The sequence below is a fragment of the Streptococcus sp. W151 genome (assembly GCF_053010205.1).
Genome location: NZ_JBRKNT010000001.1, coordinates 919,792 through 967,391, shown reverse-complemented (window position 1 = coordinate 967,391; position 47,600 = coordinate 919,792). Strand labels below are relative to the sequence as shown.

General features: G+C 42.9%; 55 protein-coding genes, 10 tRNA genes, 1 rRNA gene and 1 other annotated feature (1 of these 67 running past the window's edge). Of the genes, 57 read left to right on the top strand and 9 right to left on the bottom strand.

Going from position 1 to position 47,600, the window contains the following annotated elements; all coding sequences use genetic code 11:
• Positions 1 to 11 precede the first annotated feature (11 nt).
• The 11 genes from rrf (at position 12) to ACVC7Q_RS04710 (ending at position 1,165) form a co-directional block, all read left to right on the top strand.
• Positions 12 to 127 (top strand): 5S ribosomal RNA (rrf, locus tag ACVC7Q_RS04760).
• A 131-nt stretch (positions 128 to 258) separates the two neighbouring features.
• Positions 259 to 331, top strand: a tRNA-Val gene (locus ACVC7Q_RS04755).
• Positions 332 to 333: 2 nt separating this feature from the next.
• A tRNA-Asp gene (locus ACVC7Q_RS04750) sits at positions 334 to 406 on the top strand.
• Between the two features lie 24 nt (positions 407 to 430).
• A tRNA-Lys gene (locus ACVC7Q_RS04745) sits at positions 431 to 503 on the top strand.
• A gap of 6 nt (positions 504 to 509) precedes the next feature.
• Positions 510 to 591 (top strand) — tRNA-Leu (locus ACVC7Q_RS04740).
• 17 nt (positions 592 to 608) lie between these two features.
• A tRNA-Thr gene (locus ACVC7Q_RS04735) sits at positions 609 to 681 on the top strand.
• A 23-nt stretch (positions 682 to 704) separates the two neighbouring features.
• A tRNA-Gly gene (locus ACVC7Q_RS04730) sits at positions 705 to 776 on the top strand.
• A gap of 7 nt (positions 777 to 783) precedes the next feature.
• Positions 784 to 869, top strand: a tRNA-Leu gene (locus tag ACVC7Q_RS04725).
• Between the two features lie 19 nt (positions 870 to 888).
• A tRNA-Arg gene (locus ACVC7Q_RS04720) sits at positions 889 to 962 on the top strand.
• 36 nt (positions 963 to 998) lie between these two features.
• A tRNA-Arg gene (locus ACVC7Q_RS04715) sits at positions 999 to 1,072 on the top strand.
• A gap of 19 nt (positions 1,073 to 1,091) precedes the next feature.
• Positions 1,092 to 1,165: transfer RNA gene (locus ACVC7Q_RS04710), tRNA-Pro, on the top strand.
• A gap of 83 nt (positions 1,166 to 1,248) precedes the next feature.
• On the opposite strand, the gene ntdP is transcribed toward ACVC7Q_RS04710, so the two are convergent.
• Together ntdP and recX are read right to left on the bottom strand one after the other, a co-directional pair.
• Positions 1,249 to 1,782 carry a nucleoside tri-diphosphate phosphatase gene (ntdP, locus tag ACVC7Q_RS04705; protein WP_447265021.1) on the bottom strand — a complete coding sequence of 178 codons (534 nt, stop codon included), beginning with the start codon at positions 1,780 to 1,782 and terminating at the stop codon, positions 1,249 to 1,251.
• 109 nt (positions 1,783 to 1,891) lie between these two features.
• Complete coding sequence (gene recX, locus ACVC7Q_RS04700) at positions 1,892 to 2,674, bottom strand: recombination regulator RecX (protein WP_447265020.1); 783 nt, start codon at positions 2,672 to 2,674, stop codon at positions 1,892 to 1,894.
• Between the two features lie 37 nt (positions 2,675 to 2,711).
• Here recX and rlmD point away from each other — a divergent pair, with 37 nt between their 5' ends.
• The 9 genes from rlmD (at position 2,712) to ACVC7Q_RS04655 (ending at position 11,076) form a co-directional block, all read left to right on the top strand.
• The gene (gene rlmD, locus ACVC7Q_RS04695; protein WP_447265019.1) at positions 2,712 to 4,064 is read left to right on the top strand and encodes a 23S rRNA (uracil(1939)-C(5))-methyltransferase RlmD; all 1,353 of its coding nucleotides are present in this window, start codon (positions 2,712 to 2,714) and stop codon (positions 4,062 to 4,064) included.
• 32 nt (positions 4,065 to 4,096) lie between these two features.
• The gene (locus ACVC7Q_RS04690; RefSeq protein WP_003005810.1) at positions 4,097 to 4,330 is read left to right on the top strand and encodes a DUF1858 domain-containing protein; all 234 of its coding nucleotides are present in this window, start codon (positions 4,097 to 4,099) and stop codon (positions 4,328 to 4,330) included.
• The gene (locus ACVC7Q_RS04685) at positions 4,330 to 5,676 is read left to right on the top strand and encodes a DUF438 domain-containing protein (RefSeq protein WP_447265018.1); all 1,347 of its coding nucleotides are present in this window, start codon (positions 4,330 to 4,332) and stop codon (positions 5,674 to 5,676) included. Before ACVC7Q_RS04690 ends, ACVC7Q_RS04685 begins: the two co-directional genes overlap by 1 nt.
• A gap of 2 nt (positions 5,677 to 5,678) precedes the next feature.
• Positions 5,679 to 5,933 (top strand): DUF1912 family protein, encoded by a 255-nt coding sequence (locus tag ACVC7Q_RS04680; protein WP_195623312.1) that lies wholly within the window; start codon positions 5,679 to 5,681, stop codon positions 5,931 to 5,933.
• 180 nt (positions 5,934 to 6,113) lie between these two features.
• Positions 6,114 to 6,461 carry a helix-hairpin-helix domain-containing protein gene (locus ACVC7Q_RS04675; RefSeq protein ID WP_447265017.1) on the top strand — a complete coding sequence of 116 codons (348 nt, stop codon included), beginning with the start codon at positions 6,114 to 6,116 and terminating at the stop codon, positions 6,459 to 6,461.
• 267 nt (positions 6,462 to 6,728) lie between these two features.
• A complete protein-coding gene (locus ACVC7Q_RS04670; RefSeq protein ID WP_447265016.1) occupies positions 6,729 to 7,316 on the top strand; it encodes a flavin reductase family protein in 588 nt (195 codons plus the stop codon).
• Positions 7,294 to 7,854 (top strand): GNAT family N-acetyltransferase, encoded by a 561-nt coding sequence (locus ACVC7Q_RS04665; protein ID WP_447265015.1) that lies wholly within the window; start codon positions 7,294 to 7,296, stop codon positions 7,852 to 7,854. Before ACVC7Q_RS04670 ends, ACVC7Q_RS04665 begins: the two co-directional genes overlap by 23 nt.
• Positions 7,854 to 8,432, top strand: a complete 579-nt coding sequence (locus ACVC7Q_RS04660; RefSeq protein ID WP_104020713.1) for an AAA family ATPase — start codon at positions 7,854 to 7,856, stop codon at positions 8,430 to 8,432. Before ACVC7Q_RS04665 ends, ACVC7Q_RS04660 begins: the two co-directional genes overlap by 1 nt.
• Positions 8,425 to 11,076, top strand: coding sequence for a valine--tRNA ligase (locus tag ACVC7Q_RS04655; protein ID WP_447265014.1), 2,652 nt, complete (start codon positions 8,425 to 8,427; stop codon positions 11,074 to 11,076). The genes ACVC7Q_RS04660 and ACVC7Q_RS04655 overlap by 8 nt, the downstream gene beginning before the upstream one ends.
• 72 nt (positions 11,077 to 11,148) lie before the next feature.
• On the opposite strand, the gene ACVC7Q_RS04650 is transcribed toward ACVC7Q_RS04655, so the two are convergent.
• Complete coding sequence (locus ACVC7Q_RS04650) at positions 11,149 to 11,763, bottom strand: TVP38/TMEM64 family protein (protein ID WP_009732361.1); 615 nt, start codon at positions 11,761 to 11,763, stop codon at positions 11,149 to 11,151.
• A 182-nt stretch (positions 11,764 to 11,945) separates the two neighbouring features.
• On the opposite strand from ACVC7Q_RS04650, the gene ACVC7Q_RS04645 reads away from it, so the two are divergent.
• The 10 genes from ACVC7Q_RS04645 (at position 11,946) to ACVC7Q_RS04600 (ending at position 19,346) form a co-directional block, all read left to right on the top strand.
• A complete protein-coding gene (locus tag ACVC7Q_RS04645) occupies positions 11,946 to 12,473 on the top strand; it encodes a YqeG family HAD IIIA-type phosphatase (RefSeq protein WP_118095844.1) in 528 nt (175 codons plus the stop codon).
• Positions 12,474 to 12,475: 2 nt separating this feature from the next.
• On the top strand, positions 12,476 to 13,582 hold the full coding sequence (gene yqeH / locus ACVC7Q_RS04640; protein ID WP_049514162.1) for a ribosome biogenesis GTPase YqeH: 1,107 nt from the start codon (positions 12,476 to 12,478) through the stop codon (positions 13,580 to 13,582).
• A gap of 224 nt (positions 13,583 to 13,806) precedes the next feature.
• On the top strand, positions 13,807 to 14,118 hold the full coding sequence (gene yhbY, locus ACVC7Q_RS04635; RefSeq protein WP_003005853.1) for a ribosome assembly RNA-binding protein YhbY: 312 nt from the start codon (positions 13,807 to 13,809) through the stop codon (positions 14,116 to 14,118).
• 21 nt (positions 14,119 to 14,139) lie between these two features.
• On the top strand, positions 14,140 to 14,772 hold the full coding sequence (locus ACVC7Q_RS04630) for a nicotinate-nucleotide adenylyltransferase (protein ID WP_009732363.1): 633 nt from the start codon (positions 14,140 to 14,142) through the stop codon (positions 14,770 to 14,772).
• Entirely contained in the window at positions 14,769 to 15,365 is a 597-nt protein-coding gene (gene yqeK / locus ACVC7Q_RS04625; RefSeq protein ID WP_447265013.1) for a bis(5'-nucleosyl)-tetraphosphatase (symmetrical) YqeK, read from the top strand. The genes ACVC7Q_RS04630 and yqeK overlap by 4 nt, the downstream gene beginning before the upstream one ends.
• On the top strand, positions 15,366 to 15,866 hold the full coding sequence (locus ACVC7Q_RS04620) for a cysteine hydrolase family protein (protein ID WP_447265012.1): 501 nt from the start codon (positions 15,366 to 15,368) through the stop codon (positions 15,864 to 15,866).
• A 14-nt stretch (positions 15,867 to 15,880) separates the two neighbouring features.
• Positions 15,881 to 16,234, top strand: a complete 354-nt coding sequence (gene rsfS / locus ACVC7Q_RS04615; protein ID WP_447265011.1) for a ribosome silencing factor — start codon at positions 15,881 to 15,883, stop codon at positions 16,232 to 16,234.
• Between the two features lie 430 nt (positions 16,235 to 16,664).
• Positions 16,665 to 17,405 carry a class I SAM-dependent DNA methyltransferase gene (locus tag ACVC7Q_RS04610; RefSeq protein ID WP_447265010.1) on the top strand — a complete coding sequence of 247 codons (741 nt, stop codon included), beginning with the start codon at positions 16,665 to 16,667 and terminating at the stop codon, positions 17,403 to 17,405.
• A gap of 6 nt (positions 17,406 to 17,411) precedes the next feature.
• Positions 17,412 to 18,509, top strand: coding sequence for a nucleotidyltransferase (locus tag ACVC7Q_RS04605; RefSeq protein ID WP_447265009.1), 1,098 nt, complete (start codon positions 17,412 to 17,414; stop codon positions 18,507 to 18,509).
• 120 nt (positions 18,510 to 18,629) lie between these two features.
• On the top strand, positions 18,630 to 19,346 hold the full coding sequence (locus tag ACVC7Q_RS04600) for a YebC/PmpR family DNA-binding transcriptional regulator (RefSeq protein WP_049514178.1): 717 nt from the start codon (positions 18,630 to 18,632) through the stop codon (positions 19,344 to 19,346).
• A 51-nt stretch (positions 19,347 to 19,397) separates the two neighbouring features.
• Here the strand turns inward: ACVC7Q_RS04600 and ACVC7Q_RS04595 are convergent, their stop codons facing one another.
• From ACVC7Q_RS04595 to ACVC7Q_RS04580, 4 genes are read right to left on the bottom strand one after another with little or no spacing between them, the layout of a single operon-like run.
• Positions 19,398 to 19,700 (bottom strand): DUF5960 family protein, encoded by a 303-nt coding sequence (locus tag ACVC7Q_RS04595; RefSeq protein WP_447265008.1) that lies wholly within the window; start codon positions 19,698 to 19,700, stop codon positions 19,398 to 19,400.
• The gene (locus ACVC7Q_RS04590; protein ID WP_447265007.1) at positions 19,681 to 20,052 is read right to left on the bottom strand and encodes a hypothetical protein; all 372 of its coding nucleotides are present in this window, start codon (positions 20,050 to 20,052) and stop codon (positions 19,681 to 19,683) included. The genes ACVC7Q_RS04595 and ACVC7Q_RS04590 overlap by 20 nt, the downstream gene beginning before the upstream one ends.
• Complete coding sequence (locus tag ACVC7Q_RS04585) at positions 20,049 to 21,461, bottom strand: Y-family DNA polymerase (RefSeq protein ID WP_447265006.1); 1,413 nt, start codon at positions 21,459 to 21,461, stop codon at positions 20,049 to 20,051. Before ACVC7Q_RS04585 ends, ACVC7Q_RS04590 begins: the two co-directional genes overlap by 4 nt.
• A 2-nt stretch (positions 21,462 to 21,463) precedes the next feature.
• Positions 21,464 to 22,141 carry a helix-turn-helix domain-containing protein gene (locus tag ACVC7Q_RS04580; protein ID WP_214260147.1) on the bottom strand — a complete coding sequence of 226 codons (678 nt, stop codon included), beginning with the start codon at positions 22,139 to 22,141 and terminating at the stop codon, positions 21,464 to 21,466.
• Positions 22,142 to 22,301: 160 nt separating this feature from the next.
• Between ACVC7Q_RS04580 and asnA the strand changes: the two genes are divergently transcribed.
• The 14 genes from asnA to trpB all read left to right on the top strand — a co-directional run bounded on the left by asnA (position 22,302) and on the right by trpB (position 34,882).
• Positions 22,302 to 23,294: an aspartate--ammonia ligase gene (gene asnA, locus ACVC7Q_RS04575; RefSeq protein WP_049514189.1), complete on the top strand. Its 993-nt coding sequence runs from the start codon at positions 22,302 to 22,304 to the stop codon at positions 23,292 to 23,294.
• A 96-nt stretch (positions 23,295 to 23,390) separates the two neighbouring features.
• Positions 23,391 to 23,930 carry a 16S rRNA (guanine(966)-N(2))-methyltransferase RsmD gene (gene rsmD, locus ACVC7Q_RS04570; protein ID WP_447265005.1) on the top strand — a complete coding sequence of 180 codons (540 nt, stop codon included), beginning with the start codon at positions 23,391 to 23,393 and terminating at the stop codon, positions 23,928 to 23,930.
• Positions 23,920 to 24,408, top strand: a complete 489-nt coding sequence (coaD, locus tag ACVC7Q_RS04565; RefSeq protein ID WP_445285226.1) for a pantetheine-phosphate adenylyltransferase — start codon at positions 23,920 to 23,922, stop codon at positions 24,406 to 24,408. Before rsmD ends, coaD begins: the two co-directional genes overlap by 11 nt.
• Positions 24,392 to 25,474 carry a SepM family pheromone-processing serine protease gene (locus tag ACVC7Q_RS04560; RefSeq protein WP_447265004.1) on the top strand — a complete coding sequence of 361 codons (1,083 nt, stop codon included), beginning with the start codon at positions 24,392 to 24,394 and terminating at the stop codon, positions 25,472 to 25,474. Before coaD ends, ACVC7Q_RS04560 begins: the two co-directional genes overlap by 17 nt.
• 162 nt (positions 25,475 to 25,636) lie before the next feature.
• Positions 25,637 to 26,347, top strand: coding sequence for a thiol-disulfide oxidoreductase-associated membrane protein CcdA2 (ccdA2, locus tag ACVC7Q_RS04555; protein ID WP_447265003.1), 711 nt, complete (start codon positions 25,637 to 25,639; stop codon positions 26,345 to 26,347).
• Positions 26,348 to 26,373: 26 nt separating this feature from the next.
• Entirely contained in the window at positions 26,374 to 26,694 is a 321-nt protein-coding gene (locus ACVC7Q_RS04550; protein WP_049507021.1) for a hypothetical protein, read from the top strand.
• Positions 26,695 to 26,753: 59 nt separating this feature from the next.
• Entirely contained in the window at positions 26,754 to 27,314 is a 561-nt protein-coding gene (locus ACVC7Q_RS04545) for a redoxin family protein (protein ID WP_447265038.1), read from the top strand.
• Between the two features lie 11 nt (positions 27,315 to 27,325).
• Complete coding sequence (msrB, locus tag ACVC7Q_RS04540; RefSeq protein ID WP_447265002.1) at positions 27,326 to 28,447, top strand: peptide-methionine (R)-S-oxide reductase MsrB; 1,122 nt, start codon at positions 27,326 to 27,328, stop codon at positions 28,445 to 28,447.
• A gap of 58 nt (positions 28,448 to 28,505) precedes the next feature.
• Positions 28,506 to 29,240 (top strand): response regulator transcription factor, encoded by a 735-nt coding sequence (locus tag ACVC7Q_RS04535; protein WP_447265001.1) that lies wholly within the window; start codon positions 28,506 to 28,508, stop codon positions 29,238 to 29,240.
• Positions 29,237 to 30,949 (top strand): cache domain-containing sensor histidine kinase, encoded by a 1,713-nt coding sequence (locus ACVC7Q_RS04530; protein ID WP_447265000.1) that lies wholly within the window; start codon positions 29,237 to 29,239, stop codon positions 30,947 to 30,949. The genes ACVC7Q_RS04535 and ACVC7Q_RS04530 overlap by 4 nt, the downstream gene beginning before the upstream one ends.
• 135 nt (positions 30,950 to 31,084) lie before the next feature.
• Complete coding sequence (locus tag ACVC7Q_RS04525) at positions 31,085 to 31,660, top strand: YutD family protein (protein ID WP_003005915.1); 576 nt, start codon at positions 31,085 to 31,087, stop codon at positions 31,658 to 31,660.
• A 6-nt stretch (positions 31,661 to 31,666) separates the two neighbouring features.
• A complete protein-coding gene (rlmN, locus tag ACVC7Q_RS04520) occupies positions 31,667 to 32,755 on the top strand; it encodes a 23S rRNA (adenine(2503)-C(2))-methyltransferase RlmN (RefSeq protein WP_447264999.1) in 1,089 nt (362 codons plus the stop codon).
• Positions 32,733 to 33,269 carry a VanZ family protein gene (locus tag ACVC7Q_RS04515; protein ID WP_447264998.1) on the top strand — a complete coding sequence of 179 codons (537 nt, stop codon included), beginning with the start codon at positions 32,733 to 32,735 and terminating at the stop codon, positions 33,267 to 33,269. Before rlmN ends, ACVC7Q_RS04515 begins: the two co-directional genes overlap by 23 nt.
• A 67-nt stretch (positions 33,270 to 33,336) precedes the next feature.
• Positions 33,337 to 33,572: a binding site (T-box leader), on the top strand.
• Between the two features lie 122 nt (positions 33,573 to 33,694).
• Positions 33,695 to 34,882 carry a tryptophan synthase subunit beta gene (trpB, locus tag ACVC7Q_RS04510; RefSeq protein ID WP_447264997.1) on the top strand — a complete coding sequence of 396 codons (1,188 nt, stop codon included), beginning with the start codon at positions 33,695 to 33,697 and terminating at the stop codon, positions 34,880 to 34,882.
• Positions 34,883 to 34,889: 7 nt separating this feature from the next.
• Here the strand turns inward: trpB and ACVC7Q_RS04505 are convergent, their stop codons facing one another.
• Positions 34,890 to 35,549 (bottom strand): prepilin peptidase, encoded by a 660-nt coding sequence (locus tag ACVC7Q_RS04505; RefSeq protein WP_447264996.1) that lies wholly within the window; start codon positions 35,547 to 35,549, stop codon positions 34,890 to 34,892.
• 87 nt (positions 35,550 to 35,636) lie between these two features.
• Between ACVC7Q_RS04505 and ACVC7Q_RS04500 the strand changes: the two genes are divergently transcribed.
• A complete protein-coding gene (locus ACVC7Q_RS04500; protein ID WP_447264995.1) occupies positions 35,637 to 35,855 on the top strand; it encodes a YqgQ family protein in 219 nt (72 codons plus the stop codon).
• Positions 35,855 to 36,238, top strand: a complete 384-nt coding sequence (locus ACVC7Q_RS04495; protein ID WP_447264994.1) for a rhodanese-like domain-containing protein — start codon at positions 35,855 to 35,857, stop codon at positions 36,236 to 36,238. The genes ACVC7Q_RS04500 and ACVC7Q_RS04495 overlap by 1 nt, the downstream gene beginning before the upstream one ends.
• A gap of 182 nt (positions 36,239 to 36,420) precedes the next feature.
• Here the strand turns inward: ACVC7Q_RS04495 and ACVC7Q_RS04490 are convergent, their stop codons facing one another.
• Positions 36,421 to 37,146 carry a 16S rRNA pseudouridine(516) synthase gene (locus tag ACVC7Q_RS04490; RefSeq protein WP_447264993.1) on the bottom strand — a complete coding sequence of 242 codons (726 nt, stop codon included), beginning with the start codon at positions 37,144 to 37,146 and terminating at the stop codon, positions 36,421 to 36,423.
• Between the two features lie 178 nt (positions 37,147 to 37,324).
• On the opposite strand from ACVC7Q_RS04490, the gene typA reads away from it, so the two are divergent.
• From typA to ACVC7Q_RS04435, 11 genes are all read left to right on the top strand, one after another.
• Entirely contained in the window at positions 37,325 to 39,172 is a 1,848-nt protein-coding gene (typA, locus tag ACVC7Q_RS04485) for a translational GTPase TypA (RefSeq protein WP_070465406.1), read from the top strand.
• A 23-nt stretch (positions 39,173 to 39,195) separates the two neighbouring features.
• The gene (locus tag ACVC7Q_RS04480; protein WP_049507003.1) at positions 39,196 to 39,444 is read left to right on the top strand and encodes a DUF3165 family protein; all 249 of its coding nucleotides are present in this window, start codon (positions 39,196 to 39,198) and stop codon (positions 39,442 to 39,444) included.
• 90 nt (positions 39,445 to 39,534) lie between these two features.
• Positions 39,535 to 40,884, top strand: coding sequence for a UDP-N-acetylmuramoyl-L-alanine--D-glutamate ligase (gene murD, locus ACVC7Q_RS04475; protein WP_447264992.1), 1,350 nt, complete (start codon positions 39,535 to 39,537; stop codon positions 40,882 to 40,884).
• A gap of 1 nt (position 40,885) precedes the next feature.
• On the top strand, positions 40,886 to 41,968 hold the full coding sequence (locus ACVC7Q_RS04470; protein ID WP_447264991.1) for a UDP-N-acetylglucosamine--N-acetylmuramyl-(pentapeptide) pyrophosphoryl-undecaprenol N-acetylglucosamine transferase: 1,083 nt from the start codon (positions 40,886 to 40,888) through the stop codon (positions 41,966 to 41,968).
• On the top strand, positions 41,952 to 43,175 hold the full coding sequence (locus tag ACVC7Q_RS04465) for a cell division protein FtsQ/DivIB (RefSeq protein WP_447264990.1): 1,224 nt from the start codon (positions 41,952 to 41,954) through the stop codon (positions 43,173 to 43,175). The genes ACVC7Q_RS04470 and ACVC7Q_RS04465 overlap by 17 nt, the downstream gene beginning before the upstream one ends.
• Before the next feature lie 133 nt (positions 43,176 to 43,308).
• Positions 43,309 to 44,697: a cell division protein FtsA gene (gene ftsA, locus ACVC7Q_RS04460; RefSeq protein WP_447264989.1), complete on the top strand. Its 1,389-nt coding sequence runs from the start codon at positions 43,309 to 43,311 to the stop codon at positions 44,695 to 44,697.
• Between the two features lie 15 nt (positions 44,698 to 44,712).
• The gene (ftsZ, locus tag ACVC7Q_RS04455; RefSeq protein ID WP_049474213.1) at positions 44,713 to 45,978 is read left to right on the top strand and encodes a cell division protein FtsZ; all 1,266 of its coding nucleotides are present in this window, start codon (positions 44,713 to 44,715) and stop codon (positions 45,976 to 45,978) included.
• Positions 45,979 to 45,980: 2 nt separating this feature from the next.
• Positions 45,981 to 46,649, top strand: coding sequence for a YggS family pyridoxal phosphate-dependent enzyme (locus ACVC7Q_RS04450; protein ID WP_447264988.1), 669 nt, complete (start codon positions 45,981 to 45,983; stop codon positions 46,647 to 46,649).
• 9 nt (positions 46,650 to 46,658) lie between these two features.
• Positions 46,659 to 47,294: a cell division protein SepF gene (locus tag ACVC7Q_RS04445; protein ID WP_447264987.1), complete on the top strand. Its 636-nt coding sequence runs from the start codon at positions 46,659 to 46,661 to the stop codon at positions 47,292 to 47,294.
• Position 47,295: 1 nt separating this feature from the next.
• On the top strand, positions 47,296 to 47,559 hold the full coding sequence (locus ACVC7Q_RS04440; RefSeq protein WP_447264986.1) for a YggT family protein: 264 nt from the start codon (positions 47,296 to 47,298) through the stop codon (positions 47,557 to 47,559).
• Between the two features lie 6 nt (positions 47,560 to 47,565).
• On the top strand, positions 47,566 to 47,600 hold the beginning of the coding sequence (locus ACVC7Q_RS04435) for a YlmH family RNA-binding protein (RefSeq protein ID WP_447264985.1). Its footprint extends 757 nt past the window's final position; the window shows 35 of its 792 coding nt (coding positions 1-35); it begins with the start codon at positions 47,566 to 47,568; the stop codon falls past the right edge of the window.

Genomic DNA, 47,600 nt, shown 5'->3' with positions numbered 1-47,600 from the left:
AACATTCAGAGTTAAGTGACGATAGCCTAGGAGATACACCTGTACCCATGCCGAACACAGCAGTTAAGCCCTAGAACGCCGGAAGTAGTTGGGGGTTGCCCCCTGTGAGATAAGGTAGTCGCTTAGCAAGAGATTGAGCCTAGTTAATTCTAGGCTCATTTGGGAGTTTAGCTCAGCTAAGGAGAACGTAAGTTCGACTTTGTCGAAACTGACAAGAGTCAGTGCACGACAGGGAACCAGTGAGCTAGACGACCATATGGGAGTTTAGCTCAGCTGGGAGAGCATCTGCCTTACAAGCAGAGGGTCAGCGGTTCGATCCCGTTAACTCCCATAGGTCCCGTAGTGTAGCGGTTATCACGTCGCCCTGTCACGGCGAAGATCGCGGGTTCGATTCCCGTCGGGACCGTTAAGATAATGAAAATTATTTTAAGACTCGTTAGCTCAGTTGGTAGAGCAATTGACTTTTAATCAATGGGTCACTGGTTCGAGCCCAGTACGGGTCATATTTTGCGGGTTTGGCGGAATTGGCAGACGCACCAGATTTAGGATCTGGCGCTTTACGGCGTGGGGGTTCAAGTCCCTTAACCCGCATAGAAGAATAATAATGAGCCGGCTTAGCTCAGTTGGTAGAGCATCTGATTTGTAATCAGAGGGTCGCGTGTTCAAGTCATGTAGCCGGCATTTTTTTATATAAAGAAAGCGATGCGAACGTAGTTCAGTGGTAGAACACCACCTTGCCAAGGTGGGGGTCGCGGGTTCGAATCCCGTCGTTCGCTTGAGGAGGCCGGGGTGGCGGAACTGGCAGACGCACAGGACTTAAAATCCTGCGATTGGTAACGATCGTACCGGTTCGATTCCGGTCCTCGGCATAGATAAAGGTTGAAAGAAGCACCCTTAGCTCAACTGGATAGAGTACCTGACTACGAATCAGGCGGTTAGAGGTTCGACTCCTCTAGGGTGCATGGTCGCAAGGCTATGTAAGAATTAAATAGGAAAGAGCACCCTTAGCTCAACTGGATAGAGTACCTGACTACGAATCAGGCGGTTAGAGGTTCGACTCCTCTAGGGTGCATAAAGCGTAAGCTTTAGATCGGGAAGTAGCTCAGCTTGGTAGAGTACTTGGTTTGGGACCAAGGTGTCGCAGGTTCGAATCCTGTCTTCCCGATAGTATATTAAAAGAGTCTAATGATGTCATTAGACTTTTTTTTTATAATTTACAAGAAAAAAGAGCTTGCGCTCTTTCCAACTTTATTTATTTCGCAGTTCAACATAACGGTTATACCATATTTTGATATATTCCTCTGAAAAAGGACCTTTGTTTTGGTTTATCCAATCTACTAGTATTTTTACATTTTCTTTTAAAATATAGTCAATGTCATCTGAATAGTGCATTTTTTCTTTATGTTGCTCATATTCTTCAACATCTAACAATTTCTTTTCACCATTTGTAAAAACCTTGACATCGAGATCATAGTCGATATATTTTAAGGCCTCTTGGTCGATGTGAAAAGGACTTGCTAGGTTACAGTAGTAAGACACACCATTGTCACGGATCATGGCGATGATGTTAAACCAATATTTTTTATGGAAATATACGATCGCTGGTTCACGTGTAATCCAACGTCTACCATCACTTTCAGTAACAAGTGTATGATCATTTACTCCAATAATTGCATTTTCGGTTATCTTTAATACCATGGTGTCACGCCATGTACGGTGTAAACTGCCATCATGTTTATAACTTTGAATTGTAATAAAGTCGCCTTCTTTAGGTAGTTTCATAACTTACCAACTTTCTACAATCTAAGTATATCCTCTATATTGTAACATATTTTTTTAATTTTTTTCTTATTTTTCTATTTTATTTTCAATTTGATCTTTGAATGGGAAGTTATGAATCTAAAAATTCTCTAATGGCTGATGTTATATCATTATAATCGTACCCTTTTCTGGCTAGTGCTTGAGTTAAACGTTGTTTTAGGTCATAGCCCTCATATTTTTTACTGTATTTACGGTATTGTTTTTCTAACTCTTTTAGGATGAGCTCATTGGTTGTTTCTTCATCTGCTTCTAGTTCAAGATTTTGAAATGCACTCTTTGCTTGGTTGTATGCAAAACCTTTTGAAATGAGTCCTTGGATGATTTTCGTTTCAATGGCTTTTAATGGGTATTTTCCTTGGTATTTCTTTTGGAGTTTTATTGCGGTACGGGTGATAACTTCTGTAAAATCATAGTCAGCAAGAATTTCTTGAAGGATAGATTTTGGGACCCCTTTTTGTTGAATTTTTTGTTGTAATAAGACAGGGCCTTTATCGCCACAGAGGAGGTTGGCCTCTATCAGGTTTCTGGCATATTGACGATCATCTAACCACTTTTCTTCTTTTAGGTGTTGGACAACTTTATCAATAATCTCACTATCAATCTCATATTTTGTAAGGTAGTCTCGGACTTCTTTTGTTGTTCGACCTTTAAAGGAAAGATGGTAAAGGGCCAGGTTTTTACCATAGGAGTATTGTGCAAACTCTTGGATTTCTTTTAGCTCTTCTTCACTGATTTCTTTCTCTTTGGAAAGAAAATATTTGACGATGGTATCTTCTGTGATGTAAAGTTTTTGATCATTGTCTAATTCAAGAAGGTAGAGTCTTTTTTTCTTTTCTAGTTTTGTAATTTTCATGTTTTTATTATACCGAAAAATGTGTTAAGATAGGGATATGAACGTTAAAGTAAAACAAAAAATTCCTTTGAAAATTAAACGAATGGGAATTAACGGAGAAGGAATTGGCTTTTATAAAAAAACACTTGTCTTTGTGCCTGGTGCTTTGAAGGGAGAAGATATCTTCTGCCAAATTACAAGTGTTAAGAAAAATTTTGCGGAAGCCAAACTCCTATCTGTGAATAAGGCGTCTAAGTATCGGGTGACACCCATGTGTGATATCTATGAGACCTGTGGGGGCTGTCAAATCATGCATTTGAAGTATGACAAGCAGCTGGAGTTTAAGACAGATTTATTGCAACAAGCCTTGAAAAAGTTCTCACCTGAAGGCTTTGAACAGTATGACATTCGGCCAACAATCGGAATGCAGGAGCCTCTTTACTATCGGGCCAAATTGCAATTTCAAACAAGGAAATTCAAGGGCCAGGTGAAGGCGGGGCTTTATGCTCAAAATTCACATTATTTGGTAGAATTAAAAGATTGTTTGGTCCAAGATCCGGTTATTCAAGCGATTGCCAATGATCTTGCCGATTTATTGACTTACTATCAGATTCCGATTGCTGATGAGCGTAAAGAACTGGGTGTCAGAACTATGATGGTTCGACGTGCTCGGAAGTCTGGTCAGGTTCAGATCATTGTGGTCACCAGTCGCCAGATTAATTTAAAGGATTTAGTGGAAGGCTTGGTTAAGAAACACCCTGAGATTGTCACCGTTGCTGTTAATAAAAATACGTCTCGCTCCAGTGAAATCTATGGCGAACAAACGCAGATTATTTGGGGAGAAGAGGCCATTTTGGAAGGTGTTTTGGATTATGAATTTTCCCTGTCTCCTCGAGCCTTTTACCAGTTGAATCCGGAGCAGACTCAAGTGTTGTATAGTGAAGCAGTCAAGGCTTTGGATGTTTCGCCGGAGGATCATCTAATTGATGCCTACTGTGGGGTTGGAACGATTGGGTTTGCTTTTGCTAATAGAGTGAAAAGTGTTCGGGGGATGGATATCATTCCTGAAGCGATTGAAGATGCCAAATACAATGCTCAACGGATGGGATTTGAGAATACCCATTATGAAGCTGGGACGGCTGAGGAAATTATTCCTCGTTGGTACAAAGAAGGCTATCGAGCTAATGCTGTGATCGTGGATCCACCCCGTACGGGCTTGGGTACAAAATTGATCGAGACCTTATTGCAGTATGCACCTGAAAAGATGGTCTATGTCTCTTGTAATGTATCGACTTTGTCAAGGGATTTGGTAGCTTTGACAAAGGTTTATCGGGTTGAATACATTCAATCAGTGGACATGTTTCCACATACGGCAAGGACAGAGGCTGTCGTGAAGTTAGTGAAGAAGTGAAAATGAACGAAATGAGTAAAGGAAATAGGAAAATGGACAATGTCATTGATGTATCGATTCCAGTGGCTCAAGTCATTGATCAACATCCGGAAGTATTGGACTTGTTGGTGGAGTTGGGCTTTAAACCTTTAGCCAACCCCATCATGCGCAATACAGTTGGGCGCAAGGTTTCCTTGAAACAAGGATCAAAATTAGAAGGTACCCCCATGGAGAAGATTGTGCGAACGCTAGAAGCTAATGGCTATGAAGTAGTGGGGTTAGACTAATGAGCGATGAACGAATTCATGTCTTGAGAGACATCTTATTAGACCTGCATCATGGAGCCTCTCCTGAGTCGGTCCAAGAGCGCTTTGATGCGACTTTTGCAGGGGTTTCTGCGATTGAAATCTCTCTCATGGAGCATGAACTGATGAATTCAGATGCAGGTGTGACGTTTGAAGATGTTATGGAGCTTTGTGATGTCCATGCCAATCTCTTTAAGAACGCTGTACAAGGGGTCGAAGTGGCAGATACTGACCATCCAGGTCATCCGGTTCAGATCTTTAAACAGGAGAACCTAGCCCTTCGGGCCGCTATGATGCGGGTCCGTCGCTTGCTGGATAACTATGAGACGACTGAGGATCCTGAGATGATCCAGGAGATTCACAAAGGCCTCTTGCGTCAGCTTGGCTTGGTGGGTCAATTTGATCGGCATTACCGCCGTAAGGAAGAACTGATGTTTCCAATTATGGAAAAATACGGCCATGATTCTCCTCCGAAAGTCATGTGGGGAGTAGATGACCAGATTCGAGACCTCTTTACGAAAACTCTGGATGTGGCCAAAGCCCTGCCTGATTCTGCCATTTCAGAAGTTAAAAAGCGCTTTGAAGCCTTTGCGCAAGAGTTTGAGGCTATGATTTTCAAGGAAGAGTCCATCCTCTTGATGATTTTACTGGAGGCCTTTACCCAGGATGATTGGCTTTCCATTGCAGAAGAAAGTGATGCTTATGGTTATGCCATTATTCTCCCAAGTGAAAAGTGGGTACCAAAACGCGTGGACTTCAAGGAAGAAGGAGCAACAGAGACAGAAGATTTAGGTGAAGTCCTTCCTTCTTCAAATGGAAGCGAGCACCGTCAGGTCATTGAGACTCCTGATGGGCAGTTGACCGTTACCTTCACGCCTAAGAAAAAAGAAGAGAGTTTCGATCGCCAGCAGCCACAAGCTTTTGGGCATGGCTTTCTATCTGTGGAGCAAGCAAATTTGATCTTGAACCAGTTACCGATGGAGATCACCTTTGTCAATAAGGATGATATTTTCCAATATTACAACGATGCTGCGCCCTTTGAGGAGATGATTTTCAAACGGACGCCGTCGCAGGTAGGACGCAATGTCGAATTGTGTCATCCACCCAAATACTTGGAAAAGGTCAAAGCCATCATGCAAGGGCTTCGTGAAGGAAAAAAAGACAAGTATGAAATGTGGTTCAAATCCGAATCACGTGGGAAATTTGTCCATGTCACCTATGCAGCAGTGCGTGATGAAGCGGGAGACTTTCAAGGTGTCTTGGAATATGTTCAGGACATTCAACCTTATCGGGAGATCGATACGGATTTTTATAGAGGAATGGAGTAAAGATGAGTTACGAAACAGAGTTTATGAAGGAGTTTGAGGAGTGGATCAAGACCCAAGTCATGATCAATGAAATGGCTCTCGAAGAAAGTAAGAAGGTTTTTGATGAAGACCAGGATGAACGAGCCAAAATCGCGATGATTCGCTATGAAAGCCGTTTGGATGCCTATCAGTTCTTGCAAGGGAAGTTTGAAAATTTCCATGCTGGAAAAGGATTTCATGATTTACCAGATGACCTCTTTGGTAAAAGAAAATATTAAAATAGTCTTATTGAAGGCGTTTTACTGGCTAGATTTACCTGAAAATTGAGCAATGACTTGATTTTTTAAGGGATTGTGATACAATAAAAAAGTTGAATTGACATCAACGGATTATTGAATGGAATTATGGTGATGAAACCTTGTTGCCTTAGGAATTGATCACTGAATTTAGGAGGAAAAATGGCAAAGAAGAACGTAAACCGTGCGAAACAATACAAACATCAAAATAGACATCTTTTGAAAAAAGCTGTCGCAACTGTAACTGCAGCTGTTAAAGAAGCACCTAAAAAAGTTAAGAAAGCTACAAAAGCAGTGGCGAAAGAAGTGAAACAAGCAGCTTCTTCAGTGGAAGAATTCGCTGCAAGCTTGGAAGGTGTAGCCCTTGATCGTGCGCAAACATTCTATGATGAAGGTATTCGCTCTGTTGCGGACTTCGCAAACTGGACAGAAAAAGAGTTGTTGGCCCTTAAAGGAATTGGGCCAGCAACCATCAAGAAATTGAAAGAACTAGGCGTTAAATTTAAATAATTGCTTTTATGATTTCTTGCTATTTCCAGGAAAACTTGCTAAAATGAACCTATTAGAGGTGTTTTGAATCCCACATTTTACAGAAAGTGGCGGTGCTGAGAAGTCCACAAATGTGTCAAAACTAGTTGCTAATGGATGAAAATGAAATAAACAAAGTTGCGGGCTCTGCCCGAAATTGGGTGGTACCGCGGATAAAACACATTCGTCCCTGTCAGGTTGATGGCAGGGGCGATTTTTGTTTTATGCCATTAGCCAAAGGAGGTTGTTATGAAACAAGCTTTCAAAACCAGCAAACTCTACTATGGTTTTCCTATCTTTATCTTGGGTTATCAGGACCAGAACTTTGGGCACAACATCACGACCTGCAGCTCCTCTTATAGTCTGGGAGATTGGTTGGTCATCGGTGTTGGTGCTGAGGAAAATGCAGCAGATCAGATTAAGCATTACCAACAGTTCACCGTGAATATTCCTGATGAAAACTTCATGCTGGAGATGGAGCAGGCTGGATTTATCAGCCATCGAGAAAAGTTGGAACACTTGGGACTAGACTATGAAATTTCTGAACGGACCCAGGCACCGATTTTAAAGGCTTGTCCAGTTGTATTGGACTGTCAGGTGGATCGGATTATCGAGGAAGATGGCATCTGCCATATCTTTGCTAAGATTCTAGACCGACTGGCTGATCCGGAATTCTTGGACGATAAAGGTCATTTTAAAAATGATCGTTTTGCGCCGACTTACTTTATGGGGGATGGTCATCAGCGTGTTTACCGTTATCTAGATGATCGAGTTGACCCCATGGGAAGCTTTATCAAGAAAGCGAGAAAAAAAGATGACCAGAGCAGAACTACCTGAACGAATCGAGACGGAACGTCTGGTCCTGCGAGTCCGTACAGTGGCGGATGCTGAGGATATCTATGCCTACGCTAGTCTCCCAGAGGTTTCTTATCCAGCGGGCTTTCCGCCCGTCAAGACCTTGGAAGATGAGATTTATTACCTAGAACATATCCTTCCAGAGCGCAATCAAAAGGATAATCTTCCAGATGGTTATGGCATTGTGGTCAAAGGAACCGATAACATCGTCGGCTCTGTTGATTTCAACCATCGCCACGAAGATGATGTACTTGAGATTGGCTATACCTTGCACCCCGATTATTGGGGACGAGGTTATGTACCAGAAGCAGCGCATGCTTTGATTGATTTAGCTTTTAAAGAACTGGGGCTTCATAAGATAGAATTGTCTTGCTTTGGCTACAATATCCAAAGTCAACGAGTTGCGGAAAAATTAGGATTTACCCTTGAAGCTCGTATCCGAGACCGCAAAGATGCTCAAGGTAACCGCTGTGACAGTCTGATATATGGATTGCTGAAGAGTGAGTGGGAGGTGGATTGATGCATGTTTTCATCATTGGAGCTCCAGCTTCAGGGAAAATGACCATTGGTCAGGAACTTTCGAAACTCACCGGTGCGACTCTCTTTTTCAACCATCAACCAATTGATTTCGCACTCGAAATCTATCAAGATTTTACAGAGGAAATGTGGGAATTTGTTCGTGGAATTAACTTTTCTTTTCTTGGAACAAGCGCCAGGAATCATCGGTCGGTGATTTTAACAGGCGTAATTGACTTTTCAAATCAATACCAACTGATGTATTTGAAGAATATTCAAGATTTGTTAAATGAGTATCATCAAGAGATTCTTTTTGTTGAATTAGAAACGTCTCTTGAGGAGCGCTTACGTCGAAATCGGACGGAGAATCGGTTGAAGTATAAGCCCTTGAAACGGTATGTTGAGGTATCTGAAAGAGAGATTTTAGAGACTGATAAAATGAATCAACTTAATTCCCAAAAGCAACCGAGTGGTCTTCACCACTACCTTAAAATTGATAATACGAATCTGTCCGCAGAAGAAGTTGCAAAGCAGATTCAAGAAAAAATGAAAACAATAGAGAAAGGACACACACATGTCTAAAGAACTTTCACCTAAATACAATCCAGCCGAAGTTGAGGCTGGTCGTTACCAAAAATGGCTTGATGAGGATGTTTTCAAGCCTTCTGGCGATCAAAAGTCTAAGCCTTATTCAATCGTTATTCCTCCACCAAACGTAACTGGTAAACTTCACCTTGGTCACGCTTGGGATACGACTTTACAGGATATCATCATCCGTCAAAAACGGATGCAAGGTTTTGATACACTTTGGCTTCCAGGAATGGACCACGCTGGGATTGCGACTCAGGCTAAAGTAGAAGCGCGTTTGGCTGAAGATGGCATCTCTCGTTATGACCTGGGTCGTGAAAAATTCCTTGAGAAAGTCTGGGAATGGAAAGACGAATATGCGACGACTATCAAGGAACAATGGGGCAAGATGGGGCTCTCTGTAGACTATTCTCGTGAGCGTTTCACCCTTGACGAGGGGTTGTCAAAAGCCGTTCGTAAGGTCTTTGTAGAGCTTTACAAGAAGGGCTGGATTTACCGTGGTGAATTTATCATCAACTGGGATCCAAAAGCTCGTACAGCCCTTTCTGATATCGAGGTTATTCACAAGGATGTGGAAGGTGCCTTCTACCACATGAACTACATGTTGGAAGACGGTTCACGTGCCCTTGAAGTGGCAACAACACGTCCTGAAACCATGTTTGGGGATACAGCCGTAGCGGTTAACCCAAATGATGACCGTTATAAAGATTTGATTGGTAAAAATGTTATCTTGCCAATCTTGAACAAGCCAATCCCAATTGTTGGGGACGAACACGCAGACCCTGAATTCGGTACTGGTGTGGTGAAAATCACTCCTGCCCACGACCCGAATGACTTCTTGGTTGGTCAACGTCATAATCTTCCGCAAGTGAACGTTATGAACGATGATGGTACCATGAATGAATTGGCTGGTGAATTCAACGGCATGGACCGCTTTGAAGCTCGTAAGGCTGTTATCAAGAAGTTAGAAGAAATCGGTGCGCTTGTTAAGATTGAGAAGATGACCCACTCAGTTGGTCACTCAGAGCGTACTGGAGTTATGGTTGAACCACGCTTGTCTACGCAATGGTTCGTGAAGATGGACCAATTGGCTAAAAATGCTATCGCAAACCAAGATACAGACGACAAAGTAGAATTCTACCCACCTCGTTTCAACGATACCTTCCTCCAATGGATGGAAAATGTCCACGATTGGGTTATTTCTCGTCAGCTCTGGTGGGGTCACCAAATCCCTGCCTGGTACAATGCTGAGGGTGAAATGTACGTTGGTGAAGAAGCACCAGAAGGCGACGGATGGAAACAGGATGAAGACGTCTTGGATACTTGGTTTAGTTCTGCCCTTTGGCCATTCTCAACCATGGGTTGGCCTGATGTCGACTCAGAAGACTTCAAACGTTACTTCCCAACTTCAACCCTGGTAACAGGTTACGATATCATCTTCTTCTGGGTATCTCGTATGATCTTCCAATCATTGGAATTCACAGGTCGCCAACCATTCCAAAACGTCCTTATCCACGGTTTGATTCGTGACGAGCAAGGACGTAAGATGTCTAAATCACTCGGCAACGGGATTGACCCAATGGATGTTATTGAGAAATACGGTGCCGATGCCCTTCGTTGGTTCCTTTCAAATGGTTCTGCACCAGGTCAAGACGTGCGTTTCTCTTATGAGAAAATGGATGCGTCTTGGAACTTCATTAACAAGATTTGGAACATCTCTCGTTACATTCTTATGAACAATGAAGGATTGACCTTGGATGTAGCGCGTGAAAATGTGGCTAAAGTCGCTGCTAGTCAAGCAGGTAACGTGACAGACCGTTGGATTCTCCACAACCTCAACGAAACTATTGGAAAAGTTACTGAAAACTTTGACAAGTTTGAATTCGGTGTGGCTGGTCACATCCTCTACAACTTCATCTGGGATGAGTTTGCGGACTGGTATGTTGAGTTGACTAAGGAAGTGCTATACAGCGACAATGAGGACGAAAAAGTCATCACTCGTTCGGTTCTTCTTTACACCTTGGATCAAATCTTGCGTCTCCTTCACCCAATCATGCCATTCGTGACTGAGGAAATCTACGGTCAAATCTCTGAAGGAACAATCGTGACTGCTGAATACCCAGTGGTTCGTCCAGAGTTTGAAAACGAAGAAGCAGCAGCCGGCGTTGAAGCTCTTAAAGATGTGATTCGCTCCGTTCGTAACTCACGTGCAGAAGTGAACGTAGCGCCAAGTAAACCAATCACTATCTTGATCAAGACAAGCGACAGCAAGCTCGATGCCTTCTTCAATGACAATGTCAACTACATCAAACGCTTCACAAACCCAGAACACTTGGAAATTGCAGCAGATGTAGAAGTACCTGACTTGGTTATGTCAAGCATCATCACAGGTGCAGAAATCTACTTGCCACTCGCAGACCTTCTCAATGTCGAAGAAGAATTGGCTCGTCTTGAAAAAGAATTAGCCAAATGGCAAAAAGAACTGGATATGGTCGGTACGAAGCTCTCTAACGAACGCTTCGTAGCCAATGCCAAACCAGAAGTCGTCCAAAAAGAACGCGACAAACAAGCTGACTATCAAGCGAAATACGATGCGACAGTAGCTCGTATTGATGAGATGAAGAAGTTGGTGAAATAAACCTAGAAACACGGCGGAATGCCGTGTTTTTTGGTATGATTCTGTAAGAGAAGAGCTTAAGAATTCTATTTTTTAAACCATTTTCCAGAAATAATCGATGATATAGGTCAGGCCGTAGGTGTAGATGACCAGGGTGATGGGTTTGCAGAGGATGATGATGGTCATGTAGCGTTTGAAGGTCATATTGGTCAGACCTGCTAGCATACAGATGAAGTCGGCAGGACTAACGGGCCAGATCATCATGAAGATAAAGAAGCGATCGAACCGCTTGCCTTCATTGAGCCAGCCAATGTATTTGTCATAGGTCTTCTGGCTGACCATAGATTGGACGAACTTAGGCCCGTACATTCTCGCAAGATGGAAGATAATAGCACAACCGATCACGATGCCGATGTAGTTATAAATGGTCCCGATAATATGGCCGTAGATGAAGACACCTGCTACAGAAGTTAGGGCGCCGGGAATAATAGGAACTACTGTCTGAAGGATCTGAAGAAAGATAAAGAGAGGGGGTCCAAAGATGCCTGCTTGGAGAATAAAAGCTGACAAAGTTTCCTTGGATTGAAGGATGCCAGCAAAGTAGGCCCAGATACAAAAGGCCAAGGTCCCAAGAGCTCCAATGATGGACGACCAATTAATGATACGCTGGAGAAGAGGAGAGACCTCTTTTAAGCTTGTTTGTTTCATAAAAAATTCCGAGTTCTTTTTCTTCTACTATACCATGTTTTTGGAACTTTGTAAGGATTTTGTCTATTTTTTGAGCAGTGAAATTGACCTGATAGGAGACTGTCGTTGTTTTAGTCGTGAAGCGAGTGCAAAATGGGTCTTTTTATGCTACAATGAAAGGAGTATAAAAAATGGAGAAAAACGTGTCAATCGAAAATTACAAACCAGATTTTGCGGTGGAAGCAGCCTATGATCTCACCGTTACAGACTTGAAAAAACAGGGCATCAAGGCGGTCCTTGTGGATTTGGATAACACCTTGATTGCTTGGAATAATCCGGATGGGACTCCCGAGATGCGCCAATGGTTGCATGACCTTCGTGATGGGGGGATTCGGGTTATCGTGGTGTCCAATAATAGTCCCAAACGGGTCAAGCGTGCGGTTGAGAAATTTGATATTGACTATGAAGCGTGGTCGCTTAAGCCCTTTACTTTTGGGATTGATCGAGCTCTCAAACGTTTCCACTATGAAAAAAATGAAGTGGTCATGGTGGGTGATCAGTTGATGACCGACATCCGGGCGGCTCATCGGGCGGGTATTCGTTCGATTTTGGTTAAACCTTTGGTCGAGCATGACTCGATCAAGACGCAGATCAACCGGGCGCGTGAACGCCGTGTTATGAAGCAAATGGCCGAAAAATATGGTCCGATTGTATACAAAAAAGGAATTTAAGAATGGAAGAATTATTCTGTATTGGCTGTGGAGCGCCCATTCAGACAGAAAACAAAGAGGGACTGGGCTATACTCCCCAATCAGCTCTTGAAAAGGGCTTGGAAACAGGCGAAGTCTATTGCCAACGCTGTTTCCGTCTCCGTCACTACAATGAAATCACAGACGTTCATCTGACAGATGATGATTTCCTAAAATTGCTTCACGAAGTAGGAGATAGTGATGCTCTTGTGGTCAATGTAGTCGATATTTTTGACTTTAATGGCTCCGTCATTCCTGGCTTACCCCGTTTTGTAGCAGGAAATGATGTGCTTTTGGTTGGAAATAAAAAGGATATCTTGCCCAAGTCTGTCAAGGATAGCAAGGTGACCCATTGGTTGATGGAGCGAGCCCACGAAGAAGGCATGCGTCCTGTCGATGTGGTCCTCACCTCTGCCCAAAACAAGAGTGCTATCAAGGACTTGATGGAAAAGATTGAGCAACACCGCAAAGGCCGTGATGTTTATGTGGTGGGTGTGACCAATGTAGGGAAATCAACCCTCATCAATGCGATTATCCAAGAAATCACAGGCGATAAGGATATTATTACAACTTCTCGCTTCCCAGGAACGACTCTGGACAAGATCGAAATCCCACTGGATGATGGATCCTACATCTACGATACACCGGGAATTATCCATCGCCACCAGATGGCTCACTACTTGACGGCTAAAAACCTCAAGTATGTCAGCCCTAAAAAGGAAATCAAGCCTAAGACTTATCAGCTCAACCCCGAGCAAACCCTCTTCTTGGGTGGTCTGGGACGCTTTGACTTTATCAAGGGAGAAAAGCAAGGTTTCACCGCCTTCTTTGATAACGAACTCAAGCTTCATCGGACCAAACTCGAAGGAGCGACGGCCTTTTATGATAAGCATGTCGGAGGCTTACTAACACCTCCGAACAGCAAGGAAAAAGAAGAATTCCCCCCCTTGGTTTCCCATGAGTTTACCATCAAGGACAAGACAGACCTCGTCATCTCTGGACTCGGCTGGATCCGCGTCAATGGGGAAGCAAAAGTAGCTGTGTGGGCACCAGAAGGCGTCGCCGTCGTCACCCGCAAAGCTATTATTTAAAAATATGAAATAGAATGAAATTGAAGAGCGAACGAAGTGAGCTCATAAAGAGATCGTTATTGCCGTGGTGTAGTTGCCAATCGATCGATTGGCAAGGGCAAAATTGAGACAAGGCTCAATTTTGAGGTGAGGAAATCCATTTTTCAAAGATGAGATCTTTGAAAAATTAGTTCCGGCCGTCCCCACCACTTAAAATAAGGATCAAAAAATAAGGAAGTAAAAACATGACATTAACATCCAAACAACGGGCTTTTCTCAATAGCCAAGCCCACAGCCTCAAACCCATTATCCAAATCGGGAAAAATGGGCTCAATGACCAAATCAAAACCAGTGTGCGCCAAGCGCTAGATGCGCGCGAACTGATCAAGGTGACCCTTCTTCAAAATACAGATGAGAATATCCATGAAGTAGCGGAAATCTTGGAAGAAGAAATCGGTGTGGAAACTGTCCAAAAGATTGGTCGGATTCTCATCTTATTCAAACAATCGAGCAAAAAAGAAAATCGTAAAATTTCAGCGAAGGTAAAAGAAATTTAAGACATCGAGGAGAGCAAACCTATGGCAATTGAACTATTGACTCCCTTTACCAAGGTAGAGTTAGAGCCAGAGATCAAAGACAAGAAACGCAAACAAGTTGGTATTTTGGGTGGGAATTTCAATCCGGTCCACAATGCCCATTTGGTCGTTGCGGATCAAGTGCGCCAACAATTAGGGTTAGATAAGGTGCTCTTGATGCCTGAGTATGAGCCACCGCATGTTGATGCCAAGGGAACGATTGCAGAGCACCATCGTCTCAAGATGCTGGAATTAGCCATTGAAGGCATTGAAGGTCTGGAGATCGAGACGATTGAACTCGAGCGCAAAGGGATTTCCTATACCTATGACACCATGATCTTGCTCAATGAACGCGATCCAGACACAGACTATTACTTCATTATTGGTGCAGATATGGTGGATTATTTACCCAAATGGCATCGTATTGATGAATTGGTGGAGATTGTGCAATTTGTCGGAGTACAGCGACCACGCTATAAGGCAGGGACTTCTTATCCGGTGATATGGGTGGATGTTCCCCTAATGGATATCTCCTCTAGTATGGTGCGTGATTTTGTAGCCAAGGGTCGGACGCCGAATTTTATGTTGCCAAAACCAGTCTTGGATTACATCAAGAAAGAAGGATTGTATCAATGACCTATGAAAACTACCTAGGCTTTTCTCGTGAGGTCTTGCTTGAAAAAATGCGTCAAATCCTGCCAGAAAATCGGCTAACCCACTGTTTAGGGGTTGAGAAGGCTGCGCGTGACTTGGCCAAACGCTATGGAGCTGATGAAGAGCAGGCTGGTCTAGCAGGTTTGTTACATGACTATGCCAAGAAATTATCAGATCAGGAATTTCTGGACTTGATTGATCGCTATGAGCTGGATCCAGCATTAAAAAACTGGGGCAACAATGTCTGGCATGGGATGGTCGGGATTTACAAGATCCAAGAAGACCTCGGACTGACAGATCCAGCCATTCTTCGCAGTATTGAGATTCACACCGTGGGGAGTGATCAGATGTCAACCTTAGACAAGATTGTCTATGTGGCTGATTACATTGAGCACAACAGGGCCTTTCCAGGGGTAGAGCAAGCACGTGATATCGCTCAAGTTTCTTTGGATCGTGCTGTGGCCTATGAGACGGCTCGCACAGTCGAACACCTGGCTCACCAAGGATTGCCGATTTATCCCCAAACCCTTGAAACCTATAACGCCTTTGTGAAGTATTTGAAAGAGGAGCAGTGAGTGAAAACAGCTTTAATCATTATTGATGTACAAAATATCCTCGTAGAAACAGGTTTTGAGACAGAAAAACTCTTAGAGAAGATTACTTATTTGCAAGATCGAGCTAGAAAACAGCAGATTGAAATCATCTACATACAGCATATTGAAACGCCAGAGGCTTTAACTTCGAAAGATTGGCAGTTATCGCCCCTGTTGAATAGACAGGAGAATGAAAAGGTGTTTCAGAAGCGATACAATAGCATGTTTAAAGAGACAGGATTAAAAGAATACTTGGATCAACAAGGGATTGAACAACTGGTCCTGTGTGGCATGCAGACAGAATATTGTGTCGATACATCCATCAAAGTGGGATTTGAATACGGCTATAAGCTGGTCGTTCCAGAAGGAGCTGTCACAACCTTTGATGGAGAGGACATCCCAGCAGAAATGCTCAATGAATTTTATGAAAATATTTGGGCAGAACGTTTTGCGGATGTCTTAGATTACAAATCAATTTTTTAAAGAAAGAGGACTAAATGAAAGAAAAAGAATTACTTGAACTTGTTGTTAAAGCTGCCGATGAAAAACGCGCAGAAGAAATTGTGGCTTTGGATGTTCAAAGCTTGACCAGTGTGACGGATTACTTTGTTATCGCAAGCTCTATGAACAGCCGTCAGTTGGAAGCAATTGCTGAAAATATTCGCGAGAAAGTCGTTGAAGCTGGTGGCAATGCCAGCCACGTCGAAGGTGACTCAGCAGGAGGTTGGGTCCTTCTTGACTTAGGTGGTGTGGTAGTCCATGTCTTCTCAGAAGAAATGCGTGCTCACTATAACCTAGAAAAACTATGGCACGAAGCAGATGCTGTCGATCTTTCAGCAACCCTAGCATAAGCAGCTAAACTCAGTTGGTAGCAACTGAGTTTTGTTGGTTAAATTGAAATTCTATGGAAAGAAAGGATGGGGCCTCGTGTTAAGTTAGTTTGGTAACGGAACACGAGCTAAAAGCTGTGAGAAAAAGAGTAACTTCCTTTGTATCTGACGATACGGCAGAAAGTTTCGTATTTTCTCTTTGCTTTTAAGGCTCTTTGTATCTTAGAAAGGATTTGAACCCGTCCTGTAATCCTCGGAAAATAGATAGCTCTCCTTGGAGATTAGCTCCATCGTCGTGCTCCTAATTTTCTATCGGATTACGGGCGGACTTGTTTTAGAATAGAAAGGATGGGCCTCGTGTTTGGTTGTTTTCTTAATTGAACACGAGATAAAAGCTTTGAGAAAGAGAAAAATTCTCTCTTTGCTTTTAACGCTCTTTGTATCTTGATTTATGGCGACTTATGAAACGTTTGCGGCGGTCTATGATGCGGTCATGGATGACAGCCTGTATGATTTGTGGACGGATTTTTCCCTCCGCCATCTCCCAAAGACAAAAGATAAGAAAAAATTACTGGAATTGGCATGTGGGACAGGGATTCAGTCTGTTCGCTTTTCTCAAGCTGGCTTTGACGTAACAGGTTTAGACCTGAGTGCTGACATGCTGAAAATTGCTGAAAGAAGAGCGGCTTCAGCCAAGCAGAAGATTGCATTTATCGAGGGCAATATGCTGGACTTATCCAAGGCTGGTAAATACGATTTTGTGACCTGCTACTCTGATTCCATCTGCTATATGCAGGACGAGGTGGAAGTGGGAGACGTCTTTAAAGAAGTCTATAATGCCCTCAATGAGGACGGGGTCTTTATTTTTGATGTCCATTCGACCTACCAGACGGATGAGGTCTTCCCAGGCTATTCTTACCACGAGAATGCCGAAGACTTTGCTATGCTCTGGGATACCTATGAGGATGCGGCCCCTCACTCGATTGTCCATGAGCTGACCTTCTTTGTCCAAGAAGAGGATGGCTCCTTTAGTCGGCATGATGAAGTTCATGAGGAGCGGACCTATGAAGTTTTAACCTATGACATTTTGCTGGAGCAGGCTGGCTTTAAATCTTTCAAATTGTACGCGGACTTTGAAGATAAGGAGCCAACAAAGACCAGCAAACGATGGTTTTTTGTAGCACAGAAGTAGGATAGCATGACAGTTACAGGTATTATTGCAGAATTTAATCCTTTTCACAATGGGCACAAGTACCTGCTGGAACAGGCAGAGGGGCTGAAAATCGTTGCCATGTCTGGGAATTTTGTCCAACGTGGGGAGCCTGCCATTGTAGACAAGTGGACACGGGCGCAGATGGCTTTGGAAAATGGAGCAGACCTGGTGGTCGAGCTCCCCTTTCTCGTGTCTGTTCAGTCGGCGGATCATTTTGCCAAAGGAGCGGTGGAGATCTTGTCCCGTCTGGGAATCGACCAATTGACCTTTGGGACAGAAGAGGTCATAGATTACCAAGCGATTGCAACTGTTTACTCTGAGAAAGAAGTGGAAATGGAAGCTTTCTTGCGAAGCCTTCCTGACGATTTATCCTATCCACAGAAGACCCAAAAAATGTGGGAAACCTTTGCTGGAGTGGAGTTTACAGGGAATACTCCCAATCATATCTTGGGGCTGGCCTATGCCAAGGCTTGTGCTGGGAAAGGGATTGCGCTTAAGGCTATCCAACGTCAAGGTGCGGGTTACCATTCAGAAGAAAAAGAGGTGGCTTACGCTTCTGCGACTAGTCTACGCCTACACAAGGATGATCAGGACTTTGTTGACAAATTTATGCCCAATAGCCAGCTCTTTCAGACGTCTTCTCAGGTGTCTTGGGAGGATTATGACCAACTGCTCCGTTATCAAATCCTAACCCATCCGGAGCTGACACAGATTTTTCAAGTCAATGAAGAACTAGCAAATCGGATAAAGGATGCGATTCGAAGCGCTAGCTCTGTGGAAGATCTGGTGGAGAAAGTCGCAACCAAGCGCTATACCAAAGCTCGTGTCCGCCGCATTTTGACTTATATTTTAGTAGGTGCGAGAGAAGAAATCTTGCCGACCGCTATCCATGTCTTGGGTTTCACTGAAAAAGGACAGGCCCATCTCAAGTCACTAAAAGGTCAAGTGGACTTGGTAACGCGGATTGGTAAGGAACCTTGGGATTCCTTGAGCCAGCAAGCGGATCAGGTGTATCAACTAGGCCATTCCCAGTTGCAAGAGCAGATCTGGGGTCGGGTGCCAGTGAGAGTAAGAGATGAATAAAAGACGCTTGGTAGAGTAGTTCCATCCAGGATGATGCGCAAAAAAATCTTCCAAGTCTTATGATTTGTGATATAATATAAAAGATTGAAAATAATTTGAAAAAATTTAAGGAGAATCCTCATGGGACGTAAATGGGCCAATATTGTTGCCAAGAAAACTGCCAAAGATGGTGCTAACTCAAAAGTATATGCCAAATTTGGTGTTGAGATCTATGTAGCTGCTAAAAAGGGTGAACCAGATCCAGAATTGAATACTGCTTTGAAATTCGTTATCGACCGTGCTAAACAAGCGCAAGTGCCAAAACACGTGATTGATAAAGCGATCGACAAGGCAAAAGGAAACACGGACGAAACCTTTACAGAAGGACGTTACGAAGGGTTCGGACCAAATGGTTCCATGTTGATCGTTGATACCTTGACGTCAAACGTTAACCGTACAGCTGCCAATGTCCGTGCGGCTTTTGGTAAAAACGGCGGTAACATGGGAGCTTCTGGTTCTGTATCTTACCTCTTTGACAACAAGGGTGTCATTGTCTTTGCAGGTGATGATGCGGATGCCATCTTTGAGCTTTTGCTTGAAGCAGATGTGGATGTAGATGATGTTGAAGCAGAAGAAGGAAGCATCACTGTTTACACTGCTCCAACTGATCTTCACAAAGCGATCGTTGCTTTACGTGAATCAGGTGTTGAAGAATTCCAAGTAACTGAATTGGAAATGATTCCTCAATCAGAAGTTGAGTTGTCAGGTGAAGATTTGGAAACCTTTGAAAAACTTTACAGCGTTCTTGAAGACGATGAAGACGTACAAAAAATCTACACCAACGTAGATGGATTCTAATCACTTGTACGGACTGTAGTGAAATTAAAAATTAAATAAAAGGATAGCTTCTCAGATAAAGCTATCCTTTTTTTGTAAGAAATGTCCTGTGTAAGCGTAAATACGGGTCAGGGGTGATTGGGAGAGTGTGGAAACCTTAAAATAGAAATAGTGGTCTCGATGATCTCGACTTTTAGCATGGTGGAGACGAAAATAATTTCGCTGGCCTGCTGCCATAGAGTGGAGAATATCATCTTCTAAAAAGACGAGCGGCGTAGAAGTAGCCGCCCACTTGTAAAAGTCTGTCTCAAATTGGTGGTAATTCTCTGAAAAATAATCAAATTGTAATTCGTGTTTAGTCTGAATAGGTTTCATACGGTGTTTCCTCATCTTCAATAAAAATGATAGAGGTCAGAAGGAGGCGGTGGTAGTGGCCATCGCTTTTGAGAAGAAGCTCAGAAGCAGATAAGGTGTGAAGCGAACCTGTGTAGGTTGCAAATTGATTCCCCTCTAGAGTCGTGATCGAGATCGTCGTTTGTTGTTGAAAGGCCTGCTCGAGGAGCTGGATCTGCTCAGAAAGAGGAAGAATCGTAAGCTGACTGCGGTCGATTTCTTTGGTATGCAGGGCAGTTGTGTGCTCAGATAAAAAGAAGCCGGCCCATTTGGCCATGCCACGGTCTTGAAATTCGCGTGCGGATTGATAAGGGAGATAAGAACGGTCGATCATGTTAATCCATCTAAGCCTCCTGCGGAATGTCCGCCAGTTAGTTTACTACGAGCAATGGCGCGTGAGTTTTCTAGTAGTGAGGAGCCTTTCTGAAGAGAGGTAAAGCCAAATTGGTCTCGAATGCGGTCAATGGTCTGCTGGAGTTTTTCCTCTTTTTCTAGGGCTATTGGATCATCAAAGAGAGAAAAAAGTTGGAGAGATTCCTCGACAAGTTCGCCATAAAAAACACCAATCTGCCGAATGGCTCCGCCTTCGTACTTGGAGCGAAAGAGCCGCAGAACAGTATCGGATAAAACCTTGGTGGATTGCGTGGGTTCAATCTTTTGCTGGCAATGAATGGACGGAAGCCCCTCAATTTTGGAATAGGAGGCATGAATGGAGACTAGCTGGGTCTTCTTTTTTTTCCGTCGCAAGCGGATAGCCACCTGTTCAGCCATCTCACGAAACACCAGTTCAATGTCTGTTTGTAGGTGGTAGTCATAGGGCAAGATTTGAGAATTGCCAATGCCTCGTGACTTCGGACGATAAGGCTTGTGGACATTGCTTTCATCAATGCCATGAGCATGGAACCAAAGTTGAAGTCCCATGACTCCGAATTCTTTCTTTAAGAGATCGGGATGAGCCTGAGCCAGTTCTTTAATCGACGTGATCCCGATCCCTTGCAATCGTTTTTCAGTGCGACGTCCAATGCCCCAAAAATCAGTGAGCTGGGGCAGTTTCCAGACCTTGCTTTCTACGTCTTCGTAAGACCAGTTGGAGCGCATATTTCGGCAATGCTTGGCTTCATTGTCTAAGGCTAGCTTGGCAAGAAGAGGATTGGCGTTGCTGAGGCCAATGGTAGAATAGATTCCAGTTTCCTGCCAGATTTTTTTTTGGATCCTGGCAGAAAGAAGGTCCAGTTTTTCCTTTCGCGAAAGGGAGGAATCTGGAATAAAATAATTTAAGGAAGAAGTCAGATCGATAAAGCTTTCGTCGATCGAGTAAGGAAATATATCATCGGGTGCCGCAAATTCCTGAAAAACCTTCTGAATCTCCATATTGACCTGAATGTAGGCATTCATGTGTGGTGGCACAATCAGGGTCCTCTTGGCCCAGGATTCAATGGATGCAATAAAGTCTGGATCCGTCGGAAATCCTTGTTTTTTTGCGACGTAGCTATTGAATTTTCTGGTCTTGAGATCAAAAGGCAGGTCGTAGCTCCGGCTCACATTCTTCTTGCAAAAGACCTGTTTGAAAACGGGAGAGCTGGCCAAAATCAGACCAGCAGAATTGTCGCTCCGGCTCATGACGCAAAGAGAAGTGGTCAGGGGATTTAGGCCCAGACGTACACACTCACAGCTGGCATAAAAACTTTTCATATCCACAAAAGCAATATCAGAATGAGGCTCACGTGAATAATCAAATAGCATATTTACACCTCAAGCGGAAGAAAATGCCCGACCACAATGCCGACGATTTTTGGCTCGTCTTCGTAAGGAGCAAATAAATCATCGTAGTCAGGGTTGATGGATTCTAAGCGCAAGCCTTCAGTCTCCCGATAGACTTTCTTGATATAGGTCTTCCCGTTCCAGATGAGGGCGTAGACAGCCCCATCGTAGTCAAAACCGGTCTGTTTCATGAGGGCAACAGAGCCATTGGGGTAGAGAGGTTCCATCGAGTTTCCAGATACCCAAGAGGCGAAGTCATGCTGAATCTCTTTGTCAAAATAGACGGTTTCATAGTCCGTTTCGTTATCATAAAATGTATGTCCTAAACCAGCTGCTAGCTCAATCGAAAGAACCTTATAAGCCGTCAAGGAAACAACTTTTTGCTGCTGTTCCAATAACTGGCTGGCCAATTGGTCGACTTTCTTTTGATGAGGTGGGGTTAATAAAGGGTAGGTGTAGAGTGCGGAGTCTTTGTTAACAAAGTAGTCCTCTTTAACGGAGAGGCGCTTGGCCAACCTCCTGAGATTTTTTTCGTGTGGCTCTGCTAAGCCATTCTCCCAACTGGAGTAAGTCTTGCGAGAAATTTTGAGATCCTCGTAGACATCTGCTTGGGTCAAGCCTTTTTCCAGGCGTCTTTCTTTTAGTTTTTTTGCATCAAACATGTCGCCCCTCCTATGTAACGTTTTAAAAGTTACATCTAGTTTATCAAAAATAAAATCCTTTTGCAAGAAAAAAATTCCGTTATAAGGGGATGGAAAGACTTGGATTTTGAGTGAAAAAAGAGTATAATCAGTTTTACAACTTCTATCAACGAGGGATTATATGAAAAAAAGTTTTATACACCAACAAAAAGAAATTTCGTTTGTTAAAACGACGTTTACACAATATTTAAAAGATAAATTGGACATCATTGAAGTCCAAGGGCCAATTTTGAGCAAGGTCGGAGATGGGATGCAGGATAATCTTTCTGGGATTGAACACCCAGTATCTGTAAAGGTCCTTCAAATTCCTGATGAGACCTATGAAGTCGTGCATTCACTTGCAAAATGGAAACGCCATACCTTGGCCCGCTTTGGGTTTGGCGAAGGCGAAGGCCTCTTTGTCCATATGAAGGCCCTTCGTCCAGATGAAGATTCACTAGACGCGATTCACTCTGTTTATGTAGACCAATGGGACTGGGAAAAAGTCATTCCAAATGGTCAACGCAACATCGCCTACCTCAAAGAAACCGTTGAAAAAATCTACAAGGCGATTCGTTTGACAGAACTAGCAGTGGAAGCGCGTTATGATATTGAATCAGTTCTTCCAAAACAAATTACCTTCGTTCACACAGAAGAGTTGGTGGAACGCTATCCTGACTTAACACCAAAAGAACGTGAAAATGCCATTGCCAAAGAATTCGGAGCTGTCTTCTTGATCGGGATTGGTGGAGAGCTTGCAGATGGCAAACCACACGATGGACGCGCACCTGACTACGATGACTGGACAACAGAATCTGAAAATGGCTATAAGGGCTTGAATGGTGATATCCTCGTCTGGAATGATGTCCTAGGTTCTGCCTTTGAGTTGTCTTCAATGGGGATCCGTGTCGATGAGGAAACGCTTCGCCGTCAAATTGCGATTACAGGAGATCAAGATCGTCTCCAATTAGAGTGGCACAAGGCCTTGTTAAATGGTCTCTTTCCGCTCACAATTGGTGGAGGAATCGGGCAATCTCGTTTGGCCATGTTCTTGCTTCGTAAGAAACATATCGGTGAAGTCCAAACCAGTGTCTGGCCTCAATCTGTCCGCGATGAATATGAAAATATCCTATAATGGATGAAAGAGTCGAGCAGAGCGCTCGGCTCTTTTACATGTCGCTTGACCATATCAAATCGCAATTTTCTGATTTTTTTTGGTATAATGGTCCCTATGAAAATAGTATCTGGAACCTATGGGGGACGTCCCCTTAAAACACTTGAAGGAAAAACAACCAGGCCGACTTCTGATAAGGTCAGAGGGGCCATGTTCAATATGATTGGTCCTTACTTTGATGGCGGAAGAGTGCTGGATCTCTATGCAGGAAGCGGTGGGCTCTCTATTGAGGCAGTCTCTCGAGGCATGTCAGAGGCGGTTCTAGTGGAAAGAGACCGCAGAGCGCAGGAAATCGTGGCAGCTAATATTGCCATGACCAAGGAAAAGGAACGGTTTCAACTGTTAAAAATGGAGGCCAAGCAAGCCTTGGGGCTTCTAACGGGCACCTTTGATCTGGTTTTCTTAGACCCGCCTTATGCCAAGGAAGAGATTGTCCGTGATATCGAAATCTTGTGCGAGCGCCACCTCTTATCAGAAGACATCATGATTGTGTGCGAGACCGATAAACACGTGGAACTCCCTGAGGAAATCGGACAAGTAGGGATCTGGAAAGAAAAAATCTATGGAATTAGTAAGGTAACAGTATATGTCAGATAGAACTGGATTGTTTACCGGATCGTTTGATCCGATTACCATTGGGCATGTGCAATTGATCGAGCGGGCGAGTCGCTTGTTTGACCGTGTCTATGTCGGAATTTTTTATAATGCGGAAAAGGTTGGTCTCTTTTCTATTGAGCAGCGCGTGCGTATGGTAGAAGGGGCCTTGGCTCATTTGGAGAATGTTGAAATTGTGACGTCGACTCAAGAGTTGGCTGTGTCCGTGGCGCGCAATCTTGGCGTAGTGACTTTGATCCGGGGCTTGCGTAATGCGCAGGATCTAGTTTATGAAGCCAATATGGATTATTTCAACCACCAATTAGCGCCTGAAGTGGAGACCATTTATCTCTATGCTCAGCCTCCTTATCAGGCTATTAGTTCCACCCGTATTCGAGAGTTGCTGGCTTTTCAGCAGGATATCTCACCTTATGTACCAGAGAGTGTAATGGAGGAAATCAAAGATGACCCAAGCGAATAAACCAAACTTGACCCCTAAAAAGAAAAAAGGACGGTTGAAAGAATACCGATGGCCAATTGCAGGCGTTCTTTTCTTGCTCCTCTTGCTAGCTGCTTTTGTGATTCGCCTTCCCTATTACATTGAGATGCCGGGAACGGCTGAAGATATTCGATCCGTCATGACAGTAGATGGAAAAATGGATACCAAGTCGGGATCTTATGATTTTGTAACCGTAGCAGTGAAAGAAGCAACTCCGGCTGATTTGATCTATGCTTGGGCAACGCCTTTTACAGACATCTATTCTGCCAAGGATATGACCGGTGGTAGTTCGAGCCAAGAATTCACGCGAATCAACCAATTCTATATGGAAACCTCGCAAAATATGGCCATCTACCAGGGGTTAAAGACAGCTGGCAAAGAAACCCAGATGGACTTTCTTGGTGTCTACGTCATGCAGGTGGCAGACGATTCGACCTTTAAAGGAGTCTTGAACATTGCGGATACCGTCACTGGTGTGAATGGCAAGACCTTTAAGAGTTCCAAAGAATTGATTGACTATGTTGGTTCTCAAAAAATTGGCGACCCCGTTTCGGTGACCTACATTGAGGATGGACAAACCAAGACCGCAGATGGGAAGATCATCAAATTGACCAATGGGAAAAACGGAATTGGGATTAGCCTGATCGACCGAACTGAAGCCAAAGGCGATGTTCCTGTCCAGTTTGCGACAGCTGGGATTGGTGGCCCAAGTGCCGGTATGATGTTTAGCCTAGCCATCTACACTCAAGTGGCTGATCCAGATCTTCGTCAGGGACGCCATATTGCGGGTACAGGAACCATTAACCAAGATGGAACGGTTGGCGATATCGGTGGGATTGACAAGAAAGTCGTTGCAGCAGATAAAGAAGGAGCAGAAATTTTCTTTGCCCCTAATAACCCTGTTTCCAAAGAAGAAAAGAAAGCCAATCCCAAGGCTAAATCAAACTACGAAACCGCTAAAGATGCAGCAAAACAAATTCATTCGAAGATGAAAATTGTGCCCGTCAAAACTCTTCAAGATGCTATTGATTATTTGAAAAAGAAGTAGAAGTATCTTGCTAGATTAGTCTCATACTTGAAAGTACGAGGTAGAGTTGGCAGATAGAAAGATTCACCTTCCAATCAAATTCAAGTTTTTGCTTATCAATCTCTCTATTTTTAGAGGGATTTTTTCTTTATACTGGTATCAGAAAGAAAGGGAGGTAGTGAAATGATTCAAACCAGTTTGTTTTCTATTTCAGTATTCTTAGCGGGAGTTCTATCCTTTTTCTCCCCGTGTATTTTGCCACTGATGCCAGTCTATGTAGGGATTCTATTGGATTCTGAACGTGTGAAGACAGTTCGAATTTTTGGAAGAGAAATTTCTTGGTATGGTTTGGTCAAGACCCTCTGTTTTATTGCTGGTCTATCAACCGTATTTCTCATCCTAGGTTATGGTGCAGGTGCCCTTGGTCAGGTACTCTATGCTCCCTGGTTCCGTTACCTACTAGGAGGGATTGTGATCTTATTAGGGATTCACCAAATGGAAGTGATCAATCTGAGACAACTCCAAAAGCAAAAGACCATCCAACTCAAAAAGAATCGGGAGCGCAATGAATTCTTCAATGCTTTTCTGATAGGGGTCACCTTCAGTTTTGGTTGGACCCCTTGTGTCGGACCAGTTCTGAGTTCTGTTCTAGCCATTGCTGCTTCTGGAGGAGATGGTGCATTGCAAGGCGCTTTCCTGATGCTGGTCTATACATTGGGCTTGGCGCTACCCTTCTTAGTCTTGGCTCTGGCTTCTAGCTGGGTTCTACAACATTTTGCTAAACTCAAGCCCCATATGGGAACCTTGAAAAAAATTGGTGGTGCCCTCATCATCTTGATGGGCATCTTGCTGATGCTAGGAAATCTTAATAGCCTCGCATCCCTGTTTCACTAATCTTGAATGATTAAAGGAGAAAAATCATGAAAAAAATTCTTACACTTACCATTGCTACGCTTAGCCTTGTCACTTTAGCAGCTTGTTCTGGACAAAAATCGGATTCAGATATGAAAAAAACGGACGATAGTAGTATGATGAAGAAGGACGATATGAAGAAGGATGACATGAAGGATTCGTCCATGTCCGATGATAAAATGAAAAAAGAAGACATGAAAGATTCATCTATGATGTCTGACAGCAGTTCTGAAATGAAGGACGATATGAAAAAAGATGAGATGAAATCCAGCGATTCAGAAATGAAAGATGAAAAGAGTGGATCATCTGATATGAAATCAGACAACTAATGAAAGAAGGGAGAGGTCATCTGAGGATGACTTTCCCTTTGTTTAAAGAGGTGATAATGATGAAAAAATTAGCTTTAGTAGCTACTGGGTTCGTATGCGCTGGACTTCTGGGCGCTTGTTCAAGCCAAGGAATGGCCACTTCCACCAAAGACATGGGCCAACAAACAGCTAAAGCTGGGGCTAGGCAACCATCTGGCAAGAAAGTGAAGGAGTTTAGCCTGCAAGGAGTGGATGGCAAGACCTACCGCTTATCCGATTACAAAGGGAAGAAAGTTTACCTCAAATTTTGGGCTTCCTGGTGCTCTATTTGCCTGTCGACATTAGAGGATACCAATGAGTTGGCAAAAGAAGAGGCAGGTAAGGATTACGTGGTTTTATCCGTTGTAGCTCCAACCTTTAATGGAGAAAAATCAGCAGCAGATTTCAAAAATTGGTACCAGTCTTTGGATTACAAGGATTTCCCAGTCTTGCTAGATAGTAAAGGGGAGCTGCTAAAAGAGTATGGGATTCGGTCTTATCCATCGGCACTCTTTATCAATAGTGATGGGACGTTATCGAAGAGTCATATCGGCTATATGAATAAAGAGGACATCCTCAAGACCCTAGAGAGCATGCAGTAAGGAGATAGACAATGGAAACAAAATGGAAAGTGTTTGCTATCCTTCTCATTGGCTTATTATCTATTGGTTTCTTTTTCTATAGTAAGGGAGCAAACGGAATGGATCAATCAGAAACAAGCACTGAGAGTATCAAAAAAGCATCGATGAGTCAGACACCAGTAGCAAACAAAAAGAAGGAAGAAAAAGTCGATCCAGAAGACCAACGAGAAATCTATCTAGCTGGTGGTTGCTTCTGGGGCGTAGAGGAATATTTCTCCCGTGTTCCAGGTGTGATTGATGCTGTATCAGGCTACGCCAATGGGAAGGGAGAAACGACCAAGTATGAATTGGTCCCTCAAACAGGCCATGCTGAAACAGTTCACATCACCTACAATGTCAAGCAGGTATCTCTGAAAGAATTGCTCCTGCATTATTTTCGGATTATCGACCCAACGTCGAAGAATCGTCAAGGAAACGATCAAGGGACTCAATACCGAACAGGTGTCTATTATGTCTCTCAAGAAGACCTTCCAACCATTAACCAAGTCTTTGATGAAGTAGCAAAGAAATACGACAAACCGTTAGTAGTGGAAAAAGAGCCACTGACCAATTTCATCCAGGCGGAAGATTACCACCAGGATTATCTAAAGAAACATCCGAATGGGTACTGCCATATAAATGTTAATGAAGCTTCTTATCCAGTGATTGATGCTAGTCGCTACTCCAAACCGAGTGACGAGGAGATCAAAAAGAAGTTATCACCTGAAGAGTATGCTGTAACGCAAAAAAATGATACCGAACGGGCCTTCTCCAATCGTTACTGGGATCAGTTTGATGCCGGTATTTATGTGGATGTCGTGACCGGTGAGCCCCTCTTCTCCTCTAAGGATAAATTTGATTCCGGTTGTGGTTGGCCAAGTTTCAGTCGACCTATTAGTCCTGATGTGGCGATCTATAAGGAGGATAAGAGTTTCAATATGACTCGGACAGAAGTACGGAGCCGTGTGGGAAATTCCCATTTGGGCCATGTTTTTACTGATGGTCCCAAGGAAAAAGGCGGCCTTCGCTATTGCATCAATAGTTTGTCTATTACCTTCATACCCAAAGCAGAAATGAAAGAAAAGGGCTACGGTTATTTATTGGACTACGTCTGAGACAATTCAGTCTATAATTTGCTATAATAAGTATAGCAAAAACAAGTAGGTAAAAGAAATGTATACGATCATGATTGTGGAAGATGAAGAGCTGATCCGGCAGGGCCTGACTTCCTTAGTCGACTATGAACAGTTTGGAATGACCGTCATTAACCAGGCAGAAAATGGGCGTGAGGCTTGGGAGAAGTTTCAAGAGCAACCAGCCGATATCCTTCTAACCGATATCAATATGCCACAAATGAATGGCTTGGATCTGGCCCATCTCGTTAAAGAGCAATCTCCGTCTTGTCATATCATTTTTTTGACAGGTTATGATGACTTTGAGTTTGCGAGGAAAGCCATCAAATTAGGTGCGGATGATTATTTGCTAAAGCCTTTTTCAAAAGATGATATTGAAGAGATGTTAGCCAAGGTGAAAGGAAAACTTGATCAAGAGCGAAAGAAAGCGCAAGTCGAAGATTTGGTCAGCCATGGTTATTCGACAGAGTTGGAAGAAGCCATTCATGCTCGTTTAGCAGATTCGCAGTTAACCTTGAAGGATTTGGCCTATCAACTTGGCTTCAGTTCCTCTTATCTAAGTGTATTGATCAAGAAAAAATTGGGACTTCCTTTCCAAGAATACCTCATCCAAGAGCGAATGAAGAAGGCTCAACTCTTGCTTCTCACGACAGATTTAAAGATTTATGAGATTGCAGATCAGGTTGGTTTTGAAGATATGAACTATTTTTCTCAACGCTTTAAGCAGGTTATTGGGGTGACGCCAAGGCAGTACAAAAAAGGAGAGCATGAATGAAACGATATCCCTTGCTGATTCAGCTGGTCCTCTACTTTTTTCTCTTCATTCTCTTACTTTTTGGTCTCATCGGTAGCCTTTACTATCAAACGAGTTCAGGGACGATCCGCCAGCTAACGGAGCGGACGACAAGAAATAGTATCGACCAAAGTAGTCAGTTTATTACGTCTTATCTAAAAAAATTAAAGCAGACCACAACGGTGCTTAGCAAGGAACAGGCCGTTCAACAATTTGCCCAAGATAGGAGTGCGGATCAAGAAACGGTTCAGCACTTGATGCGAACGATGATTGAAACGGATCCGGACTTGGTCTCTGCGGTCTTGGTGACCAAGGATGGACGTCTGGTAGCGACAGATTCCAAAATCAGCATGCAGACTTCATCAGACATGATGAATGAAAGCTGGTATCAAGAGGCGATTAAGGAAAGAGCCATGCCAGTTTTGACGCCAGCTCGAAAGGAATCCTTGACCTCGGAAAAAGAAAAATGGGTGGTTTCTATTACCCAAGAAGTAGTCGATCAGACTGGTCAAAATCTCGGAGTAGTACGTTTGGATATTGGCTACGATAGCTTACAGGCTTATTTGGATCACCTTCAGCTAGGGAAACAAGGCTTTAGTTTTATCATTAATCAAAAGCATGAGTTTGTCTACCATCCTAAAAAAGCGGTCTATTCCTCCAGCCAAGAGATGCAGGCCATGCAGCCCTATATTGCTGTGACAGATGGCTATGCTAAAGGAGGACAGAATTTTATCTATCAGGTTCCGATTCCAGATAGTGATTGGACCTTGATTGGAGTAGCTTCACTTGAAGGACTTCAGATGCTTCAGTCGCAACTACTTTACTCTTTCATTGGTCTAGGATTACTGGCCTTGATCATGTGTTTAATAGGGCTTGGCTTTGTTCTGCGTTTGTGGATCAAACCCTTACGAGACCTTCAGACCATCATTTTGAGGATTGGATCAGGTGATGCTCACGTGAGGGCTGCAGTCAAAGGATCTCCAGAATTGGTGGACCTCGCTCAAGCTTTTAATGCCATGTTGGATCAAATCGATAATCTCATGCAACAGGTTAAGGAAGAGGAGCAGAACGCACGGCGTTACGAGCTGCGGGCACTTTCGGCTCAGATTAATCCGCATTTTCTCTACAATACCTTGGATACGATTGTCTGGATGGCGGAGTTTAATGATAGTCGGCGCGTGGTCGACATCACCAAATCTTTGGCTCAATATTTTCGACTGGCTCTCAACCAAGGCCAGGAACAAATCCTACTGAGAGATGAAATTGACCATGTCCGCCAGTATCTTTTCATTCAGAAGCAACGTTATGGTAAAAAGCTCAACTATGAAATTCTAGAAGATGAACGGTTGGGCGATTATCAGCTCCCTAAATTAGTGCTTCAACCCTTAGTGGAAAATTCGATTTACCATGGCATTAAAGAGATCGATCGGCCAGGTCTCATTCGAGTGACAACTGAAGTCAGTGGAGACTCCGCCTGCGTATCGATTTTTGACAATGGACAAGGGTTTGATTTATCAGGATCAACAGACCAAACCCTTCTTCGTTTAGGAGGTGTTGGCTTGAAAAATGTGGACCAACGATTGCATCTTCAATTTGGCGAAGCCTATCATATGGAGATTGATTCTAAAGCTAATAGCTATACGAAAATCACACTTTATTTGCCCCTGTCATCTGGTGATGAATCTTCATAGAGACAAAGATTGCCTTCTTTGTCTCTTTTTGCTGTCAAAGGAATTTCAACTCTTTTCTAGCCAAATCTGACGCAAGTCATCAAATTTATGATAGAATAAAGTGTTACAGTAAATAGATTTTGATGAAGGAACACTATGCGAAAAGAGATTGACCCTGAATTATATAATTACAATAAATTTCCTGGACCTGTGTTTCGTCAGGTAGGAGACCAGATCCTTTCAGAAAACCTCTCTTTTGAGTTGTTGAAAAATGAGAAGGAAGCATTTGATGCGACCGTTTTTGGTCAACGATTTTCTGAGATTTTAACCAAATTTGATTACATTGTTGGTGATTGGAGCAATGAGCAGTTGCGCTTGCGTGGCTTCTATAAGGAAGAACGCGATGTTGCAACGATGGATAAACTAAGTCGCTTAGACGATTATTTGTTAGAATATTGTAGCTATGGTTGTGCTTATTTTGTCCTTGAAAATAAGGAGCCTCATCGTGCTTCCTTTGATAAGAAATCACCGGTCAAAAAAGCTCAATCAGAAGAAAGAGAGCCTAAGAAGCGTTCGCGCAATCGCAAACAAAAAGATCGTTTCCAAAAACGAGAACGCGACAAGGGACAGTCAACGAATAACTCGAAAAAAACAAGACCGTCTGCTGAAACTAAAAAAACAACGAAGACGAACAACAAACGTCATTTTGTGATTCGTCAAAAAGAGGAGTAAGAAAGAATGAAACCATCCATTTATAGTTTAACACGCCAAGATATGATTGATTGGGCAGAAGAAAACGGCGAAAAGAAATTCCGTGCAGCCCAAATCTGGGAATGGCTCTATCGTAAACGTGTCCAGTCTTTCGAAGAAATGACCAATCTTTCTAAGGACTTAATTGCGAAGTTAAATGATCAATTCGTTGTCAACCCACTCAAGCAACGGATCGTGCAAGAGTCAGCAGATGGAACGGTCAAGTATCTTTTTGAATTGCCAGATGGCATGTTGATTGAAACCGTCTTGATGCGTCAGCACTATGGTTTATCTGTCTGTGTAACGACTCAGGTCGGATGCAATATCGGTTGTACCTTCTGTGCTTCAGGTTTGATCAAAAAACAACGCGATTTGAACAATGGCGAAATTGTGTCTCAAATCATGTTGGTTCAAAAATACTTTGACGAACGGGGCCAAGATGAACGGGTTAGCCATATCGTTGTCATGGGGATCGGTGAACCATTTGACAACTATAACAACGTCTTGAAATTTATCCGGACCGTCAACGATGATAAGGGTCTAGCGATTGGGGCTCGTCATATTACCGTATCAACTTCTGGTTTGGCCCATAAAATTCGCGACTTTGCAAATGAAGGTGTGCAGGTCAATTTGGCAGTGTCTCTACATGCTCCAAACAACGACTTGCGCTCTAGCATCATGAAGATCAACCGGGCTTTCCCAATTGAAAAATTGTTTGCAGCGATTGAATACTATATCGAGACCACGAACCGTCGGGTGACCTTTGAGTACATCATGTTGAATGAAGTCAATGATGGGGTTGAGCAAGCCTTAGAGTTGGCAGAATTGCTCAAGAATATCAAGAAATTGTCTTATGTTAACTTGATTCCTTACAATCCTGTCAGTGAGCATGACCAATATAGCCGGAGTCCAAAAGAACGGGTTATGGCCTTCTATGATACCTTGAAAAAACAAGGTGTCAACTGTGTGGTGCGTCAAGAGCACGGTACAGATATTGATGCTGCCTGTGGCCAATTGCGTTCAAATACGATGAAACGGGATCGGGAGAAAGCGATTGTTCAACAAGCACAACCTTAAACGAGGGCTGATCGATCATACGGAACTAACAAAGAGAGGAAGAAGGCTGTTACAGAGTGGCAGCTTTTTCTATTTTATTCTCATGAGTCTGATGTGCTTTTTGCCTCAACATCCAGAGCCAGGTATGGAAACACCGGGGATTCAACATTTTGGTCGCATCGTCGTCCTACTGATTCCACTTAATTCGTTGATGAATTTTGGCCAGATCACCAGTGTCATCCAACTGATCAAGGTGATTCTCCAAAACGTAGCCAATGTCTTTTTGTTAAGCCCGCTGGTCTTTCAACTTCTCTGGCTATGGCCCTGGTTGAGGAGTCGCAAACGTGTCTTACTCTTTGGCTTTGGTCTCAGTCTATGGATTGAATCTAGCCAAGTGCTCTTAGATCTTTTGTTTGATGCCAATCGTGTCTTTGAGCTAGATGATTTGTGGACCAATACCTTAGGGGCTTATCTGGCTTATTTAGGCTTTCAGTATCTCCGAGCACGATTGCTAGTAAAAAATGTGGAAATGTAAAATCCGAACATTTTAGCGCCTTTTTAAAATTTTTGTTGACAAAATCAGAAGCGGGAGCTATAATAGCTTCAAGACATCAGAAAAGTAGGGATTTTTCTCACTTCCAGGGAGCTTGTGGTGATTGCGAACAAGCAGTGGTGAATCTTGAAATGGGCTGATGCGTTTATGATGATGAATTTGAAACAATAAAAATTCGGTGAGCACACCTTATCGTGCACCCTGTTGTTAGACAGGTCAGAGATGTAGGAGAAAGAATATCTTCCTACAATTGAGGTGGCACCGCGGTATCGAATCGCCCTCACACAGATTTTTCTGTGTGAGGTTTTTTGTATCTCAAAGGAACCCAGTGAGACTGCAGCTCAAAGGACCAGCGAGAAAAAAAAGATCATAAACAGGATTGAAGATATAGAAAAGAGGACACAATCATGACAGAAACAAAAGGCTATTTCGGACAATTTGGTGGATCTTTCGTACCAGAACCCATTCAAAACTTGCTCAATCAATTAGAGGAAACCTTTGAACGGTATAAAAATGACCCAGAATTTATTGCAGAATACAAACATTATTTGAAAGACTATTCTGGACGCGAAACACCACTCTACTTTGCAGAAAGTTTAACAGAGCATTTAGGTGGGGCAAAAATTTATTTGAAGCGCGAAGACTTGAATCACCTAGGTTCGCATAAATTGAATAACGTCTTGGGGCAAATCCTATTGGCTAAGCGCATGGGCAAAACGCGCGTGATTGCTGAAACAGGAGCAGGTCAACACGGTGTCGCTACAGCAGCTGCGGCAGCTAAATTTGGTATGGCCTGTGATGTCTACATGGGAGCAGAAGACGTGGAACGCCAACGTCTCAATGTCTTCCGCATGGAAATGATGGGGGCAACCGTTCATGCGGTTGAAACAGGAACCAAGACCTTAAAAGACGCTGTTGATGCTGCTTTTGGAGCATGGATGGCAGACCTAGATGCTTTTTATGTTTTGGGTTCCGCTGTTGGACCTCACCCTTACCCAACCATTGTGCATGAATTCCAAAAAGTGATCAGTGAAGAGTCTAAACGTCAAATCTTGGAAAAAGAAGGTCGTTTGCCAGATTATGTGATTGCCTGTGTCGGTGGTGGCTCCAATGCCATCGGTGCCTTTTCTGAATATGTTGCAGAAGAGGAAGTCGGTTTGATTGGGGTAGAAGCAGCTGGTCATGGCTTGGATACCGATCAGCACGCCGCTACCATGACCAAAGGGACTGTAGGAGTTGTCGATGGTATGAAGACTTATGCTGTCTTTGGCGAAGATGGAAAAGTAGCGCCAGTTTACTCGATTTCTGCTGGTTTGGACTACCCAGGGGTTGGTCCAGAGCATGCTTTCTTTAAAGATTCTGGTCGTGTTGAATATGTAGCAGCGACAGATGATGAAGCAGTAGAAGCTCTTCTTCTTCTCAGTAAGACAGAAGGGATCCTTCCAGCCATTGAAAGCTCACACGCGATTGCAGAAGCGGTCAAACGTGCTCCACAATTGAATAAAGACAAGATTATCATCATCAACGTTTCTGGACGTGGGGATAAGGACGTGGCTGCTATTGCCGATTATTTGGAAGCAAAAGCTGCAAAATAAGAAGAACTTATCTAAAAAACATCGTATAAAGAAGTAAAACGTGATAACTGAGAAAGAGGCAGGGAACAAAAGGAATCCGGTCTCTTTCTTTTTTGAGAGCAAAGAAGAGAATGCCTAAGATAGATGCGATCTGGATGAGAATGAGGATCTTGGTAGAAGAAAAGGTCAGCGAGAAGGTGGCTAGTAAGAGAAAATCTCCCGCACCCATTCCAATAAAGAAAAAGTGGGTACCGATCGCAAGGAGTAAAAAGACCAGCATGAGGAGATTACTACCGGATAAAAATAGGACTAAGGCATGGAGACAATACCAGATGACCAAGGGGTATTCCATAAAACGAAGGTCATAGATGGCCAAAACAGCAGATCCGAGTAACGTCAGAAGTTGAGGCAGAGAAAGAAAACCATTGGCACAGGCTAAGAAGATCAGGCCACTCCAGATCTCAAAAAGGCAGTACCAAGATGGATAGGTCTGATGACAATAGCGACAACGAAAACGGTGGAAGAATTGTGAGATGATTGGGATGAGGTCCCAAACTCCAAGAATATGTTGACATTGATCACAATGACTGCGAGGAGCGAGGATGGATTGGTTTGGAAAGCGATCGACCACTAGTCCTAAAAAAGAGGCGATGCAAGTACCGATGGTAAAAAAATAAAAGTTGATCATACTTATTTATTCGTAAACAAATCGAAAAATCACCTCATTTACTTGAAAATCTTGTAAAGCCTTTCTAAATTTGATACAATAATGAACATGAAAAACCTGTATGATGTTCAACAATTTTTAAAACGTTTTGGAATCATCATTTATGTGGGGAAGCGCCTCTATGACATCGAATTGATGAAAATTGAGCTTCAACGTCTTTATGATGCAGGCTTGATGGAGCGGCTCGATTATTTGGAAGCCGATATCGTTTTAAGAAGAGAGCACAAGCAAGAATTAGAATTTTTGAAAAAGAGTGAGGTAGAGTAATGGGAAATATCATTTTTTGGTTGGTTGTTTTAGGAGTAGTTGGGTGGATGGCCTTTAATTATTTCCGCATCCGTAAAGCTGCTAAATTTGTGGACAATGCCGCTTTTGAAGAGTTGATTCGTAAAGGGCAGTTGATTGACTTGCGAGAGCCAGCTGAGTTTCATGCAAAGCATATTTTAGGAGCGCGCAACATTCCTTCTACTCAGTTGAAGTTGAGCCTTGCGGCCTTGCGCAAGGACAAACCGATTCTGCTCTATGAGAATAGCCGTAGTTCTCGTGTGACCAATGCGGCCCTCTATCTCAAGAAACAGGGCTATACAGACATTTATGTCTTGTCTTATGGTCTTGATTCTTGGAATGGGAAAGTGAAAAAAGACGCCTAATAAAAGAGAGTGGGACAGAAATCGGTAATTCGTTAGAATTCGATTTCGTCGTCCCACCTCTGCACAGTTGAGTAGGGCTATAAAAGCTGATGAAACCAGCGTAGTAGAGCCCACTCAACCACTGCGTCTTATTCGACAATCCAAAAACAATTAAGAGGCTAGGACTTTTGTCCTAGCCTCTTTTATCTCGTTTTTTCAAGGAAATCTTTGACCCAAGTGAGCTCCACTTCATTCAAAGGCCGGCTTTCGCCAGGGGCTAACTGAGGATCCAAGGTGAAGGGACCAAAAGACAAGCGTTTTAAGGTCATTACTTTGACGCCAATGGCTAAGAACATCTTTTTTACTTGGTGGTATTTTCCTTCTGAGATTCGGACCTGGGACTTGCTGTAGCTAGGGCTACTTTCTAGAATGGTTAAGGAAGCAGGCTTACAGATGGGGCCGTCTTTGAATGAAATCCCATTCTGAAATTGCTCGATGTGGGCTGCATAGAGTGGACCGTTGACTTCTACCTCATAGACTTTCTCCACATGGTATTGAGGATGGAGCAGTTGAAACCCTAAAGGACCATTATCTGTGATGAGGAGCAGACCACTGGTATCGCGATCGAGGCGACCAAGCGGATAAAGATCTGGATATTCTTGTTGGGGATCTACCAGATCGATTACTGTTGGATGCTGGGCATCTCTTTTGGCAGTCACGGCTCCGATTGGTTTATGGAGCATGTAGTAGTGGTGACGCGGTTCCTGAATGAGCCGTTCCCCTATTTGAATCTCTTGGAGTCCAGGGTCGATGTTTTGTGACAGTTTTTTAGCTGGTAGGTGATCGACCAAGATTTGCCTTCGGGCCAGAAGTTGTTTGATGTCTTTGCGAGCGTATTGGTGACTTGCCATCAATTGATCTAATCTCATGGGAGCCTCTTTTTCTGAAATTCATATCATCAGTGTATCATGAAAAGAAAAGGAAATCGAGTCGGAGAAAAGAAATGAAGATGAAAACATTTACAACTAGCTGAACTGTGTTTTTTAGATAGGACTGTGGTATAATTGTTCAGTTAGAAATATTATTTAAAATTATATAGAGGAAATCATGACAAAATTAAGAGAAGATATTCGTAACGTTGCGATCATTGCCCACGTTGACCATGGAAAAACAACCTTGGTAGACGAATTGTTGAAACAATCGCATACCTTGGATGAACGCAAAGAATTGCAAGAACGTGCAATGGACTCAAACGATCTTGAAAAAGAACGTGGGATTACCATTCTTGCTAAAAATACAGCCGTTGCTTATAACGGAACTCGGATCAATATCATGGACACACCAGGACACGCGGACTTCGGTGGAGAAGTGGAACGGATCATGAAAATGGTTGACGGGGTTGTATTGGTCGTAGATGCCTACGAAGGAACTATGCCTCAGACTCGTTTCGTATTGAAAAAAGCCTTGGAACAAGACCTTGTGCCGATCGTTGTAGTTAATAAAATCGATAAGCCATCTGCTCGTCCAGCAGAAGTAGTAGACGAAGTCTTGGAACTCTTCATCGAGCTAGGTGCGGATGATGACCAGCTTGACTTCCCAGTTGTTTATGCATCAGCGATCAACGGAACATCATCCTTGTCAGATGATCCAGCAGATCAAGAAAAGACTATGGCGCCAATCTTTGACACCATTATCGACCACATCCCAGCTCCAGTTGATAACTCAGATGAGCCCCTTCAATTCCAAGTATCCCTGCTTGATTACAACGACTTCGTTGGACGGATCGGTATCGGACGTGTCTTCCGTGGTACTGTAAAAGTTGGGGACCAAGTTACCCTCTCTAAATTGGATGGAACGACTAAGAACTTCCGTGTAACGAAACTCTTTGGTTTCTTTGGTTTGGAACGTCGTGAGATTCAAGAAGCTAAAGCTGGTGACTTGATCGCTATCTCTGGTATGGAAGATATCTTCGTTGGAGAAACCATCACACCGACAGATGCAGTTGAAGCTCTTCCAATCCTTCACATCGATGAACCAACACTTCAAATGACCTTCTTGGTGAATAACTCACCATTTGCTGGTCGTGAAGGGAAATGGGTAACCTCTCGTAAAGTCGAAGAACGCTTGCAAGCGGAATTGCAAACAGACGTCTCTCTTCGTGTTGACCCGACTGACTCACCAGATAAATGGACAGTTTCAGGACGTGGGGAATTGCACTTGTCTATCTTGATCGAAACCATGCGTCGTGAAGGATACGAATTGCAAGTATCTCGTCCAGAAGTGATCATCAAGGAAATTGATGGTGTCAAATGTGAACCATTTGAGCGCGTACAAATCGACACACCAGAAGAATACCAAGGATCTGTTATCCAAAGTCTTTCTGAACGTAAAGGTGAAATGTTGGATATGATTGCAACTGGTAACGGTCAAACTCGTTTGGTCTTCCTTGTTCCAGCGCGTGGGTTGATTGGATACTCAACAGAGTTCTTGTCAATGACACGTGGTTACGGAATCATGAACCACACCTTTGACCAATACTTGCCAGTAATTCCAGGAGAAATTGGTGGTCGTCACCGTGGTGCTCTTGTTTCCATCGATAACGGAAAAGCAACGACATACTCGATCATGTCTATTGAAGAACGTGGTACGATCTTTGTCAATCCAGGTACAGAAGTTTACGAAGGAATGATCATTGGGGAAAACTCTCGTGAGAACGACTTGACTGTCAACATTACGAAAGCAAAACAAATGACCAACGTTCGTTCAGCTACCAAGGACCAAACAGCGGTTATCAAGACTCCTCGTATCTTAACCTTGGAAGAATCTCTTGAGTTCTTGAACGACGATGAGTACATGGAAGTAACACCTGAATCTATCCGTTTGCGTAAACAGATCTTGAACAAAGCAGAACGCGAAAAAGCAAATAAAAAGAAAAAATCAGCAGCTGCTGAATAATACGAAAAGAAAGGAGAAACAAAATGGTCTATTTTATCTTAGGGATTTTGATTCTCCTTTTTTACCTTTTTATGACCCCAAAGAGTATTCGTGGTACCTTAAACAGTGTCACAATGGTGGTCTTGATCGTCTCTTTTATCGTCCTTGCTTGTCTCGCCATTTTTCAGATATTTCAACTACCGTCCGAGTTTTTTGTCGGAGCCTTTCTAGCCTTTGTTGGCTACCTGGCTTTGGTAGATATTTCCAAAATGACGACCAAACAGAAAAAATAAACGGTGACGTGATTTTTAAAGCCCTTTGGGCTTTTTAATTTTGCTAAAAAAAGGTAAAATAGAGAGTGATAAAAATGGAGCGAAGAAATCATGAAATTTGTGAAACAATTTGAAAATAAAAAGGTTCTTGTATTAGGTTTGGCTAAGTCAGGCGAGTCAGCTGCCCGTTTGTTGGATCGCTTAGGAGCGATTGTGACCGTCAATGATGGCAAACCTTTTGAAGAAAATCCAGCAGCACAAAGTTTACTGGAAGAAGGGATTAAAGTTGTGACAGGAGGTCACCCTCTGGAGTTGTTGGATGAAGACTTTGCAGTCATGGTCAAAAATCCAGGAATCCCTTATACGAATCCGATGGTCGAAAAAGCGCTTGAAAAGGGCATTCCAGTCCTCACTGAAGTGGAATTGGCCTATCTGATTTCGGATGCACCAATTATTGGGATTACAGGATCAAACGGAAAAACGACGACAACAACCATGATCGGGGAAGTTTTGACGTCTGCCGGCCAAGGTGGTCTATTGTCTGGGAATATCGGTTTTCCAGCTAGTCAAGTTGCACAAACAGCAACAGAAAAAGAAGTTCTGGTCATGGAATTGTCTTCTTTCCAATTGATGGGTATTGAAGCCTTCCATCCAGAGATTGCAGTGATTACCAATCTCATGCCAACCCATATCGACTACCATGGTTCTTTTGAAAATTATGTAGCTGCTAAATGGAATCTTCAAAAGAATATGACAGAAAAAGATGTCATTGTTTTGAACTTCAACCAAGACTTGGCTAAGGAACTGGCTACAAAAACCAAGGCAAGGGTCCTTCCATTTTCAACGGTCGAAAAAGTGGATGGGGCTTATTTGGAAGATGGACTTCTCAAGTTTAAGGGAGAAGTTGTTATGCGTGCAGATGAACTGGGGGTTCCAGGAAGCCACAATGTAGAAAATGCCTTGGCAACGATTGCTGTTGCAAAAGTCCGGGGAGTAGAGAATGAGGTCATTAAAGAAACCTTGTCAGCCTTCGGGGGTGTCAAACACCGTCTACAATATGTGGATGAGATTCAAGGTGTCAAATTCTACAATGACAGTAAATCGACCAATATTTTAGCGACACAAAAAGCTCTTTCTGGTTTTGATAACAGTAAGGTTATCTTGATTGCAGGGGGGCTCGATCGTGGCAATGAATTTGATGAATTGGTACCTCACATTGCAGGTCTAAAGGAAATGGTGATTCTCGGGGAATCAGCTCCACGAGTGAAACGCGCAGCCGATAAAGCGGGTGTTTCATATGTCGATGCGACAGATGTAGCAGATGCTACAAAGAAAGCCTTCGACTTGGCTAGCCCTGGAGATGTTGTGCTCTTAAGTCCTGCCAATGCCAGCTGGGATATGTATCCGAATTTTGAAGTGCGTGGGGATGAATTCCTTGCTACAGTAAAAGGGTTGAAATAAGATGAAAAAAATAATGTTTACTGGTGGGGGAACCGTGGGACATGTGACCCTTAATCTCCTCTTGATTCCAAAATTTATCGAAGATGGATGGGAAGTCCATTATATTGGGGACAAAAAAGGAATCGAATACCAAGAGATCAAAAAGTCTGGATTAGAGGTACGATTCCATTCGATTGCAACGGGGAAATTGCGTCGCTATTTCTCTTTCCAAAATATGATGGATGTTTTCAAGGTAGCTTGGGGAACACTCCAATCCATAGCGATCCTGCTCCGTGTGCGTCCACAAGTTCTCTTCTCAAAAGGGGGATTTGTCTCGGTGCCACCAGTGATCGCGGCTCGTCTCACTCGTGTTCCTGTCTATATCCATGAGTCGGATCTCTCGATGGGATTGGCCAATAAAATTGCTTATAAATTTGCTACCAAGATGTACACGACTTTTGAGCAAGCACATGGTTTGACAAAGAGTGAGCATATCGGTGCGGTAACCAAGGTCACAGATCATATTCCGCCGACTTCAGAGGTTTTAGAAGAAAAAACAAAAGGTTTCCGAAAAGAGTTGCCGACCCTTCTCTTTGTTGGAGGATCAGCTGGTGCGCGTGTCTTTAATGAATTTGTAACAGAGCATCAAGCAGAGCTCTTGCAACACTACAATATCATCAATTTGACGGGCGATTCAACATTGAATCAGGCTGAGGGTGGCTTGTATCGAGTGGATTATGTAACCGATCAGTATTTGCCCATGCTCCAGAAGGCTGATTTAGTGGTAACTAGGGGTGGAGCCAATACCTTATTTGAACTCTTGGCTATGAACAAACTCCATTTGATTGTACCACTTGGAAAAGAAGCCAGTCGTGGCGATCAGATTGAAAATGCCCAATATTTTGTGGATAAAGGTTATGCAGAGCAATTGCAGGAAGATCAATTGACCCTCGAAACCTTTAATGAAACCATTCAAGAAATGTTGAAGCAAAGCCAAGTTTACCACCAAGCAATGGAAAAATCGACAGAACTCCTTTCACTAGACGATTTTTATGGCCTGCTTCAAAAAGATATCAGTAAGGGAAAAGATGACGGACGACAATAAAAAAACACCAACGGATGACAAAATTACAGAATTGTCAGCCTGGCAAAAAAGAAACAAAGAATATTTAGAAAAAAAGGCGCTTGAAAAAGCGGAAGAAGCTGAAAAAGAGGAAACTGAAAGCAAAGAAGCACAAGAAGACGAAGATCTTTCAGAGAATGAATCGGCTTCTATCTCAGAGGAAGGATCTGAAGAAGAAATAGAAGATTCTGAAGAGGAAAATGACTCTGAGGTCGAAGAGGATCCAGATACGGATGGTGAAAGTTCAGAAAGAGAAGTGCCCGATTCGGCTGTAGAGGAGCTAGATCCTTCAGAGAAGCAAGAGAAAAAGCCTTCGTTTTTTGAACGCTTAAAGACGAAAAAAACAAAGAAGGAACCGACAGTGGCAAAACGCCATATCTATCGTGCCCTTCCGGTTATCGGAATCAGCTCGATTGTCGCCCTTCTCTCGATCTATTTTTTAAGTCCCTTGTCTACACAGAAAGTGATTGAATTTTCAGGGAATAAAGCGGTTGACCAGCAAAAATTGTATGAAAAAAGCCGTATTAAAGAAGAAGATTATACTCTGACGACCTTCCTTCATAAGTCGGTCTATGAACAAAACATAAAAACAGCTAGTCCATGGATCAAAGAAGTGCACATGAATTATCAATTTCCAGTGACCTTTAAAGTTAATATAGTGGAACACAAAGTGGTTGCTTATTATGTGACGGGAGAAGACCACTATCCAGTATTGGAAAACGGAGAAGTAGTTGAGACAGTAACGCCTGCTTCGGACTTACCATCCTCCTATATTAGCTTGAAATTCTCAGATAGGGAATTAGTCAGACAATTCGTCCAAGAAATGAAATCCATTTCGTCTTCCGTTACGGATAAAATTGTTTCGGTTGATCTGACACCAAGCAAGGTTACGAAGGATCTAGTGACCATTACCATGAAAAATAATAATAAAATCTTGGTCCCTGTTTCCCAAATTACCCGTAAGCTTCCTTATTATAAGGCCATTAGTAAGCAATTAGACGATGATTCCACCATTGATATGGAGGCTGGAGTCTTCAGCTATAGTGACCAATCCATCGCAGATGCCAAAGAGCAAGCTGAAAAAGAAAAGGCTGAAAGTTCAGAAAAGCAAGAAGAACATTCTGAGGAAGCAAGCCAAGAACAGAATCAAGAAGGAGAAAATTCTTCTGGGAATGAGCAAAGCCCATAAATTATCTCAAATAATTGAAGAAAAAATGTCCATTTTAGGCTTCTTTGTGATATAATGAAGTTTGGATAGTTCCAGCTAAAAGGGCTATAAATAGATGTAAAGTGAAAACAAATAAAGAGAGAGGACTGGTGTAATGGCTAGAGACGGCTTTTTTACAGGTTTAGATATCGGTACTAGTTCAATAAAAGTATTGGTGGCAGAACATGTCAATGGAGAAATGAATGTAATTGGAGTCAGCAATGCAAAAAGTGCTGGCGTCAAAGATGGAATTATAGTAGATATCGAAGCTGCTTCAAATGCAATTAAAACTGCAATCAGCCAAGCTGAAGAAAAAGCAGGGATTTCAATCAATCTAGTCAATGTTGGGTTGCCTGCAAACTTACTACAAATCGAAGCAACTCAAGGAATGATTCCAGTCACAAGTGATTCAAAAGAAATCACAGATGCAGATGTTGAAAATGTTGTCAAATCCGCACTCACAAAAAGCATGACACCGGATCGTGAAGTGATCACCTTCATTCCTGAAGAATTCACAGTAGACGGTTTCCAAGGAATCCGTGATCCACGCGGAATGATGGGGATCCGACTTGAAATGCGTGGTCTTCTTTATACAGGACCTCGTACCATCTTGCACAATTTGCGTAAAACAGTTGAACGTGCAGGCTTACAAGTAGAAAACATCATCATTTCCCCACTTGCGATGATCAAAACAGTCTTGAACGAAGGCGAACGTGAATTCGGAGCAACAGTGATTGATATGGGTGGTGGCCAAACCACAGTGGCTTCTGTTCGTAGCCAAGAACTTCAATTTACAAATATCTACCAAGAAGGTGGCGATTACGTTACCAAAGATATTTCTAAAGTTTTGAAGACTTCTCAAAAATTGGCAGAAGGTTTGAAGTTCAACTACGGTGAAGCCTATGTGCCATCTGCTGGAAACGAAGTGTTCCATGTAGAAGTTATCGGTGAAGTTGAGCCAGTTGAAGTGACTGAGAAGTACTTGGCTGAAATCATTTCAGCACGTATCAAACACATCTTTGAGCAAATCAAGCAAGACCTTGAGAGAAGACATTTGTTGGATCTTCCTGGTGGTATTGTGATTATCGGTGGAGGCGCAATCCTTCCTGGTGTTGAAGAATTGGCTCAAGAAGTCTTTGGTGTAAATGTGAAATTGTTTGTTCCAAATCAAATTGGAATTCGCAATCCAGCTTTTGCCCATGTGATTAGTTTGTCTGAATATGCAGGCAATTTGACAGATGTGGATATTATTGCTCAAGCTGCGGTTCATGGAGACGAAGTCTTGCGTCAACAACCGATTCAATTTGATCGACCTGTGCAACCACAAGTACAACCACAAGCTGCTGCTCCAGCACAACCGGTAGTACCTGCGTACAATGCTGAGAAGATTGAATCTCCAGTAGATGCTCAAGAAATTCCAGTAGCAAGCAATGATAGCAAACAAGAACCAAAAACTACATTCACAGACCGAATGAAAAATTTGATCGGTAATATGTTTGATTAAGGAGTGTAAGTATTTATGACATTTTCATTTGACACAGCAGCGGCACAAGGTGCAGTAATTAAAGTAATCGGTGTCGGTGGCGGTGGCGGTAACGCCATCAATCGTATGATTGACGAAGGCGTTGCCGGTGTAGAATTCATCGCAGCTAATACAGATGTTCAAGCACTTTCAAGTGCAAAAGCTGAAACAGTTATCCAATTGGGCCCAAAATTGACTCGTGGATTGGGTGCTGGAGGTCAACCTGAAGTTGGTCGTAAGGCAGCTGAAGAAAGCGAAGAAGTGTTAACAGAAGCTTTGCAAGGTGCAGACATGGTCTTCATCACTGCAGGGATGGGTGGAGGATCTGGTACAGGTGCTGCACCAGTCATCGCTCGTATTGCTAAAGCAGTTGGCGCTTTGACAGTAGCAGTTGTGACTCGTCCATTCGGGTTTGAAGGTTCAAAACGTGGGAACTTCGCTATTGAAGGGATCAATGAACTTCGCGAACATGTAGATACATTGTTGATTATTTCTAATAACAACTTGCTTGAAATTGTGGATAAGAAGACACCGCTTCTTGAAGCGTTGAGTGAAGCAGATAACGTTCTTCGTCAAGGTGTTCAAGGGATCACTGATTTGATCACAAGTCCTGGATTGATCAACCTTGACTTTGCAGACGTGAAGACTGTTATGGAAAACAAAGGAAATGCCCTCATGGGTATTGGTGTTGGTAGCGGTGAAGAACGCGTTATCGAAGCAGCTCGTAAAGCAATTTACTCTCCACTTCTTGAAACTACAATTGATGGTGCAGAAGACGTGATCGTCAACGTAACAGGTGGTTTGGATATGACTTTGATCGAAGCTGAAGAAGCTTCAGAAATTGTGAACCAAGCTGCAGGTCACGGAGTGAACATCTGGTTGGGTACATCTATTGATGAATCTCTTAAAGATGAAATCCGCGTGACGGTTGTTGCAACCGGTGTCCGTCAAGACAAGGTAGAACGCGTCAGCGGAATTGCTTCCTCACAACGTCCTTATAAAACAGGACCACGTGAACAACGCCCACAAACGGCACCATTTGACCGTGAATTTGATTTGAAACAAGATGTTGAATTGCCAACAACTCCAAGTCGTCCAGCGGTAGAACCAAACCGTGGCTCAGCTTTTGGTGATTGGGATATTCGCCGTGAGAATATCGTTCGCCAAACTGAACCAACATCAACACATCAAGTTGATCGTTATGTAGATTCATCTTCAGATGATGATGAATTGGAAACACCACCATTCTTCCGGAATCGTTAATCATGAATCTGGTAGAGAATGCTGATCTTGTACGGCAACAAGTAGAAACAGCAAGAAACAAAGCTAACCGTCAAGATCAAGTTAATGTGATAGCTGTTACCAAGTATGTAGATGTTGCAACAACAGAAGCACTAGTGAAAACAGGTATCCAACATATTGGTGAAAATCGTGTTGATAAATTCCTAGAAAAGTATCAAGCTCTAAAAGACTATGATCTCACTTGGCACTTGATTGGGAGCCTCCAACGGCGGAAAGTAAAAGACGTGATTAATCTCGTCGATTACTTTCATGCCTTGGATTCAGTGAAGCTAGCTCAAGAAATTCAAAAGCGAGCAGAACACCCAATCAAGTGTTTCCTCCAAGTGAACATTTCTGGTGAAGAAAGTAAGCATGGATTTGCACCCGATGAACTGGATGATGTTTTAGCGGAAATCGCACAGCTGGACAAAATTGAAATTGTTGGTTTAATGACGATGGCTCCTTTTGAGGCTAGTCAAGAAGAGTTGCAGGATATTTTTTCAAAAACTCACCAACTTCAGAAACAACTAGAAAAGAAACAATTAAAAAATATGCCTTTTTCAGAACTAAGTATGGGTATGAGTCGTGACTTTGAAGTAGCCGTTGCGAACGGAGCGACTTATGTTAGAATTGGGACATCATTTTTTAAATAGGAAAGAACTATGTCATTAAAAGATAAATTTAACAACTTTATTGACTACTTCACAGAAGACGGTGAAGAAGTAGAAGTTAGCGAGGCAAAAGCAGCTGGTGCAGAAACACAACCAGTTCCACAGCCACAGCCAACTTCTCAAGTGACTTCTTCACGTCCACAGATTAGTCAAAAAGAACCGGTAAAACCAAAACCAAAACCGACTCCTGTCGCACCTGTTACAACTCCTGTATCTACAGTAGCTGTGAAAGAATCTGTGTCTACAACGAAAAATACATCTGAAAATATCACTCGCTTGCATGAACGTCAACGTGAATTGGCTGCTAATCGTGCAAATACAGATGAAAAGATTACCATTGATGTACGCTATCCCCGTAAATACGAGGAAGCGACTGAAATTGTCGATCTATTACTATCTAATGAGAGTATCTTGATTGACTTCCAATATATGACAGAGGTACAAGCCCGTCGTTGTTTGGATTATTTGGATGGGGCTCGTTATGTTTTGGCAGGAAATCTTCGCCGTGTTGCAAGTACCATGTACTTGTTGACTCCAATTAATGTAGTCGTTAATGTGGAAGATATTCGCCTTCCAAATGATGTGGAAGTGACAGAATTCGACTATGATATGAAACGTAATCGCTAAGATGATTATCTTTCAATATCTTTCAAATATCATTCAAATCTATTCCATCATTCTTGTCATCTATGCCTTACTTTCTTGGTTCCCTGGGGCACCTCAGAGTACTCTTGGACAAATGGTTCACCGCCTAGTTGAACCATTTTTGAGCCTTTTTAGAAAGCTACCTTTGCAGGTTGGAGGCTTGGATTTTACGGTTCTTGTAGCACTTTTGGTCTTGAACCTAATGAATCAGCTATTAGCTCGGTTCTTTCTATTTTTGATTGGTTAGAATACGATGGGACAGAAAGAGATTTATCAACATTTCAATCG

What these genes read in the sequence shown, in the direction of transcription:
- ACVC7Q_RS04585 (WP_447265006.1), bottom strand. Translation starts at nt 21,461, where the DNA reads ATGCTATTTGATTATTCACGTGAGCCTCATTCTGATATTGCTTTTGTG.
- ACVC7Q_RS04550 (WP_049507021.1), top strand. Translation starts at nt 26,374, where the DNA reads ATGAAAAAAATTCTTACACTTACCATTGCTACGCTTAGCCTTGTCACT.
- ACVC7Q_RS04500 (WP_447264995.1), top strand. Translation starts at nt 35,637, where the DNA reads ATGAAAAACCTGTATGATGTTCAACAATTTTTAAAACGTTTTGGAATC.
- ACVC7Q_RS04605 (WP_447265009.1), top strand. Translation starts at nt 17,412, where the DNA reads ATGACAGTTACAGGTATTATTGCAGAATTTAATCCTTTTCACAATGGG.
- ntdP (WP_447265021.1), bottom strand. Translation starts at nt 1,782, where the DNA reads ATGAAACTACCTAAAGAAGGCGACTTTATTACAATTCAAAGTTATAAA.
- ACVC7Q_RS04600 (WP_049514178.1), top strand. Translation starts at nt 18,630, where the DNA reads ATGGGACGTAAATGGGCCAATATTGTTGCCAAGAAAACTGCCAAAGAT.
- ACVC7Q_RS04525 (WP_003005915.1), top strand. Translation starts at nt 31,085, where the DNA reads ATGCGAAAAGAGATTGACCCTGAATTATATAATTACAATAAATTTCCT.
- ACVC7Q_RS04560 (WP_447265004.1), top strand. Translation starts at nt 24,392, where the DNA reads ATGACCCAAGCGAATAAACCAAACTTGACCCCTAAAAAGAAAAAAGGA.
- rlmD (WP_447265019.1), top strand. Translation starts at nt 2,712, where the DNA reads ATGAACGTTAAAGTAAAACAAAAAATTCCTTTGAAAATTAAACGAATG.
- msrB (WP_447265002.1), top strand. Translation starts at nt 27,326, where the DNA reads ATGGAAACAAAATGGAAAGTGTTTGCTATCCTTCTCATTGGCTTATTA.
- murD (WP_447264992.1), top strand. Translation starts at nt 39,535, where the DNA reads ATGAAATTTGTGAAACAATTTGAAAATAAAAAGGTTCTTGTATTAGGT.
- ACVC7Q_RS04495 (WP_447264994.1), top strand. Translation starts at nt 35,855, where the DNA reads ATGGGAAATATCATTTTTTGGTTGGTTGTTTTAGGAGTAGTTGGGTGG.
- ACVC7Q_RS04595 (WP_447265008.1), bottom strand. Translation starts at nt 19,700, where the DNA reads ATGAAACCTATTCAGACTAAACACGAATTACAATTTGATTATTTTTCA.
- rsmD (WP_447265005.1), top strand. Translation starts at nt 23,391, where the DNA reads ATGAAAATAGTATCTGGAACCTATGGGGGACGTCCCCTTAAAACACTT.
- ACVC7Q_RS04630 (WP_009732363.1), top strand. Translation starts at nt 14,140, where the DNA reads ATGGCAATTGAACTATTGACTCCCTTTACCAAGGTAGAGTTAGAGCCA.
- ACVC7Q_RS04530 (WP_447265000.1), top strand. Translation starts at nt 29,237, where the DNA reads ATGAAACGATATCCCTTGCTGATTCAGCTGGTCCTCTACTTTTTTCTC.
- ACVC7Q_RS04610 (WP_447265010.1), top strand. Translation starts at nt 16,665, where the DNA reads ATGGCGACTTATGAAACGTTTGCGGCGGTCTATGATGCGGTCATGGAT.
- ACVC7Q_RS04685 (WP_447265018.1), top strand. Translation starts at nt 4,330, where the DNA reads ATGAGCGATGAACGAATTCATGTCTTGAGAGACATCTTATTAGACCTG.
- ACVC7Q_RS04660 (WP_104020713.1), top strand. Translation starts at nt 7,854, where the DNA reads ATGCATGTTTTCATCATTGGAGCTCCAGCTTCAGGGAAAATGACCATT.
- ACVC7Q_RS04470 (WP_447264991.1), top strand. Translation starts at nt 40,886, where the DNA reads ATGAAAAAAATAATGTTTACTGGTGGGGGAACCGTGGGACATGTGACC.
- ACVC7Q_RS04675 (WP_447265017.1), top strand. Translation starts at nt 6,114, where the DNA reads ATGGCAAAGAAGAACGTAAACCGTGCGAAACAATACAAACATCAAAAT.
- ACVC7Q_RS04650 (WP_009732361.1), bottom strand. Translation starts at nt 11,763, where the DNA reads ATGAAACAAACAAGCTTAAAAGAGGTCTCTCCTCTTCTCCAGCGTATC.
- ACVC7Q_RS04590 (WP_447265007.1), bottom strand. Translation starts at nt 20,052, where the DNA reads ATGATCGACCGTTCTTATCTCCCTTATCAATCCGCACGCGAATTTCAA.
- ACVC7Q_RS04580 (WP_214260147.1), bottom strand. Translation starts at nt 22,141, where the DNA reads ATGTTTGATGCAAAAAAACTAAAAGAAAGACGCCTGGAAAAAGGCTTG.
- ACVC7Q_RS04450 (WP_447264988.1), top strand. Translation starts at nt 45,981, where the DNA reads ATGAATCTGGTAGAGAATGCTGATCTTGTACGGCAACAAGTAGAAACA.
- ACVC7Q_RS04505 (WP_447264996.1), bottom strand. Translation starts at nt 35,549, where the DNA reads ATGATCAACTTTTATTTTTTTACCATCGGTACTTGCATCGCCTCTTTT.
- ACVC7Q_RS04665 (WP_447265015.1), top strand. Translation starts at nt 7,294, where the DNA reads ATGACCAGAGCAGAACTACCTGAACGAATCGAGACGGAACGTCTGGTC.
- asnA (WP_049514189.1), top strand. Translation starts at nt 22,302, where the DNA reads ATGAAAAAAAGTTTTATACACCAACAAAAAGAAATTTCGTTTGTTAAA.
- ftsA (WP_447264989.1), top strand. Translation starts at nt 43,309, where the DNA reads ATGGCTAGAGACGGCTTTTTTACAGGTTTAGATATCGGTACTAGTTCA.
- ftsZ (WP_049474213.1), top strand. Translation starts at nt 44,713, where the DNA reads ATGACATTTTCATTTGACACAGCAGCGGCACAAGGTGCAGTAATTAAA.
- rlmN (WP_447264999.1), top strand. Translation starts at nt 31,667, where the DNA reads ATGAAACCATCCATTTATAGTTTAACACGCCAAGATATGATTGATTGG.
- ACVC7Q_RS04480 (WP_049507003.1), top strand. Translation starts at nt 39,196, where the DNA reads ATGGTCTATTTTATCTTAGGGATTTTGATTCTCCTTTTTTACCTTTTT.
- ACVC7Q_RS04655 (WP_447265014.1), top strand. Translation starts at nt 8,425, where the DNA reads ATGTCTAAAGAACTTTCACCTAAATACAATCCAGCCGAAGTTGAGGCT.
- typA (WP_070465406.1), top strand. Translation starts at nt 37,325, where the DNA reads ATGACAAAATTAAGAGAAGATATTCGTAACGTTGCGATCATTGCCCAC.
- ACVC7Q_RS04545 (WP_447265038.1), top strand. Translation starts at nt 26,754, where the DNA reads ATGAAAAAATTAGCTTTAGTAGCTACTGGGTTCGTATGCGCTGGACTT.
- ACVC7Q_RS04535 (WP_447265001.1), top strand. Translation starts at nt 28,506, where the DNA reads ATGTATACGATCATGATTGTGGAAGATGAAGAGCTGATCCGGCAGGGC.
- ACVC7Q_RS04490 (WP_447264993.1), bottom strand. Translation starts at nt 37,146, where the DNA reads ATGAGATTAGATCAATTGATGGCAAGTCACCAATACGCTCGCAAAGAC.
- ACVC7Q_RS04690 (WP_003005810.1), top strand. Translation starts at nt 4,097, where the DNA reads ATGGACAATGTCATTGATGTATCGATTCCAGTGGCTCAAGTCATTGAT.
- ACVC7Q_RS04680 (WP_195623312.1), top strand. Translation starts at nt 5,679, where the DNA reads ATGAGTTACGAAACAGAGTTTATGAAGGAGTTTGAGGAGTGGATCAAG.
- yqeK (WP_447265013.1), top strand. Translation starts at nt 14,769, where the DNA reads ATGACCTATGAAAACTACCTAGGCTTTTCTCGTGAGGTCTTGCTTGAA.
- yqeH (WP_049514162.1), top strand. Translation starts at nt 12,476, where the DNA reads ATGGAAGAATTATTCTGTATTGGCTGTGGAGCGCCCATTCAGACAGAA.
- trpB (WP_447264997.1), top strand. Translation starts at nt 33,695, where the DNA reads ATGACAGAAACAAAAGGCTATTTCGGACAATTTGGTGGATCTTTCGTA.
- ACVC7Q_RS04445 (WP_447264987.1), top strand. Translation starts at nt 46,659, where the DNA reads ATGTCATTAAAAGATAAATTTAACAACTTTATTGACTACTTCACAGAA.
- recX (WP_447265020.1), bottom strand. Translation starts at nt 2,674, where the DNA reads ATGAAAATTACAAAACTAGAAAAGAAAAAAAGACTCTACCTTCTTGAA.
- ACVC7Q_RS04465 (WP_447264990.1), top strand. Translation starts at nt 41,952, where the DNA reads ATGACGGACGACAATAAAAAAACACCAACGGATGACAAAATTACAGAA.
- yhbY (WP_003005853.1), top strand. Translation starts at nt 13,807, where the DNA reads ATGACATTAACATCCAAACAACGGGCTTTTCTCAATAGCCAAGCCCAC.
- ccdA2 (WP_447265003.1), top strand. Translation starts at nt 25,637, where the DNA reads ATGATTCAAACCAGTTTGTTTTCTATTTCAGTATTCTTAGCGGGAGTT.
- rsfS (WP_447265011.1), top strand. Translation starts at nt 15,881, where the DNA reads ATGAAAGAAAAAGAATTACTTGAACTTGTTGTTAAAGCTGCCGATGAA.
- ACVC7Q_RS04670 (WP_447265016.1), top strand. Translation starts at nt 6,729, where the DNA reads ATGAAACAAGCTTTCAAAACCAGCAAACTCTACTATGGTTTTCCTATC.
- coaD (WP_445285226.1), top strand. Translation starts at nt 23,920, where the DNA reads ATGTCAGATAGAACTGGATTGTTTACCGGATCGTTTGATCCGATTACC.
- ACVC7Q_RS04440 (WP_447264986.1), top strand. Translation starts at nt 47,296, where the DNA reads ATGATTATCTTTCAATATCTTTCAAATATCATTCAAATCTATTCCATC.